The sequence below is a fragment of the Granulicatella sp. HMSC31F03 genome (genome assembly GCF_001807725.1).
Taxonomy (GTDB): Bacteria; Bacillota; Bacilli; order Lactobacillales; family Aerococcaceae; genus Granulicatella; species Granulicatella adiacens.
In genome coordinates, this window is sequence record NZ_KV790837.1 from 23,792 (window position 1) to 76,442 (window position 52,651).

The 52,651-nt window shown below is 39.6% G+C and carries 54 protein-coding genes and 1 riboswitch; of the genes, 8 read left to right on the forward strand and 46 right to left on the reverse strand.

What is annotated here, in order from left to right:
* Positions 1-126: 126 nt before the first annotated feature.
* A complete protein-coding gene (guaB, locus tag HMPREF3106_RS00130; protein WP_070443563.1) occupies positions 127-1,605 on the reverse strand; it encodes an IMP dehydrogenase in 1,479 nt (492 codons plus the stop codon).
* A 198-nt stretch (positions 1,606-1,803) separates the two neighbouring features.
* Between guaB and HMPREF3106_RS00135 the strand changes: the two genes are divergently transcribed.
* A complete protein-coding gene (locus HMPREF3106_RS00135; RefSeq protein ID WP_070438461.1) occupies positions 1,804-2,583 on the forward strand; it encodes a M15 family metallopeptidase in 780 nt (259 codons plus the stop codon).
* A 341-nt stretch (positions 2,584-2,924) separates the two neighbouring features.
* On the opposite strand, the gene HMPREF3106_RS00140 is transcribed toward HMPREF3106_RS00135, so the two are convergent.
* The 15 genes from HMPREF3106_RS00140 to HMPREF3106_RS00210 all read right to left on the reverse strand — a co-directional run bounded on the left by HMPREF3106_RS00140 (position 2,925) and on the right by HMPREF3106_RS00210 (position 17,317).
* Positions 2,925-4,979, reverse strand: coding sequence for a heavy metal translocating P-type ATPase (locus HMPREF3106_RS00140; protein WP_070438464.1), 2,055 nt, complete (start codon positions 4,977-4,979; stop codon positions 2,925-2,927).
* Positions 4,979-5,257 carry a DUF6110 family protein gene (locus HMPREF3106_RS00145; RefSeq protein WP_039848982.1) on the reverse strand — a complete coding sequence of 93 codons (279 nt, stop codon included), beginning with the start codon at positions 5,255-5,257 and terminating at the stop codon, positions 4,979-4,981. Before HMPREF3106_RS00145 ends, HMPREF3106_RS00140 begins: the two co-directional genes overlap by 1 nt.
* A gap of 152 nt (positions 5,258-5,409) precedes the next feature.
* Positions 5,410-6,159, reverse strand: a complete 750-nt coding sequence (locus HMPREF3106_RS00150) for a DUF4336 domain-containing protein (RefSeq protein WP_070443598.1) — start codon at positions 6,157-6,159, stop codon at positions 5,410-5,412.
* A gap of 20 nt (positions 6,160-6,179) precedes the next feature.
* Positions 6,180-6,890 carry a hypothetical protein gene (locus HMPREF3106_RS00155; RefSeq protein ID WP_005606355.1) on the reverse strand — a complete coding sequence of 237 codons (711 nt, stop codon included), beginning with the start codon at positions 6,888-6,890 and terminating at the stop codon, positions 6,180-6,182.
* Between the two features lie 255 nt (positions 6,891-7,145).
* Entirely contained in the window at positions 7,146-8,399 is a 1,254-nt protein-coding gene (locus HMPREF3106_RS00160; protein WP_070443601.1) for a BaiN/RdsA family NAD(P)/FAD-dependent oxidoreductase, read from the reverse strand.
* Between the two features lie 84 nt (positions 8,400-8,483).
* A complete protein-coding gene (locus HMPREF3106_RS00165) occupies positions 8,484-8,918 on the reverse strand; it encodes a hypothetical protein (protein WP_005606359.1) in 435 nt (144 codons plus the stop codon).
* Between the two features lie 32 nt (positions 8,919-8,950).
* On the reverse strand, positions 8,951-9,337 hold the full coding sequence (locus HMPREF3106_RS00170; protein WP_070443605.1) for a RidA family protein: 387 nt from the start codon (positions 9,335-9,337) through the stop codon (positions 8,951-8,953).
* 10 nt (positions 9,338-9,347) lie between these two features.
* Positions 9,348-10,577 carry a MalY/PatB family protein gene (locus tag HMPREF3106_RS00175; protein ID WP_070438481.1) on the reverse strand — a complete coding sequence of 410 codons (1,230 nt, stop codon included), beginning with the start codon at positions 10,575-10,577 and terminating at the stop codon, positions 9,348-9,350.
* A gap of 333 nt (positions 10,578-10,910) precedes the next feature.
* The gene (locus HMPREF3106_RS00180; RefSeq protein WP_070443608.1) at positions 10,911-11,552 is read right to left on the reverse strand and encodes a CBS and ACT domain-containing protein; all 642 of its coding nucleotides are present in this window, start codon (positions 11,550-11,552) and stop codon (positions 10,911-10,913) included.
* A 2-nt stretch (positions 11,553-11,554) separates the two neighbouring features.
* Positions 11,555-12,259 (reverse strand): ABC transporter ATP-binding protein, encoded by a 705-nt coding sequence (locus HMPREF3106_RS00185; RefSeq protein ID WP_005606368.1) that lies wholly within the window; start codon positions 12,257-12,259, stop codon positions 11,555-11,557.
* Positions 12,260-13,030 (reverse strand): ABC transporter ATP-binding protein, encoded by a 771-nt coding sequence (locus HMPREF3106_RS00190; protein ID WP_005606370.1) that lies wholly within the window; start codon positions 13,028-13,030, stop codon positions 12,260-12,262.
* Positions 13,030-13,992 (reverse strand): branched-chain amino acid ABC transporter permease, encoded by a 963-nt coding sequence (locus HMPREF3106_RS00195; protein WP_039848984.1) that lies wholly within the window; start codon positions 13,990-13,992, stop codon positions 13,030-13,032. Before HMPREF3106_RS00195 ends, HMPREF3106_RS00190 begins: the two co-directional genes overlap by 1 nt.
* Positions 13,993-14,001: 9 nt before the next feature.
* Complete coding sequence (locus tag HMPREF3106_RS00200; protein ID WP_070443611.1) at positions 14,002-14,883, reverse strand: branched-chain amino acid ABC transporter permease; 882 nt, start codon at positions 14,881-14,883, stop codon at positions 14,002-14,004.
* A 94-nt stretch (positions 14,884-14,977) separates the two neighbouring features.
* Positions 14,978-16,135: an ABC transporter substrate-binding protein gene (locus tag HMPREF3106_RS00205; RefSeq protein ID WP_070443614.1), complete on the reverse strand. Its 1,158-nt coding sequence runs from the start codon at positions 16,133-16,135 to the stop codon at positions 14,978-14,980.
* Positions 16,136-16,309: 174 nt separating this feature from the next.
* On the reverse strand, positions 16,310-17,317 hold the full coding sequence (locus HMPREF3106_RS00210; protein ID WP_005606374.1) for a hypothetical protein: 1,008 nt from the start codon (positions 17,315-17,317) through the stop codon (positions 16,310-16,312).
* Positions 17,318-17,469: 152 nt separating this feature from the next.
* On the opposite strand from HMPREF3106_RS00210, the gene HMPREF3106_RS00215 reads away from it, so the two are divergent.
* Complete coding sequence (locus tag HMPREF3106_RS00215; RefSeq protein WP_070443617.1) at positions 17,470-19,260, forward strand: glycerophosphoryl diester phosphodiesterase membrane domain-containing protein; 1,791 nt, start codon at positions 17,470-17,472, stop codon at positions 19,258-19,260.
* A gap of 65 nt (positions 19,261-19,325) precedes the next feature.
* Here HMPREF3106_RS00215 and serS read toward each other — a convergent pair whose 3' ends face one another.
* The 5 genes from serS to HMPREF3106_RS00240 form a co-directional block, all read right to left on the reverse strand.
* On the reverse strand, positions 19,326-20,603 hold the full coding sequence (gene serS / locus HMPREF3106_RS00220; RefSeq protein WP_070443620.1) for a serine--tRNA ligase: 1,278 nt from the start codon (positions 20,601-20,603) through the stop codon (positions 19,326-19,328).
* Between the two features lie 322 nt (positions 20,604-20,925).
* On the reverse strand, positions 20,926-22,323 hold the full coding sequence (locus HMPREF3106_RS00225; protein ID WP_070443623.1) for a serine hydrolase: 1,398 nt from the start codon (positions 22,321-22,323) through the stop codon (positions 20,926-20,928).
* Between the two features lie 238 nt (positions 22,324-22,561).
* Positions 22,562-23,098: a DUF924 family protein gene (locus tag HMPREF3106_RS00230; protein WP_049555653.1), complete on the reverse strand. Its 537-nt coding sequence runs from the start codon at positions 23,096-23,098 to the stop codon at positions 22,562-22,564.
* Complete coding sequence (larE, locus tag HMPREF3106_RS00235; protein ID WP_049555654.1) at positions 23,098-23,922, reverse strand: ATP-dependent sacrificial sulfur transferase LarE; 825 nt, start codon at positions 23,920-23,922, stop codon at positions 23,098-23,100. The genes HMPREF3106_RS00230 and larE overlap by 1 nt, the downstream gene beginning before the upstream one ends.
* Before the next feature lie 21 nt (positions 23,923-23,943).
* Entirely contained in the window at positions 23,944-24,657 is a 714-nt protein-coding gene (locus HMPREF3106_RS00240) for a Crp/Fnr family transcriptional regulator (protein WP_005606380.1), read from the reverse strand.
* Between the two features lie 107 nt (positions 24,658-24,764).
* On the opposite strand from HMPREF3106_RS00240, the gene larA reads away from it, so the two are divergent.
* Genes larA through larD form a run of 4 tightly spaced genes read left to right on the forward strand, consistent with a single transcriptional unit; the run spans position 24,765 to position 28,929 of the window.
* Complete coding sequence (gene larA, locus HMPREF3106_RS00245) at positions 24,765-26,045, forward strand: nickel-dependent lactate racemase (RefSeq protein ID WP_070443626.1); 1,281 nt, start codon at positions 24,765-24,767, stop codon at positions 26,043-26,045.
* A gap of 1 nt (position 26,046) precedes the next feature.
* Positions 26,047-26,790, forward strand: a complete 744-nt coding sequence (larB, locus tag HMPREF3106_RS00250) for a nickel pincer cofactor biosynthesis protein LarB (RefSeq protein ID WP_049555656.1) — start codon at positions 26,047-26,049, stop codon at positions 26,788-26,790.
* Positions 26,787-28,187, forward strand: coding sequence for a nickel pincer cofactor biosynthesis protein LarC (gene larC / locus HMPREF3106_RS00255; protein ID WP_049555657.1), 1,401 nt, complete (start codon positions 26,787-26,789; stop codon positions 28,185-28,187). The genes larB and larC overlap by 4 nt, the downstream gene beginning before the upstream one ends.
* Before the next feature lie 13 nt (positions 28,188-28,200).
* Positions 28,201-28,929 (forward strand): D/L-lactic acid transporter LarD, encoded by a 729-nt coding sequence (larD, locus tag HMPREF3106_RS00260; RefSeq protein ID WP_244266392.1) that lies wholly within the window; start codon positions 28,201-28,203, stop codon positions 28,927-28,929.
* 75 nt (positions 28,930-29,004) lie between these two features.
* Here larD and HMPREF3106_RS00265 read toward each other — a convergent pair whose 3' ends face one another.
* The 21 genes from HMPREF3106_RS00265 to HMPREF3106_RS00355 all read right to left on the reverse strand — a co-directional run bounded on the left by HMPREF3106_RS00265 (position 29,005) and on the right by HMPREF3106_RS00355 (position 45,097).
* Entirely contained in the window at positions 29,005-29,529 is a 525-nt protein-coding gene (locus HMPREF3106_RS00265; RefSeq protein WP_049555658.1) for a hypothetical protein, read from the reverse strand.
* A 119-nt stretch (positions 29,530-29,648) separates the two neighbouring features.
* The gene (gene yidD / locus HMPREF3106_RS09205; protein WP_005606386.1) at positions 29,649-29,933 is read right to left on the reverse strand and encodes a membrane protein insertion efficiency factor YidD; all 285 of its coding nucleotides are present in this window, start codon (positions 29,931-29,933) and stop codon (positions 29,649-29,651) included.
* A gap of 15 nt (positions 29,934-29,948) precedes the next feature.
* Complete coding sequence (locus HMPREF3106_RS00270) at positions 29,949-30,557, reverse strand: TVP38/TMEM64 family protein (RefSeq protein ID WP_082160295.1); 609 nt, start codon at positions 30,555-30,557, stop codon at positions 29,949-29,951.
* Between the two features lie 79 nt (positions 30,558-30,636).
* A complete protein-coding gene (locus HMPREF3106_RS00275; RefSeq protein WP_049555660.1) occupies positions 30,637-31,170 on the reverse strand; it encodes an acyl-CoA thioesterase in 534 nt (177 codons plus the stop codon).
* A gap of 307 nt (positions 31,171-31,477) precedes the next feature.
* Positions 31,478-31,588 (reverse strand): putative metal homeostasis protein, encoded by a 111-nt coding sequence (locus HMPREF3106_RS09500; RefSeq protein WP_168160678.1) that lies wholly within the window; start codon positions 31,586-31,588, stop codon positions 31,478-31,480.
* Between the two features lie 31 nt (positions 31,589-31,619).
* Entirely contained in the window at positions 31,620-31,889 is a 270-nt protein-coding gene (gene rpsN, locus HMPREF3106_RS00280; RefSeq protein WP_070443628.1) for a 30S ribosomal protein S14, read from the reverse strand.
* Positions 31,890-32,025: 136 nt separating this feature from the next.
* Entirely contained in the window at positions 32,026-33,378 is a 1,353-nt protein-coding gene (gene glmM, locus HMPREF3106_RS00285; protein ID WP_005606390.1) for a phosphoglucosamine mutase, read from the reverse strand.
* Between the two features lie 17 nt (positions 33,379-33,395).
* A complete protein-coding gene (locus tag HMPREF3106_RS00290; RefSeq protein WP_070443631.1) occupies positions 33,396-34,427 on the reverse strand; it encodes a CdaR family protein in 1,032 nt (343 codons plus the stop codon).
* A complete protein-coding gene (cdaA, locus tag HMPREF3106_RS00295) occupies positions 34,420-35,265 on the reverse strand; it encodes a diadenylate cyclase CdaA (protein WP_070443634.1) in 846 nt (281 codons plus the stop codon). The genes HMPREF3106_RS00290 and cdaA overlap by 8 nt, the downstream gene beginning before the upstream one ends.
* Before the next feature lie 172 nt (positions 35,266-35,437).
* Positions 35,438-36,097, reverse strand: coding sequence for an SdpI family protein (locus tag HMPREF3106_RS00300; protein WP_070443637.1), 660 nt, complete (start codon positions 36,095-36,097; stop codon positions 35,438-35,440).
* 1 nt (position 36,098) lies between these two features.
* Positions 36,099-36,365, reverse strand: coding sequence for a metalloregulator ArsR/SmtB family transcription factor (locus HMPREF3106_RS00305; protein ID WP_005606402.1), 267 nt, complete (start codon positions 36,363-36,365; stop codon positions 36,099-36,101).
* A gap of 227 nt (positions 36,366-36,592) precedes the next feature.
* Positions 36,593-37,462, reverse strand: a complete 870-nt coding sequence (gene rsmA / locus HMPREF3106_RS00310; protein ID WP_005606404.1) for a 16S rRNA (adenine(1518)-N(6)/adenine(1519)-N(6))-dimethyltransferase RsmA — start codon at positions 37,460-37,462, stop codon at positions 36,593-36,595.
* Complete coding sequence (gene rnmV, locus HMPREF3106_RS00315; RefSeq protein ID WP_070443640.1) at positions 37,455-38,021, reverse strand: ribonuclease M5; 567 nt, start codon at positions 38,019-38,021, stop codon at positions 37,455-37,457. Before rnmV ends, rsmA begins: the two co-directional genes overlap by 8 nt.
* Positions 38,018-38,806 carry a TatD family hydrolase gene (locus HMPREF3106_RS00320; protein ID WP_070443643.1) on the reverse strand — a complete coding sequence of 263 codons (789 nt, stop codon included), beginning with the start codon at positions 38,804-38,806 and terminating at the stop codon, positions 38,018-38,020. Before HMPREF3106_RS00320 ends, rnmV begins: the two co-directional genes overlap by 4 nt.
* Before the next feature lie 70 nt (positions 38,807-38,876).
* Positions 38,877-39,935, reverse strand: a complete 1,059-nt coding sequence (locus HMPREF3106_RS00325; protein WP_070443646.1) for a hypothetical protein — start codon at positions 39,933-39,935, stop codon at positions 38,877-38,879.
* Between the two features lie 19 nt (positions 39,936-39,954).
* Positions 39,955-41,400 (reverse strand): DUF5677 domain-containing protein, encoded by a 1,446-nt coding sequence (locus tag HMPREF3106_RS00330; RefSeq protein ID WP_070443648.1) that lies wholly within the window; start codon positions 41,398-41,400, stop codon positions 39,955-39,957.
* A gap of 99 nt (positions 41,401-41,499) precedes the next feature.
* Positions 41,500-42,138, reverse strand: a complete 639-nt coding sequence (locus HMPREF3106_RS00335; protein WP_049555668.1) for an MBL fold metallo-hydrolase — start codon at positions 42,136-42,138, stop codon at positions 41,500-41,502.
* 96 nt (positions 42,139-42,234) lie between these two features.
* Entirely contained in the window at positions 42,235-42,744 is a 510-nt protein-coding gene (locus HMPREF3106_RS00340; protein WP_005606410.1) for a QueT transporter family protein, read from the reverse strand.
* 5 nt (positions 42,745-42,749) lie between these two features.
* Positions 42,750-42,794: riboswitch (PreQ1 riboswitch) on the reverse strand.
* A gap of 63 nt (positions 42,795-42,857) precedes the next feature.
* The gene (locus HMPREF3106_RS00345) at positions 42,858-43,418 is read right to left on the reverse strand and encodes a sigma-70 family RNA polymerase sigma factor (protein ID WP_070438558.1); all 561 of its coding nucleotides are present in this window, start codon (positions 43,416-43,418) and stop codon (positions 42,858-42,860) included.
* Between the two features lie 163 nt (positions 43,419-43,581).
* A complete protein-coding gene (locus HMPREF3106_RS00350) occupies positions 43,582-44,577 on the reverse strand; it encodes an aromatic acid exporter family protein (RefSeq protein WP_070443650.1) in 996 nt (331 codons plus the stop codon).
* Positions 44,567-45,097, reverse strand: a complete 531-nt coding sequence (locus HMPREF3106_RS00355; RefSeq protein WP_070443653.1) for a methylated-DNA--[protein]-cysteine S-methyltransferase — start codon at positions 45,095-45,097, stop codon at positions 44,567-44,569. The genes HMPREF3106_RS00350 and HMPREF3106_RS00355 overlap by 11 nt, the downstream gene beginning before the upstream one ends.
* Before the next feature lie 86 nt (positions 45,098-45,183).
* On the opposite strand from HMPREF3106_RS00355, the gene HMPREF3106_RS00360 reads away from it, so the two are divergent.
* Positions 45,184-46,185, forward strand: coding sequence for a nucleoid-associated protein (locus tag HMPREF3106_RS00360; RefSeq protein WP_005606419.1), 1,002 nt, complete (start codon positions 45,184-45,186; stop codon positions 46,183-46,185).
* A gap of 58 nt (positions 46,186-46,243) precedes the next feature.
* On the opposite strand, the gene rsmG is transcribed toward HMPREF3106_RS00360, so the two are convergent.
* The 4 genes from rsmG to mnmE form a co-directional block, all read right to left on the reverse strand.
* On the reverse strand, positions 46,244-46,957 hold the full coding sequence (gene rsmG / locus HMPREF3106_RS00365; protein WP_070443656.1) for a 16S rRNA (guanine(527)-N(7))-methyltransferase RsmG: 714 nt from the start codon (positions 46,955-46,957) through the stop codon (positions 46,244-46,246).
* Between the two features lie 10 nt (positions 46,958-46,967).
* Complete coding sequence (gene mnmG, locus HMPREF3106_RS00370) at positions 46,968-48,866, reverse strand: tRNA uridine-5-carboxymethylaminomethyl(34) synthesis enzyme MnmG (protein WP_070443659.1); 1,899 nt, start codon at positions 48,864-48,866, stop codon at positions 46,968-46,970.
* A gap of 10 nt (positions 48,867-48,876) precedes the next feature.
* The gene (locus HMPREF3106_RS00375) at positions 48,877-49,353 is read right to left on the reverse strand and encodes an NUDIX hydrolase (protein ID WP_070438573.1); all 477 of its coding nucleotides are present in this window, start codon (positions 49,351-49,353) and stop codon (positions 48,877-48,879) included.
* A gap of 337 nt (positions 49,354-49,690) precedes the next feature.
* Complete coding sequence (mnmE, locus tag HMPREF3106_RS00380; protein ID WP_070443662.1) at positions 49,691-51,079, reverse strand: tRNA uridine-5-carboxymethylaminomethyl(34) synthesis GTPase MnmE; 1,389 nt, start codon at positions 51,077-51,079, stop codon at positions 49,691-49,693.
* Between the two features lie 258 nt (positions 51,080-51,337).
* On the opposite strand from mnmE, the gene HMPREF3106_RS00385 reads away from it, so the two are divergent.
* Positions 51,338-52,504, forward strand: coding sequence for an aminotransferase class I/II-fold pyridoxal phosphate-dependent enzyme (locus tag HMPREF3106_RS00385; protein WP_070443665.1), 1,167 nt, complete (start codon positions 51,338-51,340; stop codon positions 52,502-52,504).
* Positions 52,505-52,651 lie beyond the last annotated feature (147 nt).

Genomic DNA, 52,651 nt, shown 5'->3' on the forward strand with positions numbered 1-52,651 from the left:
GGAATTCATTCCTTACTCCGTCTTTGAGGCTTTAGAGGTGAGAGACCATAGGCTCGAACCGGTGCCTTGTTATTGTTTTTATGAAGTAAATCCGTAAGGATTTTCAAAAATCGCGTTTAATTTATTTTATGAAATTGAATAGTTTGGTGCTTCTTTAGTGATCTGAACATCATGCGGATGGCTTTCTCTTAGCCCCGCACCACTCATACGCACAAACTGCGTATTCTCGCGAAGCTCTTCTAAATTACGCGCCCCCACATACCCCATACCAGAGCGAAGTCCGCCGACCATTTGGAAGATAATATCCGCCGCAGACCCTTTGTAAGCAACACGTCCTTCGATTCCTTCTGGCACGCGTTTGTTGGCTTCATTTTTCGCTTGGAAGTAACGGTCCCCTGAACCATTTTCCATCGCTGCTAGACTTCCCATTCCGCGGTATGTCTTGAAGCGACGGCCTTGGAAGATTTCAAATTCCCCTGGAGATTCATCGGTTCCGGCAAGCATACTTCCTAACATTACCGCATGTCCACCCGCTGCGATGGCTTTTGCGATATCCCCTGAATACTTGATTCCACCGTCTGCAATAATCGCTTTGCCAAATTCTTTAGCCACTGTTGCGGCATCATAAATCGCTGTGATTTGCGGAACCCCTACACCGGCAACGACACGGGTTGTACAGATGGAACCTGGTCCGATTCCGACTTTAACCACGTCGACACCTGTTTCAAATAAGGCGCGAGTTCCTTCGGCAGTCGCCACATTTCCAGCAATTAATGTTGCTTCTGGGAAAGTATCACGGATTTCTTTGATTTTACGAATCACTCCGGCACTGTGCCCGTGAGCTGTATCAATGACGATGGCATCTGCACCCGCATCTAGTAGCTCTGTTGCACGTTCAAATGTATCCGAAGTAATACCCACTGCAGCCGCTACTAATAGACGCCCATGTTCATCTTTAGCAGAGTTCGGGAATTCGATGACTTTTTCGATGTCTTTGATGGTGATTAACCCCGCTAAGCATCCTTTGTCATCTACTAAAGGTAATTTTTCGATTTTATGTTTTTGAAGAATGGCTTCTGCATCTTTGAGGGATGTTCCAACTGGAGCCGTTACGAGGTGCTCTTTTGTCATTACTTCGTCAATTAAAATGGAATAATCTGAAATGAATCGTAAGTCACGGTTTGTCAAAATCCCAACGAGGTGACGTGTTTCTAAGTCATCAACGATTGGAACACCGCTAATACGGTATTTTGCCATGAGGTCTTCAGCGTCTTGTACTTTATGGGATGGAGTTAAGAAAAATGGATTAATGATAACGCCACTCTCTGATCGTTTTACTTTGTGCACTTCTTCCGCCTGCTCGGCAATCGACATGTTTTTATGGATGACCCCAAGACCTCCTTGGCGCGCAATCGCAATCGCCATCGTCGCATCTGTGACCGTATCCATGCTGGCACTGATTAAAGGGATATTTAAACGAATATTTTTCGCTAATTGCACACGCAAATCAACATCATTCGGCAATACATGACTCTCTGCTGGAATTAATAAAACATCGTCAAATGTGTACCCTTCTTTTTGAAATTTTGTTTCCCATTTTGACATCGCACAAACCTCCAGTGATTAAATTTATTAACGAATAATATACCATTTTTTTGGCAAAATGCAAGCTTTTTCACGATTTTTATTGTCATTCACAAAAGTTTTACATTTCATTGTTCGCATTTTTAGAAACATTAATTTTTTAAAAATTTCCCTCTCACCCTCCACAGATTGTGCTACACTATAAGTAACAAGGAAAGGATGATTCGCGTGAAAAAACAACTGTTATCGGCGGTTGTACTGAGCCTAGTTCTTCTTGGTTGCTCAAATAAAAACAATCCAAGTGAAACTACGACCTCTCCATCAACCTCTACGCAAACAACAAAAACCACAACTACTGACACAACGACAACGGCAAAAACAACTTCTGCTAGCACAGAGGCTTCCTCTGAAGAATCCTCTACTAAGGACATAGCGACAGAAAAACAACAATCCTCTCAAGGAAGTGGTATGGCGGATGTCTCTTTAGGCTATCAAATGGTTGTCAATAAGAAACACGCTCTTCCTTCGACTTATGCTCCGGGAGAAGATCCTACCGCTGGGGCACAAGTGAAGAAACTCATTCAAAAAATGCAAGAACTGGAATATCCGATTAGTGATGTTTACAGCGGATATCGCTCTTATGAATATCAAGAACAACTCTATAACAATTATGTCGCTCGTGAAGGTAAAGAGGCTGCGGATACCTATTCCGCAAGACCTGGCTACAGCGAACATCAAACAGGACTAGCCTTTGATCTCTTAGATACAACAGGGAATTTATTAGACGGTGAAGAAAATAAGGACGCCATCGCCTGGCTCCACACCCACGCCCATGAGTATGGATTTATTATCCGATTCCAAGCTGGGAAAGAAGCCATTACCGGATACCAAGCCGAAGCCTGGCATTTACGCTATGTAGGCGACAAAGCAACAGACATCTATAACTCCGGCCTTTCTCTTGAAGAGTACTACGGAGTAGAAGGTGGAGGATATGAATAGCAGGATATGAGTCTTCGCGGTTAGAAATCGACCACTGGACCAAACCAACGCAAGCATCGTAAAAAACGATGTGCGTATGGGTTGGGAAGTGGACGCGATTTCTGCGATGACGAGTTCAACTACACAGGATACGAGGGTGAGTGGTCAGCTTTCGACCCTTTACCGAAATTAACGCAAGCGTCCGATAAGGACGTGCGGATAATTATCGGAAAGGAACGCGAAAGCTACGAGCCCGAGTTCAACTCCAGGATACGAGGCAGAAAGACAGAAGTAAAAATAATCATTTATAAACACTATTTATCAACATAAAAAAGCAAGGTGAATTCACCTTGCTTTTATTTTTAAATATATGTCAAACTCTTTCCAATAATAAAAGTGGTTGTCACATTATGCAATAATGCCAAAACACTTGGAGATAACACATCGATTAGCCCTAACCCCATCAAGAAAGAATTAATTCCTACTGTATTTTTTAAATTCAAATCCAATTGATGATTTAATTGATCCGTAATCGTATCTAACACATGTAGTCCTGTCAATTGTTCATTTAAGAATAAAATATCGCTGGCTTGACGAGCAATATCTGAAGCACCCGCCATCACAACCCCTACATTTGCAAGGGACAGTGCAGCAGAATCATTAATTCCATCTCCAATCATTAACACATGATGCCCTTGATCTTTCAATTGCTGAATAACTTGATGCTTTTGTTCAGGTTTTACTTGAGTGTAGACCTTATCAAAAGAAATGAGAGAACAAATCGTTTCCGTACGTTTTTGTGTATCTCCGGTAAGAAGAACTATTTGCTTACCTCTTTCCTTTAATTCATGCAATAATTCAATAGCCTCTGGTCGTAGCGGTGTATCAATAAGAAAAATAGCAATTAATTTTCCATCGTAACTTAGATAGAGCAAATTAAACATTTGACTATATTCTTCTATGACTTTCTTCTGTTGTTCCGAAATAAAAGTTTGTTCTTCTTCTAGTAATTCTAGACTTCCGATGAGAACTCTTTTTCCGTCAATGGAAGATACAATTCCTTTTGAAGCTACGTGAGTTAATTTCCCATGCATTTCTTCATGTTCAATTCCCTCATCTTCTGCTTTCTTAACAACAGCCGTCGCAATTGGATGATAAATATGTTCTTCCAAACAAGCTGCAATTCGTAAAACTTCCGCATCATCATAACCCTCATAGGAAATAATTCTTTGAATTTTTGGAATTCCAGTTGTCAATGTTCCTGTCTTATCAAAAACAAAAGTATCGACTTGCGCATATTCATCTAAAGAATTAGATCCTTTAATCACAATTCCCTGATTAGAAGCCGCTTTAATGGCTGTTAAATAAGTAGCTGGTGAAGATAATTTTAACGCACATGAATAATCCACTAATAGGAAAGTGAGTGCTTTAGAGACTGAGCGAGTGAATAGATACGTCAACGCCATCCCGATGAAATTATATTTCACTAATCCATCTGCTTTTTCCATTAATTGCTTTTGTTGTTTTGATTGATGGAATTCACTTGATTTAATTAGCTGAACGATTTGCTGCAAGCGTAAGTTTTGTTGCTTATTCGTCACTTCTACTAGTAGTTCGCCATGCTCTACAACTGTATTAGCGTAGACCATATCCCCTTGTTTTTTGGCGACTGGGAATGACTCGCCTGTTAATGAGCTTTCATTTAAGTATCCTCTTCCATTGACAACTCTTCCGTCAAAGTATATTTCTTGACCTTCTGTTGCAACGAAGATATCTCCTACTTCAACATGATTACTCATTTTCTTGAAGCGCTCGCCCTCTTTTTCAATCCATATCTCGTAAATATTATTCGTTAAATTCTTTTCAAGTTCTTCAATAGATTTCTTTTGGGACCAGTCATCTAAATCGTCTCCTAAATTCAATAAGAACATAATCATATCAGCAGTTTTATAGTCTCCCATCGCTGCAGAAGTCGCTATAGCCACAAAATCGAGTAAACTCATAGAAAGTTTTTTCTCACAAATTGATTGGAAAGCAGCCTTTCCAAACTTCACCATTTTCAGAAGTATCCATCCCACACGAAGAGGTGTTGGAAGAAGGACTTTTGAAAGCATTCTTCTATAGAGATGCGTTGAAATAATATCATATGGCGAAGAAGGGACTAGCCACTCGACTTCGTTTTGTTTTTCAATTACTTTCTCCATTTGAATCAAAGATAAAAAATTTTGAACCTGTTGATCTTTCCCTTGAGAAAAATACACTCCTACATGCTTTAAATCTTTATAAAAGTGCAACTTTTCAATACCAGGAACTGTGCAAGCTAATTCCTCTAAATACATTTGTACCGGATGCGGACATGTAAAAGGGAGCTCTAGTCGCACTCTAGAGTTCGATTGATGCTTAATAATAAACTTCATTATTTTTCACTAGTTTCTACTACTAATTGTGCATTTTTTTCTTCAGCATATAAGTCTTTTGCTTCTTCTAAGACATCATCTGCATGTTGTTTTACAGTAGAAACGGTTGCATCAATACCATCTTTTAATTTATAAGAAGTAGCGACTGCTTTAGCATATACATGTTTTGCTTCTTTGCTCGCTAATAGTTTTAATCCTAACGATCCAAATAAAACTCCTCCCGCAAATACACCTGATTTTTTAGCAAATTTTCCTAAACTTACAAGTTCTTTAATCATTATGATTACCTCCATTTTTTCTAATTAGAATTATTCAATTCTAACTATAGTATACGGATTTAATCCCCTTCTTTCAATAATTAAAAGTTTAAGATTCTATTAGTCTCTTTGACTTTCTAAATAAAAGCTACCTTGTAGAAAAACAAGGTAGCTTATTCTAACCAAAAGAATGCTTGAGGTAACTTTTCCTCTGCATTTCCTATAAAGCACTTCCCATGCGCAAAAAGAACATTCAATGGCTTCCAACCTTGGATTCTTTGATAACACTTTCTAGCTATTTCTTTGTGAAACAAAAAGGTCATTCTTAAATCTCTTGGTGTATGGCCATTGGGGTAAGTATTATCTCCTATTTTGAATAATAAACGGTGCCAACAAGAGCACTCTTTTGAAAGTTCAATATTCTCAATCAAATCGGTTAAAATTAATGTACGACTCTTTTGGTGGAAGAATACAGACTCCTCAATGAGTGTACTTCCTTCAAACGGGAGATAATCTATTTCTGATTGCCAACTAATAGCATGGGTTTTATCTAGTACGGTGTAGGTCTGGATACCCTTTGATTCTTCAAAAATTTTCTCCAACCCTTTTGTTGCCCACACTTTTGCAGTCGGATAAGCTTGGCTCCACTCTTCCATATAGACATAATGCAATTTATTGGGAGCTACTATGTGTGCCACATTCCCCAGAGCTTCGATTTCACTTTTTAACTCTTGTGTTAAATGAATCGGAGAATGAATCCACAAGTCGCGATTGTTTAATCGTACCACTGTCATCCGCGTGCTAAAGGGAACTTGAGTCAGATTGAAGTTCATTTCAACAACGTCTCCATCGACAATCCAAATATCTTCACCAATTGCTTTTAATGTATATAGTGGTTCATATACTTTCACAGAACATGTCATATCGGATTCTCCTCTGGTGATTAGTAGACCTCATAATGAATAATCAGCGGGGAATTTTTCTTCAAGAGTTTTTGAAGGCGTTTATGGTATTGGGCCGGGAAGACCATATTTTTAGCACGCAATGTTTTTTCATGCAGCACTTTTGCGGTGTGGTCGGCAAAACTCAAACAATTTCTAGTCCAGCCATTATAAGTCATGAATTTAGAACGATTGAATTTATAAAACACGGTATCCATCTGTTGTGCCATGAAGTACACATACATTTCTTCAAAACGATCGAAAGTTGGATTATAGTAAATGGCTTCACTCGTCGGCTCCCATGTCTTTGTCGGCGCTAATATTTTTTCTAAGTATGCATGAATGGCATCCATTTGCTCAGAAGTGACCGCAATTGAATAAATATGTAATGCTTTTTGATAATGGTTCTTACAAAATAGCATATACTCTTCACGCGGTGCTTTGATGAGCACTCCTTCTGCTATCCAGCCGCCTAATTTCAAATCTCTCTCATCATAGTTCCCGTACGAATAGACATAGCCATCAATACATAAATCGACATGTCCAAGAGGTCCATTTCCGCGCTCTGCCACATGCACAAAAATTTCAAAGCGACTCTTGGCTAGCGGTGGGTATGGAATTGGATAGGGAACGTATTCCATCGGCATATTTACTTTTGGAAATGTCCGCACCACTTGATGCAACACTTTCTCCATTAATTTCTTTTCAGCCATTACAAACTCCTCAAAAATTCAGATAGGTTCATTTTAGCATAAAAGCCTCTTCTAAACAGTCTTTTTTTAGAAAATCTAATACTTTCTCTAACTTATTTCTTCATTTTTTTCATAAAAAAACCTCTCACCATAGATGAGAGGAAAAAAGGATAGAGTTTTATTTACTATTAGTAAATAATTCTTATTTGGGAATAGAAAAACTATAACCAAACTTTATGAATAATTTATGACGATTTTGGCTAAAAACAGAGAAATTTAATCCCCAAAAGCGGCGTGCATTCCCGCCACATAGCCGGTTACAAAAGCAGCGGTGATATTATACCCACCTGTATAACCGTGAATATCTAACAGTTCCCCGCAGAAATACAAACCTTGTGTTAATTTCGATTGCAAAGTTTTCGGATTCACTTCCTTCAAATGAACTCCTCCGCCGGTTACAAAGCCTTTTTCAATCGGGAGAGACCCATTCACAGTAAAACGGAAATTCGTAAGGGCTTCTTTAATTTGTGCCCAGTTGGCCTCCGTCAAGCGACTCACCGCCGTTTGGTCATCAATCCCCACTTTTGCTAGTAAAAATTCTATATATCGTTCGGGAAGCAATGTTTTCAAATGATTTTTAATTGATTTTAGAGGAGCTTCCTCCACAAAACCTTTCAACTTTGCATCTAGTTCTGAAGCGTTAAGGTCTGGTAATGCATTTAAACTCATTACGACTTCTTTCTTCTTTTCCTTTTCTTGTACTTGATGCACAAAGCTTGAACAACGTAACACTGCTGGTCCGCTGACACCAAAGTGAGTGAAAATCATATCCATCTGATGCGTAACAATCGCTTTTCCTTTCCCACTAAGAACACTGAGCGCCACATTTCGTAAGGATAGCGCTCGAAGCTCTCCTTTTTGAATAAACTCTTCGCTACTTGTCAACGGAACTTCCGTCGCAAACAGAGGTGTAATCGTATGACCTGCAACACGGGCAATCCCGTACCCATCTCCCGTCGAACCTGTCTTAGGATACGATTTCCCACCGGTCGCTAAAATCACCGCATCGGCCTGTAGTTGTTCCCCATTATCGAGTTCTACCACTCGTACGGCTCCCTCGTTTACACGAATCGTCTTCACTTTCACATTCGTACGCACTTGCACGCCTAGCTTCTTGATTTCCTGAATAAAGGTCTCCAAAATCGTCTTGGCAGAATCTGTCACAGGAAACATACGCCCATGATCTTCTTCTTTCAAACGAACTCCACGCGATTCGAAAAATTGGATAATATCTTGATTGTCAAATTGAGAAAAGGCACTATATAAAAACCGTCCATTCCCCGGAATATGTTTCACGATTTCCTCAGGAGAACGTCGATTGGTAACATTACAACGTGTGCCTCCTGTGTGCAATAATTTTTTTCCTAAAGTTGGATTTTTCTCCAATAAGACCACTTCTGCACCATGCATCGCTGCACTGACTGAAGCCATTAATCCACTCGTTCCACCACCGATTACAATAACTTTCATACTTGCCTCCAATTCTCGTTGTCCCAATTATTATAAAGCATGCAAAATAAAAAAGCCTAGAGAAACTCTCTAGACCTTTTCCACTTACTCTTTCCATTCTTTCAGTGAAGCTAAATAGAACGCCCCACAGACGATTAATAGACTTCCTCCTGCAAAATACGGAAGAATCTCTAAAGTTCCGAAACTCATCCAGTAAAGAATTGTAAGGATGATTTGGAAAACGGGAATGGCTGGTAAAATTCGTTGCAGCGTCGGCATAAAAATCAGAATACCTGCGACTAAATAGAAAATCCGCACTCCGTTTTTGATTCTCGAATCTCCTTTAAAGGTTTGAAACCCTTTGATTCCAAAATAAATAACGATTAAATTCAGCATCAACAAAATCCAAAAGAACTGTGAGGAAACATCTACTGTGTTCACAAAAGATAGTTTTAATGCGACAATGGGCGCTAACCAGAATAATACCCCAGAACCAACCCCAACAATCCCACAAAAACGAGCTAAATTTTTACGATCCATACAATTCCTCCTTCTTATCTATCAAACATCGCTTATGCTTTTACAGCCGTCACTTGGATTTCTACTAGGGCATTCTTTGGTAAAGCCGCTGCTTGAAATGCCATCCGTGCTGGATAAGGAGAAGAAAAATACTCTCCATACACTTCATTCATTTGTGCAAAGTCGTTGATGTCGGCTAGTAGTACGGTTGTAGAGACTACCGCGTCCATTCCTACCCCTGCTTCTTTTAAGATCGCACGGATATTTTTCAATGATTGATGCGTTTGGCTCACAATATCACTTCCTGAAAACTCCCCTGTTTCAGGAACGATTGGCAACTGTCCAGAGACTACAATCGTTTCTCCTTTATAGGCTACTCCTTGTGAGTAAGGCCCGATTGCTTTTGGAGCCTGTTCTGTTTGAATCAATTTCTTTGTCATAGGGTTCCTCCTAGTCTAATGGTGGCACAGTGTCCACGAATACATATGTTTTCATACGGTCAAATGCTTCTACAAGACGCGCATACGGTAACGCGAGGTTAATACGGATACAGCCTTCGCCGAAGAACATCTTGCCGTCTTGCCAAGCCACGCCGACATCCCAGCCACGTTTTTCGAGTTGCTCTAGCGTTAAGTTATGTTTTTTCAAGAACGGTGAACAGTCGATAAAGAGCATATACGTGCCTTCAGGTTTTGTGACTTCTACGCCGTCCAATTCACAGTGAATAAAGTCGCACGCATAGTCCGCGTTCTTCTCGATTACTTCACGCAACTCTTCCAGCCACTCGTAACCTTCTTCTTGATACGCCCCAATTAAAGCATGCATCGACATCACATTCATCGCGTTATAATGAGGTTTCATCCCTTTTGACTCGACGCGGTCTCTTAAGGCATCATTGTAAATCACATGATAACTTCCCACGAGCCCTGCCAAGTTAAACGTCTTACTTGGCGCATACATCGCCACGGTGCGATTCTTCGCATCTTCTGAAATCGATTGTGTCGGAATATGCTTATGGCCTTTAAAAATAATATCCGACCAAATTTCATCCGACACGACAATCACATCATACTTGCGGTAAATCTCCATTGCGCGTTCAATTTCTTCTTTCTCCCATACACGACCACTTGGGTTATGCGGAGAACAGAAAATCGCCACATGAATCTTATGTGCTTTGATTTTTTGTTCCATATCCTCAAAGTCCATACGGTAAACGCCCTTTTCGTCTTTCACAAGCGGGCTATGCACAGCCTTCAAGCCATTATCATTTAACGACTGCGTAAAGCCGACATAGGTTGGACTATGCACTAACACAGCATCCCCAGGCGCAGCGTACGATGTTAAAGTCGATACGACTCCTCCAAGCACGCCATTTTCATGACCAATATGTTTACGCGTTAATCCTGTCACTTGATGGTGGCGCGCATGCCACTGAATAATGCTTTCGTAGTACACTTTAGAAGGCATAAAGTACCCGAAAACCGGATGTTCCAATCGTTTTTGCATCGCCGAAATCACCGTTGGCACGGTTGGGAAACTCATGTCCGCAATCCACATCGGAATCACATCGAAACCTTTCTTCGGTCTATCTGGCGACTTTCCTGGAATCAACCCTAGCCCATCCACCGCCAGAGCGTCCATTCCATGTCGATCAAATTCTGTCGTAAAATCATATTTCATCCGCATAACCTCCTAGAATCTCACTTTCATTATACACCGTCCCCCGCATCCACTCAACGCCCGCCGAAGACTCAGTCCGGTGCAAGTTTTTTCATAAAAAGCGTAATTCTTGGTGAAGAAAAACATCCTAGGTTAACGTTGCAAAAAAATCCTTGGACTCTATAGTCATAGAAATAACGGTCGCATGCGAAAAGAATTAGAGCTCCATAGCGAGAATCTCTTTGGAGCTCTTTGACTTTCGCAAGGCCTGAGACCAAGGCTCAGTCCGGTGCAGTTGTTTCTATAACTATGAAGATGTCCAAGGATTTTAAAGCAACGCTTTAACCCTTTAACCTATTTCTTTATCGCTGAAATCACGCGATAGCCTTTTTGCGCGATAAAGTCCGCCACTTCATCCGGATTCGTTGAATCCACATGAAGCACCACTTGCACTTTCCCATCACGGTGATATACCGAAATCGTCGAAACGTTCACGTTGTTTTCACGCAACACATCCGAAATTTCTTCCAGAGGACCTGGTTTATCTTCATTGATTTCAATGAATAAACGAGAACCCGGTGTGTTGTATCCAGAAATTTCGATAAACGCATCAAAAATATCTTTATCAGTAATAATTCCTTCCACGTGGCCACGTGCATCTACTACTGGCAGTACGCCGACCTTTTGTTGACGCATAAGGGACGCAGCTTCTTCTAATAATGTATGAGCCTTCACGGTTAAGACTTGCTTTTGCATAATTTCGCTTGCTGTAGTCTTATTCAATAAATAGTTCAGCTCATGCATCGATAGGCTTGTTGCCATTGAAGGTGAATGCCCCGCAACAAGTTCTTCTGTGAGTAAGCCAACTAACTTGCCATCTTCTACAACTGGCAAGCGGTGAATGTCGTGTTCCTTCATTAAGTCTAGAGCTTTCATAACCGTCGTTTCAGGCGTTACTGTAATGACGTTGGTTGACATATAATCTTTAACTTCCATGATTACCCTCCTAGATATGCTTTCTGAATTTCATCACTTTCTAACAACTCTTGTCCTGTACCGCTTAATACCACTGATCCAGTTTCGAGTACATACGCACGATTTGAAATCGATAAGGCCATTTTCGCATTTTGCTCGATGAGTAAAACCGTTGTCCCTGTCTTTTGGATTTCTTGAATGATTTTGAAAATCTCACGGATAAAAATCGGTGCTAACCCCATTGACGGTTCATCCAACAATAATAGTTTTGGACGACTCATTAACGCACGCCCCATTGCTAACATTTGTTGCTCCCCACCAGAGAGTGTTTGCGCATCTTGGTCTTTACGTTCTTTCAAGATTGGGAAACGCTCGAAGACGTCTTCCATATCTTTTTGAATCGCTTCTTTATCCTTGCGTAGAAATGCCCCTAGTTCAAGGTTTTCTTTTACCGTTAATCCTGGGAATACGTGACGTCCTTCTGGCACTTGCACGAGTCCTTTCTCAACGATTTTCTTCGCAGATGTTGAAGCGATGTTCTCACCTAAGTATACGATTTCGCCTTCTGAAGGATGAATGAGTCCCGATAAAGTCTTCAAGATAGTTGATTTTCCAGCACCGTTTGCCCCGATTAGAGACACGATTTCGCCTTCATTCACCTTAAAATCAACATTACGTACGGCTTGAATCATTCCGTAATGAACTGATAAATTTTTAACTTCTAACATCTACTCACCTCCTAAGTACGCTTTAATAACTGCAGGATTTTGTTTAATTTCTTCTGGAGTTCCTTCTGCAAGAAGTCTTCCATATTCCAACACGTAAATGCGTTGGCAAATTTTCATCACAAGTGACATATCGTGTTCGATTAACACCACTGTCAAATCAAATTCTTTTTGAATTTTCGCAATTAGTTCTGTTAATTGAGCCGTCTCTTGAGGGTTCATCCCCGCTGCTGGCTCATCCAAGAATAAGATTTTTGGTTTTGTCGCTAACGCACGAACGATCTCAAGCTCACGTTGTTGTCCGTAAGCTAAGTTTTTCGCCTTTTCCTCTTTAAGTGTATCCAACTCAAAAATCTTTAGCAACTCAATCGCTTCTTCGCGCATTTTTGCTTCTGTATCATAGTATTTTTTCGTACGGAATAAGGTTGAGAATAATGAGTCACTTGAGTGCGAGTGCATCGCAATCATTACATTCTCTAGTACCGTTATATCTTTAAAGAGACGAATATTTTGGAAAGTACGTGCCATTCCAAGAGTGGTGCGTTTATATGGAGGAAGCCCGTTTAAGTTTTTCAACTGTCCGTCTACTTCTAAACTCACTGTTCCTTCTGTTGGCTCATACACCCCTGTTAACAAGTTGAAGAAAGTCGTTTTCCCAGCACCGTTTGGCCCGATGAGTCCGATAAGTTCTCCCTTGTTTACTTTCATAGAAACATTAGATACCGCGGAAAGTCCACCAAAGTTTTTAGTTAGTCCATTTACTTCTAATAACATTACTTCCCACTCTCCTTTGCCTCTTTTTTCTTAGAAAACTTCAAGTTCCCTAGTTTAAATTCCCATGTTCCAAGTAATCCACCCGGACGGAAGATCATAATTAAAATTAACGCTACTGCATAGATGATCATCCGTAATTGTCCAAATGGTTGTAGGACAAGGTTGATAATGCCAAGCAATACTGCTGCTACAAATGAACCAGTGAAACTTCCAATTCCTCCGAATACGACAATAATTAATACATCAATCGATTTCATAAACGTGAAGTCACCAGGTGTCACCGCTCCTAGCGTTGTCGCAGAAAGAGTTCCACCGATACTTGCAGTGGCTGCTCCTAATACGAAGGCCAAGATTTTGTACTTCGTCACTTGAACCCCCATCGATTCCGCTGCGATTTCATCTTGTAACACCCCATAAGTTGCACGACCAGCACTACTGAAAGTGTAGTTCAAGATTAAAATGGTTGTCACCACTAGGAAAATATAAGTAATCGTCCATGTGTTCGTTAAAGGAATCCCACTAATTCCGGCAGCGCCGTTTGTAATTTTCATATTGGTCACAGCTACACGAATGATTTCAGCAACCCCTAGAGTCGCAATCGCAAGGTAGTCTCCTTTTAAACGAAGCGTTGGTAATCCAACAAGAAATGCCACGATAACCGAAATGACAACCCCTACTGCCATTCCAGCAAATAGTCCTGGAAGACCGTTTATCATTTTTCCAAGAATCGCACCGCTATAAGAACCAATGGCGATAAATCCAGCATGTCCAAGTGAGAACTGTCCGGCAACCCCCAAAATCAAGTTTAACCCAACCGCATAGATGATATTAATCATGATGTTAATGAAGGTACTTTCGTAGTAGAAGTTGATTACTCCTGTTTGTACAAGCACGAAAAGAAGAGCGTACATTCCCAACGCGAACAATGTCCAACGAATATTCTTTTTATGAAATCTTTGCATCTTCTTCACCTACACTTTCTCTCTGACATTTTTACCAAACAGTCCAGCTGGTAATACGATTAAAATAATAAATAATAGGAAGTAAACCACTCCATCACGGTACGGTGAGTACCCGAAGAAGCTTACCATTGTTTCTAATAGACCGATGAGATAACCACCGACCATCGCTCCAGGAATACTTCCGATACCCCCAAGTACAGCTGCAACGAAGGCTTTTAGTCCGACTGTAATCCCCATTGTTGTAGATATTGTATTATAGTAAACGCCAACAAGGACACCTGCAATCCCAGCAAGTGCTGACCCAAGGGCAAAAGTAAATGAAATCACTCCATCTACGTCAATCCCCATGAGTTGAGCTGCTTGTTCATCAACAGCAACGGCACGCATCGCTTTCCCCATTTTTGTATAACGAACGATAAATTGTAATAAAGCCATTAATAAAACTGTAATCCCGAAAATCAGGATTTGCTTTCCATTCACTGAAACGTCTCCGAATAAAGTGAATGTCTCTGTTCCAAAATCTGAAGGAAACGGACGAGACTCCGCTCCAAAGAAATAACTCATTGCATTTTCTAATAAGTATGAAACCCCAATGGCTGTAATTAATGCAGCCACACGAGTCGATTTACGAAGCGGCTTATACGCCACACGCTCAATCACCACTCCTAAAATGGCGCACGCCACCATGGCTAATAGTAAGGCTAGGAATACATTCAATTTCAAAACCATTACCGCAAAATAGCCAATGAATGCCCCCATCATATACACATCACCGTGTGCGAAGTTAATCAGTTTAATCGTCCCATAAACCATGGTATATCCAAGCGCTATTAAAGCATAAATACTTCCGACTGCGAGCCCGTTTACCAATTGTTGAATTAACAACTCCATATATTTTCTCCTTTCATTTCTATCCTTTATCTAGTGGAAAAGAGAGGCGGAAGAAACTCTCCGTGCCTCTCTTCAAAATATGCTTATCCTAAAATTACTCAGCAGAGTACTCTTGAGCACTTACTTCTTGTCCGTTTTGGAACTCGATTACAACCGCTGATTTCACTGGTGTGTGGTCAGCACCCATTGAGAATGTTCCTGTAACACCGTCAAAGTCTGTTGTTTCTGCTAAAGCTTTTGTGATTGCTTGAGGATCTGTTGACCCTGCTTTTTCGATAGCTTTCATTAACAATTGAGTTGCATCATAACTTAAAGCTGCGAAAGTATCTGGATTTGTACCAAATTTTTCTTTATACGCTTTAACAAACTCTTGAACATCGCTATCTTTACTCAATGTTGAGAAGTGAGATGTGTAGTAAACGTTTGAAAGGTTTGAGCTGTTTCCAGCTAATGCTGCTAACTTATCACTTGAAAGACCGTCTCCACCAACGATTGGTTGAGTGATTCCCATTTCACGAGCTTGTTTGATGATTAAACCAACTTCTTCATAGTAACCAGGTACGTATAATACATCGAAGTCTTTAGATTTCAATGTTGTTAATACCGCTTGGAAATCTGTATCTTTCGTTTGATAGTATTCGCGAGCTACAACTGAACCACCGATTTTGCTATCAGTGTAAGTTTTTTCAAAAGCGTCTGCTAATCCTTTAGAGTAATCATTTCCTGTATCTTGTAAGATCGCTACTTTTGCTTTTCCGAATTTCTTGTTAACAAAGTTTGCTCCTACAACTCCTTGGTAGCTGTCAGAGAAACATACACGGTAGATGTATTCATATACTGAAGATGCATCTCCTGCATTTTTCAATGTTACACCGTCTCCTGTTGTTGCTGGGAATACTGTTGGGATTTTAGCTTGTTCGTTTACAGGGATTGATACTGCTGCATCCCCTGTAGTTGCTGGTCCAACTACACCGACTACTTTCTCAGAAGCTAATTTTTTCGCAACAGAAGCAACTTCTGTCTTATCTGATTTGTTGTCATATGAAACGTATTTTAATTCCTTATCAAGTAACTTCCCTTTTTGTTCAACCGCTAATTGTGCTGCATTGTTCATTGAAGTTCCGTAAGTTGCTACGTTCCCTGTTAATTCGAAGTTTCCTCCGATTTTGACTGTGTTGCTATCTGCTGCACTTCCGCAACCTGCTAAAATGGCTGCAACCACAGCTCCTAATGTGAATTGTTTTAATTTCATAAGATCCCTCTTTTCATACTTTAAATTTCTAAGATGAGAGTAGTATATAATATTCTGACAATTCTTGCAACTATTTTCTATTCATTTATAAAAAATTTTTCATAAAAATGAAAAAATGCTTTTGTTTACAAAAAAAGAGACCGCCCAACACGAGGCAATCTCTCCTAACATCTCTTATTTTACTTCTGTATATCCAATCGCTTCTAATTTTTGAGCAGCAGTTGCAAAGTCATCAAAATATTTATCCACTAACTGAGCATCTTTCAATTCAATATTTCCTTCTGCATTCGTTACTAAGTTTGAAAGACCAATTGCAAGCGTACGTTTGCCAGCATATTTATACTCTACTCGAACAAGCATCACAAGGTTTCCGTTTCCTTCGATTAAACCGTCGCCATATCCACTTTCACCTACACCGCTTGATAAACCACGATAATAAGTTTTATCAAAAGTAATGGTCGCATCTGTGTACTTTTTGTTGATTTCTTCTTTTAATTTTTTAACAACTTCATCTTTGTTTTTTGCATCCTCAAATTTGTCAGCAACTGTTTTTAAGCCTTTTACTGGAAGAGTGAAGCTTCCATCGCCTTCTAAAATATAGCCATTTGATTCTAAAACTTTATCGAAGTTTCCGTCAATTTTAATTTTAGCATCTTTTCCATTTTCTAATTGTCCATCATTTTCAACTACAAAACGAATGGAAGCTACACGAGGGTCATTTATGCGAACTTTCGCTTTTCCTTTTTTGTTGAAACCTGTTGCTTCTAATGACACTAATTTTGCTAATTCTTCAGAATTTAGTTTCTTAACAGCCGTTAATCCCGTTACTTTCACTTTTTTCTCTGAAGGAATTGTCACAAATTTTTCTAGATTCTTTGTATTTGCAAACGTTAAAGTAACTTCTTCGTCATTTGATAAATTTTCAGTCTTGCTTGGAGATATTTTAACTTCAGCAATAGCCGCTTTTAATTCTGATTCTGTTTTGGCGTCTGCTTTAGGATTTTCTACTAAGAAAGCGGTGATTAACTCCTCTGTATTGAATTGATACGTAATACGTCCTTTTGTATCAACGCCACTAAAAGACGTTTTAAGGTAGTTTCCGGCATCTACTTTTTTAAATCCACAGGCAGCTAATACAACCGTTGCCATTAAGCATAAAAATGTTAATAACTTCTTTTTCATTTTAGTCCTCCTAAAGTATAAAAAAATCTTAAATATGTTTTATTATATTAAATCGCCTTAATAAGTGTCAATCTTATTAAGATTCCGGATTTCAACTTGATAGAAGCTTTTGTTCATGCTATGTTGATAGAAAGAAATTTATTGGAGGCACCATGAAAACCAAGATTCCAGTCTGGAAAACGATTCGCTTTACCTTCAGCAATTTAACCAAGCATAGTTGGATGTATTTACGTAATTCCTTATTTTTACAGCTATTTATCTCCGTCTTTGGATTTGGATTATTATCGCTAATTTTTAAAGGAATGCTCTTTTTTGCAGGTCAAGCCAATTTAACCTTTTCAAATTTTAAACATGTTTTATTAAACCCTTGGATGATTCCTTTCATCCTTATGTACTTACTCGCGTTTGCTTTTATTTTGTTTTTAGAGTTTTCGATTCTAATTTTTATGATCTATGGAACGATTCGAAAAACACATTTTTCTTGGCGAACCAGTGTTAAAAATGCCTTTATTGAATTAAGGCAACTGCTAAACGGGAATTTTATTGCGTTTTTACTCTATTTTATAACGCTTCTTCCGATTATTAATTTAGGAGATTTAACCTTTATTTCCAAAAACATTTATATTCCTAGTTTCATAACGGGAGAAATCACCAAAACTGGGAGTGGCGTGATAATCTACACGATTTTAATTGTATTGCTCCTTTACTTTCACGCTAGAAGTTCCTTTGCAATTCCACTACAAATTCTGACAGATCAACCTTTTACTAAAAATATTCTACAAAGTTGGAAGATTACAAAAGGGAATACATGGAGACTCCTCTTTATCGTTGGTGTCGTTGAGGCTGTTTTATTCATCTTTGTTGTGGCTATTTCCTTTTTAAGTGTTGCTTTGGTATCTCTTATCAACACTGAAGGAGATAATGTTTTTCTACTCAGCAGTGTCCTCACGATTGCCAAACTTATTCAAGAGTTCATTATCATTTATACGAAAATGGCTACATTTATCGTCATGACAAAAGTGATTCACGAGCGAAAACTCGTTTCCCTTCATTTATACCAACATCTTCCTGAAGTGAAACATAAGAGAAAAATCGTCACTGCTGTTGCTCTCATTTTTGTGATTGGAAATGCGGCCTCCACAACGCTATCAACCTATGCCAAAGACGCCATGCCTGACCAAGCGATTATCGGTCATCGTGGATATACTTCAAAGGCGGTTGAAAATTCCCTTGAAGGAATTAAAGCTGCAAAAGAGGCTGGCGCTACCATGGTAGAAATGGATATCCTCCTTACCAAAGATCATCAATTCGTGGTGATGCATGATTACAATTTAAAACGACTCGCTCGTCTGAATAAACGGGTTCAAGATATGACCTTGGATGAAGTGAGGGGATTACCGATTTATCAATCGGGATTTGCTAGCCATATCCCGACCTTCGAGGAATTTTACCGAGAAGCTAAAGATTTGAAAATCCCTCTCATCATTGAATTAAAACCTCATGGGGGAGAACCTGAAAATTATGTAGACCTCTTTATCCAAAAATATAAAGAGTTAGGCATCGATTCTTCTAACAAAGTCATGTCCCTTGATTTGAAAGTGATGGAAGAACTGGAAGAAAAAGCTCCAGAAATAAATACGGGTTATGTCATTCCCTTCCAATTCGGAGGGTTTGGCAATCCAAAAGTGGATTTCTTCGTCATAGAAGACTTTTCTTATCAAGAATTGCTTGTTCTAAATGCGCAACAACAAGGACATGAAGTCTATGTTTGGACCATCAATAGTGAAGATGTCATTCAAAAATATTTGAACAGTCCTGTGAATGGGATTATTACTGATGAAGTCCAACTTGTGAAGGATTTCAAAGATGATTTTAAAAAGAATAATACGTTGATGGATCAGTTTTTACGAGCCCTCGGAATTACTTTAGTATTCAGTAAATAAATGACAAAAACAAGAGCCGCTGTGGAGTTTCCACAGCGGCTCTTCTCTATTTCAAAGCGGATGATTTATCCAATTTTTGTAACGCCGCCCATGTATGGTACAAGCGCTTCTGGAATCGTCACACTACCATCTTCATTTTGGTAATTTTCAAGAATAGCAGCAACTGTACGTCCAACTGCAAGTCCTGATCCATTTAATGTATGCACTAATTCAATCTTGCCACTATCTTCACGACGGAAACGAATTTTCGCACGACGCGCTTGGAAGTCCACGCAGTTTGAGCAAGAACTGATTTCACGGTACGTATCTTGCGCTGGAATCCACACTTCTACATCGTATGTTTTCGCTGCGGAGAATCCCATGTCTCCTGTACATAATACGATTGTACGGAATGGTAATCCTAATCCACGCAGTACATCTTCCGCGTTGTCTGTCATTTTTTCTAATTCATCGAATGAATCTTCTGGTTTCGCAAATTTCACCATTTCTACCTTATTAAATTGGTGAAGACGTATTAAACCACGAGTGTCACGACCCGCACTACCCGCTTCAGAACGGAATGATGGACTAAGCGCAGTGAAGTAAATCGGTAATTGCGCTTCGTCTAAGATTTCGTTTGCGTAGTAGTTTGTAAGTGGCACTTCTGCTGTTGGGATTAATGTTAAGTTGCGTTCGTCTGTTAATTGGAACACATCTTCTTTGAATTTAGGAAATTGACCTGTACCGTACATTGATTGTTCGTTTACCATGTATGGTGTAATCATTTCAGTATAGCCATGTTTTTCAACGTGTAAATCAAGCATGTAGTTGTAAATCGCACGTTCTAAGCGAGCTCCAAGGCCTTTGTAGTATAAGAAACGGCTTCCTGATACTTTAGCTCCGCGTTCGAAGTCTAAAATATCTAGCGCTTCTGCTACTTCCCAGTGAGGTTTTGGTTCGAAGTTGAATACGCGTGGAGTTCCTTCACGACGAACTTCTACGTTTTCTGTTTCATCTGCCCCTACTGGTACACCTTCTGCAGCTGTGTTTGGTAAGCGAGATGCGATGTATTCTACTTTTTCTTCCACTTCTGCTAACTCCGCATCTGTTGCTTTGATGTCTTCGCCGACTTGTTTCATTTCAGCAATTTTCTCTGTTACATCTTCTTTGTTGCGTTTTAGAAGAGAGATTTCTTCTGTTACCGTATTACGGTATTGTTTTAATTGTTCTGTTTTCGTGATGAGTGCGCGACGTTCTTCATCCAAGTTGCGTAACTCTTCTACTGTCGCACGGTCTACACCGCGGTTTTCTAGAGCTGTTGCCACTTCTTCAAAATTCTCACGAATGCGTTTCATATCTAACATATGTTTTCCCTCCATTTTCTGTATAAAAAAATACTCCGCCCCCGACTATTTCTAGTCTTAGGGACGAAGTAGAGTAATTGTCTTCGCGGTACCACCCGGTTTCAATGTTGCCATTGCGCTCATTTGTGAGATAACGGTTTTCTCCGGATAGCTTAATCAATGTTTTCGCTCTCGCACCGTATGTGGATTCGCTGGTCTCTCTTTGCTAGTTTTCACCAACCACTAGCTCTCTACTAAAGGATTGCAGGTACTATTCATACTGTATCATTTGTCTAAGATTGTACACGCACTAAGCAAAAAGTGCAAGCCTTTTACTGTATTTTTATTTAGAGGCTGTTGGCGTAAATACATTTTGAATTTCGCTCCATACATTTCCAAAGAAGTTTTGAACTTTTTGAACAACTTGTCCAACAAAACCTTTTGCTCCACGGACACTTTCTGTGACCACATTCGATTGCTCCACATCGTAAGCAGCTAATGCTTCTACTGTTCCGTGATCTTTACCATCCACATATCCTAGATTTTCACCTGGCATTTCAAAGGTCAATGTTCCGACCGTTTGTCCTGCTTGAACAGGCGCTTTTACTTTTCCATCTTCTGTTTTCAACTCATCTAACGGAATAAAGCCTATTTTAATTTGGCTAAGGGCTGTCCCTTTTGGAACGGCTGCAACAAAAGGTTTTCCATAGTCAACACTCAACGTTTCTTCCGTTCCACCTTCCAGAGGAATCGGCGCTAAATTTTGCACGGATTTCCCAGGAGAACCGACAATAAGTCCTTCGTACTTTTTGAACAGTTCATCTAAAAGATGTCTTGTGACTTTAAATCGGTTTAGTGGCTCTTTAGAACCCATACTCACCACAATCACAGAAAATCCATTTCTTGTTGCTGTTGTCGTAATTGAAGCTCCACCGGATTCACTCGTTCCAGTCTTCAATCCTGTTACGCCTTCATACTCAAACAAGAGCCCTGGAAGTAAGTAATTGAAGTTATCCATTTTAGTTGTTCCTGATCCATTAGGACGGAAAGTTTGAGTTGAAATCGATGAAATCTTCAAAATCTCAGGAAAATCATTCACTAAATTTTTAGCAATAATTGCAACAGAACGAGCAGACATACTATTTTCATCTTCGTCTCCAAAAGCTGGATTTTTTTCGCTGCCACCATATTTATTCGGTAATCCTGTTACATTAATAATTGTCGCGTCCTTAATGCCCCACTCGTTTAATTTTGCTTTCATTCGTTCAATCCAATTTGCCTCGGAACCACCAATATATTCGGCAATTGCAAGAGTGGCTGCATTGGCTGAATAAATCGAGATAGCATCAAAAAGTTCTTTGATTGTATATTTTTCATTTGGCCATAGTGGCACATTGGATAAATTATAATTGGCACTTAATTGATTTGCTCTGGCACTAATTGGGATTTTTGTTTCCCAAGTGATTTCTCCTTTTTTTATCGCTTCTAAAATTAAATATTGTGAAATCATTTTACTCATTGAAGCAATTCCACGAACTTCATCTTGATTTTTTTGCATCAAAATTTTTCCACTCGTTTGCTCGATTGCAATGTAGCTTTGTACATCTTGAATCGCAGCTGCTTCTTCTTTTTCTTTTGCGGCATCTTGCGCATAAATAACTGGCGTGAAACTCGCTGCACTCATAGCAAAAACGCTAAGGGCACACACGAATTTTTTCATCCATTTACGAGGACCTTTCATGTTTTTATATCTCCTAAATCTCTCAAATCTGCTTACTCATGTTACCGAAAAAATAAAGGAAAAACAATGGTAATCTGATTAATCTTTTATTACAAAATTGCGCTTATTTTTAATCTCATATTCGCTTTCTGTTCGAGGAAAAAATATTATTGTATCCACATCAACAATGGATGCCCTTCCATCTTTTAATAAGAAAAAAACACAAAAAGAAAAGTGTTTTTTTCTTGTTGTGTTTTCTTTAAAATCCTTTATGTTTTTCTAGAAATTGTTCTTCTTCTAATGTCGATTTTCTTCCTAAAATTTGATTTCGATGGGGATATCTACCAAATTGTTCAATAATCGCACGATGAGCCAATTCATATTTTTTTCGACGTTCTAATCCTGGTTCGTCAAACCATTTTGCTGCCCAATCATGAATCCACAAGGACTCCGAATGCATGAAAGGCATCACAAGAAATCCTTGCTCCTCTATTGTCAATTCCTTCCAATAAGGTAAAGTTTCCTGTGCAAGCACTAGTGCTAAAGAATCCGCAGCAAAAGCTTTTGCATTCTCACGAAACATATTTCTTGAGAATTGATCCAGAACAATTATTTCGGCTAGACGACCTCGCGGAGTCTTGCGCCAGTGAACCGTTTCGCCTGAAACGATAGCCTCATAAGCGGGAAGAAATCTCGTTCGAATTTCTTCATCAAACTCCTCCGATTTTTTAAACCAATCTGAAGGGGCACATTCTTTAAACCAGAACTCTAATACTTCTTGGGGCGAAACAATCATTATCCAATCGCTTCTTTCTTCGTTTTTTCATCTAGCTGATCGTTCATTCTTCCGTATTTATAGCCTTGCAAATCGACAGTTACAAATAAGAAGCCTAACTCTTGCATCATCTGATTAATCTCTTCGTGATTTTTAACTAATTTTTCAATTTGGTCTGCCCCTACTTCAATACGAGCCAAATCTTGATGCACGCGAACACGTACCGGTTCAAATCCACGTTTTGCAAAATATTCTTCCGCCTTAAACACCGCTTCAACTTTTTCAGGCGTAATACGAGTTCCGTAGGGGAAACGAGAAGCTAAACTGCAAGAAGGAGTCTTATTCCAGTTCGTCACTCCGGCACGTTTGGCTAATTCACGAATTTCTGATTTATATAATCCAGCTTCTTGCAAAAGACTACGCACGCCTTCTTCATTACGCGCCTTCACACCGGGACGATAATCGTTGATGTCGTCCATAATTAATCCATCTGAAAGAACTGTAAAACCTTCTCCTTCCACATTCTTTTTGATGGTTTGGTAGAGCATTTTCTTACTGTAATACCAACTATTCGGCGTGTTTGAAGCAATGTGCGAATCGGATAACTCTTCCATTTCAAGTCCTAATACACGAGCACCCATTTCTGTTCCTAAATCGATTGCTTCACTAAACTCTCGGTCAGAAAACAATTCCGAGTTCACGACTGCCGCAATCACATTGTCACGTCCTAGAGTATCCACTGCAATCTTCAATAAATAGCTACTATCGATTCCTCCAGAATAGGGAACTACAATTTTCCCCACTTCTTTTAACAATTCGCGTAATCGTGCTTCTTTTTCATCCATTTTTTGTTCCTTCTTTCTATCCTAAAAGCTTTCTCGACCTGTAAATTCTTCCAAGTATGCTTTATCTAAAATTAGTAATTTCTGGTTATGAATTTCAACGACGCCTTCTTCTTTTAAATCATGAATAATGCGGTTTACGCTATTACGAGTAGAGATTCCACAAAAGCCAGCAATATCTTCATTCGTAACATTAAAATCGATGAGGATTCCATCTTCTACTTCCACGCCAAATTGATTCATCAATTTATATAGGAAGGAACAGACCGCCCCTTTTTTCCCATTCATCGTCATATATTGCAATGATTCAATGGTTTCAGACAATTTATTCCGGTAATATTCCCGAATATAATCTTGTAAGTGTTTATCATCTCTTACGTATTCCCAAAACTTAATGCGAGGAATACGGTAGAAAGTTGCCTCGTCGCTCTCAATGCGTACGTTAAAAGGTGCTGATGTATAGTTAGAAACTTCGTCACGAACAAGTGAAACGATATCCACGGGCGTAACGTACTCTAAATTAAACTCCCGACCATCTTTCATAATGATACTAGTCTTCACTACCCCATCAATTAATACATAAGTATAGGCTTGTTCTAAACCACGGTATGCCAGGTACATGTGTTTTTTCTTCTTAATAATAGGGGTATTTTCTTTCTCTAAAAAATCGATTAAGTATTTTTCACTGTTCAAATTGAACACTCCTCTAAGACAATTTCCTATACACACTATTATCATCTTACCACGAAAATATACGTTAACAAATGTTACTAACCTTTGAGACTTCTGCTAAGAGTTATTTGAGTATACTTATAATCGTCAAACAAATTAAAGGAGATGTTATCATGGTTGAAATTAAACTACCTTACGACAAAAAGACAATTACTGCTGTAATTCCTGACAAAAACTTTGCTGGATTACTTGAATCAAAAGCGGAAAACTACCACAATCCACTTTCTGAACAAGAAACAGTGGAAAAATCAATAGATAACCCAATTGGTAGCAAAACTTTAGAAGAATTAGCAAAAGGTAAAAAAGATATCGTATTAATCAGTTCTGACCATACACGTCCAGTTCCTTCACATATCATTACACCAATCATTTTACGTCGTATCCGTAGTGTAAACCCAGACGCTCGTATCCGTATTTTAGTTGCGACTGGTTTCCACCGTCCTTCAACTCGTGAAGAGTTAATTAACAAATACGGTCAAGAAATCGTGGACAACGAAGAAATCGTAATGCACATTTCTACAAACGACGAAGACATGGTTAAAATCGGTCAATTACCTTCAGGTGGTGACTGCATCATCAACCGTATCGCTGCTGAAGCAGACTTATTAATCGCTGAAGGATTTATCGAAAGCCACTTCTTCGCTGGATTCTCTGGCGGACGTAAATCTGTTCTTCCTGGGGTTGCTTCCTATAAAACAATTATGGCAAACCACAGTGGTGATTTTATCGATTCAGAAAAATCACGTACTGGTAACTTAGACCACAACCCAATCCACGAAGATATGTTATACGCAGCACGTACTGCAAACTTAGCCTTCATCGTAAACGTTGTATTAGATGGTGAAAAACATATCATCGGTTCATTTGCCGGAGACATGGTTGAAGCCCACAAAGTAGGTTGCGAATTCGTTCGTGAATTAGCTCATGTAACTAAAATTCCTTGCGATATCGCCGTTTCAACAAATGGTGGTTTCCCATTAGACCAAAACATCTATCAAGCTGTTAAAGGAATGACTGCTGCTGAAGCAACAAACAAAGAAGGCGGCGTGATTATCATGGTTGCTGGATGTCAAGATGGTCACGGTGGTGAAGGTTTCTACCGTAACTTAGCAGACGTTAAAGATCCTAAAGACTTCTTAGAACAAGCCATTAACACTCCAAGACTTGAAACAGTTCCAGACCAATGGACTTCACAAATCTTAGCGCGTATTCTAGTGCATCACCATGTAATCTTTGTATCTGACTTAGTTGAACCAAGTCTTATCACAAACATGCATATGGAATTAGCGAAAACATTTGACGAAGCTCTTGCACGTGCCTTCGAACTTCAAGGAGCAGACGCAAAAGTAACAGTTATCCGCGATGGATTATCTGTCATCGTCGAAGATAAATAATATGAAGCAAGAAGAAATCCTACAACAAGTTAAAGATGGACGCCTCTCAGTCGAAGAAGCGTCCACCCTTCTAAAAGGGATTGAAGACATTGGGTACGCGGCCATTGATCTTTCTCGCCAAAAGCGCAATGGATTTCCAGAAATCATCTATGGTGAAGGAAAAAACATTGAGCAATTAATTGGCATCATCACGGCAATGAACGAGCATAAAACAGCCATTCTTGCGACACGAGTGAACGCTGAAAAAGGTGAAGCTCTGTCACAGGCTTTCCCTGAGGGTATCTATGAACCTCTCGGACGTACCTTTGTCCTTAACCCAATCGCACCCAAACATGAACACTACATCGCAGTTGTTACAGCTGGTACAAGCGACATTCCTGTTGCCGAAGAAGCGGCTGTCACTGCTGAGACATTCGGAAATCACGTCAAACGTATTTACGACGTCGGAGTTGCGGGGATTCACCGCCTCTTCAATCGTCTCGAAGACATCCAAGGCGCTAGCGTCGTAATTGTCATCGCCGGAATGGAAGGTGCTCTTGTCAGTGTTGTCGGTGGGTTAGTAGACGTTCCTGTAATTGCCGTTCCAACCAGCATCGGATACGGAACGAATCTTCAAGGCGTGACGACTTTACTCAGCATGCTGACTTCTTGTGCAAGCGGCGTTACTGTCGTAAACATCGACAACGGTTTTGGTGCAGCCTATTCAGCAAGCATGATTAACAACATTCGAGGAGGACTCGCATGAGCACATTATATTTAGAACCATTTTCTGGGCTGAGCGGTGATATGCTAAATGCTCTTCTACTCGATTTAGGAGCCGACCGCAAGCATCTAGAAGAAGCCCTTAAGACCCTTTCGCTCGACGGTTATCATCTTCATGTAGACCGCATCGCGAAAAGTAGTATTTGGGGAACAGACTTCGATGTGCATATGGAACATGGTGAAAAAGACCATGGCATCGCTGGTGACTTTGATCATCACCATCATGACCATCACCATGAGCACGAACATACACATGAACATGCTCATTCACATGCGCACGAAGAACACACACATGCACACACGCATGAACATTCACAGCCACACGATCATCATCATGACCACGAACATACTCACGACGGTCATTCTCATAAGCATACACATAGTCATCATCACCATCACGGAGAAGTTCGTGGGTTGAAAGAAATCGAAACGATTATTCTTTCAAGTGGTGTCAGTGACTTTGTAAAAGAAAAAAGTTTGGAAGTATTCCGTGACATCGCACAAGCGGAAGCGAACGTACACCAAATGCCTGTGGAGGAAATTCACTTTCATGAGGTTGGCGCAACAGACTCTATCATCGACATCATGAGCTTCTTCATTTTGTGGGAAACACTCGACATCGATACGGTTTACAGCACTGCTGTCACAGAAGGTAGCGGAACAATTACCGTTGCACACGGAGTCATGCCTGTACCAGTACCTGCTGTAATGCAATTAAGACTTGGAACTGCCATTCCATTCTCACAAGACTTTGACATTCATACAGAGCTTGTGACACCAACCGGCCTCGCTCTCTTTAAGGCCATCCGCCCAGTATTTGCACAACCTTCAAATCTAACTGCTACAAAAGTCGGTTATGGTTTTGGGAAACGTGACACGGGTAAATTCAATGCGTTACGCGGAACACTCTTAGAGAAAAGTACACTTTCTCATCGAGTCGTGACTTCCCATAACGATGAAATCATTCAAATCGATACAACCATCGATGACCAAAGCGGTGAAGAGCTTGGCTACATCATGAGCCTTTTATTAGAGGAAGGCGCGCTTGATGTGCATTACACTCCCGTTTACACAAAGAAAAACCGTCCGGCAACACATCTCACGCTTCTCATTCAAGAAGGAGACCTCGAACGGTTTACAGCCATTTTATTTAAGCAAACTTCAACCATTGGCTTTCGTTATCAAAACGTCCAACGTAAAGTCATGACTCGCACTTTCCAGACGCAACAAACGAGCCTCGGAGCGGTGAAGGTAAAGAAAAACCAATACGGTACTTTTACAAAATCAACCTTAGAATATGAAGACTGCGCCAGAATCGCCCACGAAACAGGATTATCGATTCAAGCCGTCTATCAACAATTAATAAAAGAATTACATTAAGGAGAATCAACCAATGGATCAAACATTTATGCATTTATTATTATCAGAATTTATGGGAACTGCCCTCATGATTATCTTCGGGGTCGGCGTACACTGTGATGACGTCTTGAAGAAAACAAAATACGCTGGATCAGGTCACTTATTCGCCATCACAACATGGGCATTCGGTATCACTGTTGCTTTATTTATCTTCGGTGGTGTAAGTATCAACCCTGCGATGGCGCTAGCTAAAGTTGTTTTAGGAGTACTTCCTGCAGAACAATTCATTCCAATCGCAATCGCTGAATTCTTAGGCGCATTTGTTGGTGCGGTAATCGTATGGTTCATGTACGCAGACCACTTCACAGCTTCTGAAGGACTTGTTGATGGCGTTGCAATCCGTAACATCTTCTCAACAAACCCTAACTGCCGTAACTTACCACGTAACTACTTCGTCGAAGCATTTGCAACTTTCATTTTCTTAACAGCAATCTTAGCAACTGAAAATGTAAACAAAGAATTATTACCAATCGTGGTTGGTTTAATCGTATGGGCTGTCGGTATGGGTCTTGGAGGTACAACTGGATTCGCGATGAACCAAGCTCGTGACTTAGGACCTCGTCTTGCTTACCAATTATTACCAATCAAAAACAAAGTCAATAACGACTGGCAATATGGATTATTAGTACCTGGTACTGCTCCATTCGTTGGTGCTGTATGTGCTGCATTCTTCGTTCGTTACTACTTAGGTTACTTTATGTAATATTTAAAATAGAACTATTAAACCCGTGTGGATGTCTTCTACTTCATCCACACGGGTTTTTGATTGTCATCAATACTATTCTGTTTTTTTCTTCTCATCGGCTTTTTGCAACGTCGGTTCTATTTTAAATTCTGAGAAAACAAATGTATTAGTTTCCACTTTACCAGTGTAATAGCCCTCCGAGTCAATCTTATCAATTGTAATCTTAATATGAAGACCTTTCTTTCCAGTATCATACGCTAATGTTGGTGCTAAAAATACTCTTTTCCCATCTTTTTTCATCTGAATATAGAAATTCCCAATCTTATCTGTATCCTTAGAAATCGCAACAGCCCCCTTCGTACGTGACTGCCCTCCGATTAATGTGATAGAAACACGATCCGTTGCACCAGTACTATCAGAATCTCGAAATTCACCAATAATAATTTCCTCAATTTCCTTATCCGTATTATTAATAATCTCATAGCTAAATTCCGCATTGGCATTCTCATTCGTGAAAAAGACACGAATGGCTAGCCATGAACAGACTGCCATTAGCAGAATGATTGCTGCGCTTGCGACCCATTTCCCCACAGACCATTGTTTTAGATTGTATGTCATTTCTTATCCCTCCTTCTAAATCAGGTGCTTTTCAATTCGAATTATACCTCTACTTTTTTAAAACACAATACCCTTTAATTATTTTTACAAATACAAAAACAAAAAACAGCCGACTATTTCTAGTCAGCTGTGTTGTGTTTACTTGCATCGATAATTTTCTTACGGTAATCCTTGTTCCGTCTTAGCGTGAAATAGTCTGGAACGGGATCTTGGCCACCTCTTATAAATGGATGGCATCTGCAAATGCGTCCACAACCCATCAATACGCCTTTTAGCGCGCCATGCTTTTCAACCGCCTGAATCGTATAGCTCGAGCAGGTTGGTCTGTAGATACATGAAGGCGGGAATAATGGAGAAATCCACTTTTGATATCCTCGCACGAGTGCAATCATGATTTTTTTCATCTCTATACTGCTTTCTTAATTAATGAATCTGAAGAAAGCTTCTACTCCTTCTGCTGCAATTACTGTATAAACGTATAATGTGACTGGTTTTGCGATTAAACAAATGGCCACGAATTTCTTAAAGGTCATATGACTAAGTCCTGCCACCATACATAGGAAATCGTCTGGGAATCCAGGAAGGACCATTGCGCCAAAGAAGAAGCGCTCGAAATGCTTTCCTTTGTCTAAATAACCGATGTATTTATTGTACGTATCATCATCCACGAACGCCTTCGCCAATGTCTCCCCATAGCGACGAGCCAACCAGAAGTTGATACAAGAACCAATCATGATCCCCACAAAGTTATATACCCACCCGTAGAACGGCCCAAATACAATATGTCCGATGACACAGGTTAGGCCTCCAGGAATAATCGGATATACCACTTGAGTAATTTGAATAATAATAAAAATAAGAATGCCGACCCAACCCGAATTCGCCACACTTTGTTGGAAAGGCCCATCAAGTGCAAAATAATCATTTTTTGCGACTAGCCATCCTAAAATAATGGTTAAAATAATCCCGATAACGGTCACGATTCGTATAATTTTACGATTTAATTCGATTGCTTTTGATGTATCCACAATGAACTCCTTAAACTATTGATAGTTGCATTATAACAGACAAACTTAAAAAATCCTTCGAAAGTTTCTTACGTTTTGCTTAAGATTCGTGATTTTCTAGGTTCCACGGTTTTACAACGGTAATATGATCCATTAATGCTTCTTGGCGTCCTAGTTGCTCTAGACGTGCCTTACGACGTTCTTCGTAGCCACTGCAGATGAACTTCTCTTCATCTGTTTCTGGAATGATGGCATCTACCGTAAAATCTGTTTCTCCTTCACGAGGAAGTGCCACAAATGTCCAAAAGCTTGTCGCCGCTAAATAGCGTTCGCCGTTTAACACATCTTCTCCGACCACTTTACAGAAGACTTCCACACTCTTCTTCCCTGTTCCTGAGATATACGTTTCTACGCAGACAGAATGTCCTAATGGAAGTGGTTTTAAATAGTTCATCGCGTCCACCGATGCCGTTACTGCAAGACGACGGCAATGACGGGAGACCGTAATCGATGCACAGTCATCAATAATTCGCGTTAAATTTCCTCCGAATAGTGTGTTATGCATATTCACATCGAATGGGAAAATTCTACGCGCTTGAATCGCACGAGTTTGGCTACATGTTTTAGATTGCATTTTCTTAGCTCCTTGGTTGTTTTACTGTTCTATTCTAACATGAAACCAAAATGCGTTCAAAGACACTCAAATTATGGCTTCTATGAATCCTCTGGATTTTTGATAATAGCTGTAACGTTGCACCGGTGAGAGCCTTAAGTCTCTCACCTTCAAAGCCTCAAAGAGGGCGTATGGAATAAATTCCAACGCCCTCTTATTCGTTTTGATGCATATTCACGTTACTGCTATTATAAAATCCGAGGATTCTCCGAAACCATATTATAAGTGTTCTTCTCTCTTCCCCGAATAAAAGCAATATCCACATACGTTATTTTTTCTTTGCGCGTTTGGCTTCGTGAATCAGTTTCAATGCTCTCTTTCTTGTTTTGATATTTGGGCTCTTCATTTGACGATATGCTGTTGCTAAATCTTGTTTCATAACATACACCTCCTATTATTTCTCTCGTAGTTTACCAACTTGCTTTTTTAATACCAGGAATTAATCCTATATGCGCTAATTCTCTGAATTTAATACGTGACAAGCCAAATTTACGCATATATCCTCTTGGTCGGCCATCTGTTTGATCACGAAACTTCAATCGGTTCGGATTTGAATTTTTAGGCAGTTTTCTTAGTCCGTCAATGTCTCCAGCTTGCTTCAAGGCATAACGTTCTTCGGCGTAACGTTCGATGAGCGCTTTTTGTTTTTCATACTTTGCAATTTTAGATTTCTTTGCCATTTTCTTCTCTTCTTTCTAAATCGTAATTGTTACGTTTTAAATTGTATCAATTGTTTCCTTTAAAATCAAGTGGTTTATACCAATAAAAAAAGAGAGCCTTTTTCAAAGCTCTCCTTCAAATCGTATTTATTTAAAATTAGTCAATCCCAACTTCTTTACGAACAACGTCAGCAATACGTGTTACGTAGTCGTGAACGAGTTCATCCGTTGGTGCTTCAACCATAACACGAACAAGTGGCTCAGTACCACTTGGACGAACAAGCACACGTCCGTTTCCATCCATCTCAGCCTCTACAGCATCGATGACTTCTTTAATCGCTGGAACTTCCATCACACCATTTTTATCGCTCACACGAATGTTTACTAATTCTTGTGGGTATGTTGGTACTTCACTGGCTAATTCGCTTAATGATTTGCCAGTTTGTTTCATAACATTCATTAATTGAATTCCTGAAAGTAATCCGTCGCCTGTAGTGTTTAAATCAAGGATAATAATATGTCCTGATTGTTCCCCACCGAAGTTGTAGTTGTTTTTGCGCATTTCTTCAACCACGTAACGGTCACCAACTGCTGTTTGAAGAGCAACCATTCCTTCAGCTTCTACCGCTTTATGGAATCCTAGATTACTCATAACGGTTGATACGATTGTATCTTTACTTAAAGTCCCTTGGTTCTTGAAGTGTTTACCAAGGATGAACATGATTTTATCGCCATCAACGATTGTTCCATTTTCATCCACTGCGATACAGCGGTCGCCATCCCCATCAAAACTCAAACCGATATCTGCTCCCGTTTCTTTTACGAACTCCACTAAGGCTTCTGGATGTGTTGACCCAACGCCATCGTTAATGTTCACGCCGTTCGGTTTATCACCCATTGTGTGGAAGTCTGTGTCTAAGTCAGCGAATAAACGCGTTAACATGGAAGCTGTTGCTCCATTTGCGCCGTCTAAAGCAACTTTCATCCCTGATAGAGAATCAACCGTATTTTGTAGGAATTGGCTGTATTTCAATGTTCCTTCTAAGTATTCATCTACTGTTCCTAATGCGTCTGTAGAAGGACGTGGTAATGTGTCTTCTTCGGCATCTAATAATGCTTCGATTTGCGCTTCTGTTTCATCTGTTAGTTTAAATCCATCTCCCCCGAAGAATTTAATTCCGTTATCTTGAGCAGGATTGTGGGATGCTGAAATCATAACCCCAGCTACAGCGCCTTGTACTCGTGTTAAATAAGCTACCCCTGGAGTAGGAATCACACCAAGTTGCATGACTTCAATCCCAACAGAGAGTAATCCAGCGATTAAAGCATGCTCTAATAATTGACCAGAAATACGAGTGTCACGCCCCACTAATACGCGTGGATGTGCATTTCCTTCTGCTTGTTGTAATAATACATAACCACCATAACGGCCTAGTTTAAATGCTAATTCTGGTGTTAATTCTGCGTTAGCTACGCCACGAACACCATCTGTTCCAAAATATTTGCCCATAAATTTCTCCTTTAGCCTTATCTGGCTTGTGTTGTCTGTTCTTGTGTCGTTGTTTGCTCTTGTGTTGTTTCGGACTCTTTAGTTGTTTCTCGTGAATCCAAAATACCATGATCTACCACCGTAATAGTGACCTCAACTGCTTCTGGGGTAATACTATTGACACCAGATGGTAGTGTTAATGTTACTGTTTTTTTCGTGGTTTGAGTCACGTTGCTCACATCTACCACTACTGGAATAGCTGTAATTTGATTTAAAATCGATTGAGCTCCTAAGATTGTAACTTGCTTAGTAGTAGAATTCAATGAATATGAATAACGTGAAGTACCACCAGTTGTCGTAAAGACAAGAGGGACTGTTTTGGAGCTAGAAGAAATTGGCACTCGAACTTGTACACGTTCTGGCTCAATTTTCACTGCAACAGGTTTTCCTGTGGCATCCAAAGCTTGTAGTTGTGCTGTAGTCGTATAGTCTGATTTTGTCCCTTCAGGAATCGTAACTTTTGCGACTACTTTTTCCACTTGATTTAAAATCGAATCCGCAGCTTTGACTGTAACTGTTCCCGGAGAGGTCAAGCCATCTCCAACTTGATAGCCATTGCCAATACTTGAAGAATCAACCGTTACATTAACAGGGAACTCTTTAGTATTCTTCTTCTCGATGGTAATTTCAACACTTTCTGGTGAAACAATACCAGTCACTCCAGTTGGAAGTCCTGATACTGAAAGAGAAATCGTATGCTTTCCTTCCCCTAACTCTGTTAAATTTGGCGTAGTCACTTTGTACGAACCATTGCTAGATGTGCTTAAAATCAAACTGCTTGGTCCTTCAAGACGTAAAGCAACAGAATCTGGCAAGCCTGTTACCGAATATTCTTCACTGTTGATATCCACATAAATTGGCACATTTGTAATCGTGTTTGAACTTGATTGTGGATTTAATGTGCTGGAACGCAATCCGGAATTAGAGTCTTTAGCTAAAATAAATAGAAAGATACTTAGAATTAAAGACATCAACATGAGAAATGATTTTTTATTCATCCAATTAGCCATTCGAACGACCCCCTTTAAAGAGTGCACGTATCCAACGAACGACTGCTGGATCCATCTCATCGTCTCCTTCTACCACTAAATGTTGCGACAAGACGTGAATTAATTCTTCAGAAGAAAGCTCTCGGTGTAATTTTTCGCGAATCGCTACACTCACTTTCCCCGTTTCTTCAGAGATGATAATCGTAATCGCATCACTCACTTCACTTAAACCAATCGCAGCACGGTGACGTGTTCCTAACTCTTTTGGAATCATCATGTTCTCAGACAGCGGTAAATAGCAGGCCGCTGCAGCAATATGATAATCACGAATAATCATTGCCCCATCATGTAATGGTGTATTTGGAATAAAAATATTCGTAATCAATTGATTAGAAATCTCAGAGTGAATCGGAATCCCAGTATTAATAAATTCTTCTAGAGAATTCCCTTGTTCAATCGAAATTAGAGCTCCAATTCTTCGTTTTGCCATATATTGAATGGCTGTATTCAACTCATTAATCATAATTTCTGCTTCATTGGCACTTTCTGATTTGCGTGAGAAGAAATTCGAACGTCCGATATGTTCCAATCCACGACGAATCTCTGGTTGGAACACAATCAAGGCAGCCACAACCCCCCACTGAATCACGAAGTTCATAATCCAGTCTAAAGTAGTTAGCCCAAGGAAAAAACTAATAAATTTCATTGCGGCAATTGCCGCAATTCCTTTCATTAAATGAATCGCCCTTGTTCCTTTAATAATCACTAAAATATTATAGAGAATGTACCAAACAATCAAAATATCAATCAGATTGCGAAAACTCCCCCATGAAAATAAACTATTCCAATTTATTTGCATAAAGTTAACCTCTCTTCCACCAATATGTACCTTTCTATTATAGCACAGATAAGAGCTAAACGAAAAAAAGCGCGGATTTTAATGAAGACATTCGTTAACTTCTTCTGTTTTTCCTTAGGGGGAAAAATAAAAAACGTTCTACCAAGTTCGATGATAGAACGTTTTATGATTTTTATTCCCCTTCTGTCTCTGTATTCGCAATGTAGTAAGAATACCCACCAGTCACTGCTACCACCACTACTAGAATCATCGTAGCTACCAAAATTGCAATATTATTTACCATAAAGATTGCTGTTAAAATCATTAATATTCCAGCAATAATAGAAGCAAAACCAAAGAATCGTTGTGTTTTTCGGAAAGCTACATCATTATTTTTTAGCCATGACGCACGGAATCCAAAGTATTTTGTATTGTCTTTAATCTTAGGAAAGAGATTTCCAATCAGGATAAAGAAAATCCCAAGGATGAATGTCAAAAAACGTCCTATTTGTGTCCCAATCGTCACTCCATTTAAAAACAACCAAAATTGAAAATAAGCAACAACATTCAGCAATAGCAGAACTAACCAACTAATAGAACGAGCGGTTTTCACATTCCCCCCTGTTAATTTAGGAGAAGTGCTAGCAATACGAATGATAAATCCAACAATGGCCACAATCACCGGATATATTAAAATCGTAAACCGATTGGCGGTGCCGGTAACATTTCCAGAAAAGTCGAAATTAGATACAATGGTCTCCGGTAAGAACCACACCACCACTAGAGCCACAACGAGTGGTGCGAACATCAATGCAATATAAGTATATTTTTTTATTTGTTTTACTTGTTCCATGTTATTTTCCCCCAATAATTTGATTGATCCATACAATCGCTTCATCCAGTACGGTCAAATTCAATTCATAATAAATAAAGTTTTTATAACGTGTTTCGTAGATTAAATCTGCTTGTTTTAATTTTCTAAGATGATAAGACAAAGCTTGCGGCGTCATCCCAATTAACTCCGCTAAATCACCTGTATTGGTCTTCCCTTTACGCAGAATTTCTAAAATTTGACGGCGCGTTTCGTCCGAAAGAGCAGACATTACTTCATTAACAGCCATCTCCTCAACTTCTTTCTATTTAAATTTATCTTTAAGTAGATTATACTCCTGAGGGATGTAAAATGCAACACCTATTTAAAATATTTTTTAATAGATTTTCGTGTAAAAGAAAGATGATACCTATGATTTCTTATGGATTGGTTTATCATCGCGGTAATAAACCAATCCGTAAGTTCCTTCGGTATCATCTTTTTAAACTTGTTCTTCTCCTGAGAGTGTATCTGCCACTAAAGTGCGTCACTTAAGCGTGCGAACTCTTCAATTGTCAGTGTTTCTGCACGTCTAGTTGGGTCGATACCTGCTACTTCTAATGCAGCAGCTAAGCTTTCTTTTGTATGGCTATTTCCAACGTAGGCTTTAGCTAAATTATTCCATAGCGTTTTACGACGTTGCACGAAACTGTTTTTCACGAGTGCGAAAAATTTCGCTTCGTCTTTCACTTCCACAAGTGGTTTTTCGCGACGTTTTAACACCAGAATCGCAGAATCCACATTTGGAGCTGGATTGAAGACCGTCTTCGGCACGATAAATCCAATGCTTGCCTCGCAGAAATATTGAATCGCAATCGTCAAGGATCCATACGCCTTCGAATTTGGCTCAGCCGTCATTCGTTGCGCCACTTCTTTTTGCATCATCATCGCAAAACCATCGATTGGTAATTTTGATTCCAATAAATTCATAATGATTGGCGTTGTAATATAGTACGGCAAGTTGGCCACGACTAATAACGGCTCATTAATGTCGAAATGCTCTCCGATGACTTGCTCCAAGTCGACGTCCAAGATGTCGCTATGAACCACCGTTACGTTATCGTATGGAGCCAATGTTTCATCGAGCACTGGCAACAAACGGCCATCGATTTCAAACGCCAGCACTTGTTTGGCTTCTCTTGCTAGACGTTCGGTCAACGCACCAATCCCTGGTCCGATTTCAATGACGTTTGTCGTTTTGTCGACTCCCGCCACTTCTAGCATACGCGTTAAAATATTCGGTTCAATTAGGAAATTTTGCCCTAGACTCTTCTTCACTGTTAGCCCATGACGTTCCATAATCTCGCGCGTTCTTTTCGGCGTCGCGATATCCTTTATTTCATTCATGTTTGTCCTCATTTTCTAAGACAGCCTCAAGTGCCGTCCTTAATTGTTCTTCTGTAATACCAAATAATTGTAATCTTTTCGCGAACTGTTTTCCATTCGTATGGCCAATTTTTAGAAAATCCGCCACCGCTTGACGTCTTGTTGCTGAATCTGGTCGTCCGACAAACCCAAGCGCCATCAGGGTTGCCTGCGAAATCACTGGTTCTCCCGTTACTGTTGAAATCTCATGCACCGATTCGAGTGCTCGCTGAATCGCTTCGGTACTCGCGTGTTCCACCCCTAGACTCTTATGATTGTCTTTTCTGACGGCTTCTTCGCGTTCGATAAAGGCATGTTTCACTCCAGGTACGTGCTCTTGAATGATGTTACGAATACGAGTCCCCGGATAATCAGGGTCCGTAAAGACAATCACTTCACGCGTTTGCAGCGCCTTTTGTATGAGCGCAATGGTTTCTTCGTCAATTGCCGAACCGTTTGTTTCAATCGTTTCGATATCCGGATAGATTTCTCTCAAGCGTCTTGTATCGTCTCGCCCTTCTACGACAATGACTGGATTCATAACAAGCCTCTTTCTTCCATGCGGAATAGCTTGATAGCATTTTGTGTCGTTTGATGGGCCACTTCTTCCCAAGCAAGGCCGCGTTCTTTGGCAATCGTTTCAACGACATAGCGCGTATATCCAGGTTCGTTTCTCTTTCCACGGTAAGGAACGGGTGCTAAATACGGCGCATCAGTTTCCACTAACATACGGTCGAATGGAACTAATTTTGCACATTCACTAACTTGTGGCGCATTTTTAAAGGTCGTCACACCGCTAAAGGAAATATGCATGCCTAAATCTAAGAAACGCTTCATAAATTCCATGTCCCCATTATAACTATGCATAATGCCTCCGATGTCTTGAATACCTTCTTCTTTTAGAATCTTGTAGCAATCTTCTGTCGCATCGCGGTTATGAATCACAATCGGTAATTTCATTTCTTTGGCAATCGCGATTTGGCGTCGGAACACCTTGTCTTGTTCCTCAGGCGTTGAATCTTTCCAATAGTAATCGAGTCCCATTTCCCCCATCGCTACCACTTGTGGATGCGTCAAACGTTCCTGTAGCCAATTTTCTATTTCTTTATTGTATTGATAGGCTTCAGTTGGATGCCATCCGATAATCGAAACCACTTCTTTGAACTCTTCACTGAGCTCTAGACTTCGCGTAATTGTATCCGTATCGAAACCCACCACCGCAAAGCGCGTCACTGCCAGTTCCTTTGCACGCGCGATAACCTCTTTTTCTTCTCCTTTAAACGCAGATACATTTAAATGCGTATGCGTATCAAAAATATTAAACATTATTCCACGCCCTTCGTTACTATCATAATTATATTAGTCATTAAATTTCACCATGAATAATTAAGGAAAATTAATCTAAGCACTGATGTACTATTCGTGTTACATCTTCAATTAAAATACTATCCGTCAAATCCGCTGTACTCATAGTTTTCAAAATTCTCTTTATTTTTGTATAGTATTCTTTTTCTACCACTGTTTCCCTCAGATTATTTATATTATATTTCTTACCAATTTTATTAAACTCACACCACACTATTAAAGCAACCCTTGAATAAATTTGAAGCTTCTTAATTTTTTCATCGGAGGTTGTATGAAATAAATTACTTAACAAAAATATATAATTCAAATAAATATAAGTGCACGGAAACATTGGATAGATTTCAAAAATTAAAGAGGTATAAAATATATGGATTGCTTGACTAAAAATTCCATATAAAATAAATTTTACCAATTCAGCATCCGTTAACTCTTCAGGGAAATTGCCAGAATAATTTTCCCGATAATAATCTAACCTATCTTTTAACATTCTATCAGGTCTATCCTCTTCACAAAAGAATACCTGTGATATTAACTCACTCTGAATAATCAAATCAGCATCTTCATAAGAATGAAGCTCATTTAAGTCTATACCTTTCTGAAAAAAGCTCATCACTATATTATCTACATTAGATCCTAGAATGTTCTTATTAAAATGAAAAAAACGTAAAGGTATAATATAAAAATTACTAATCTGCATTTCTAACAACGTAATTTCATTATCTACGGATTTTAAAATAGCACTTTTCATCTTTTTTCTAAACTTTGAATTAACCTTTGAATTTTTAGAAGTTTTATCTATAAATGATAAATAAGACACTAGTGGATCATCATATATTTGATATTTCCCCATTGAAAATAAAGATAAATTTCTTTTGTCTTCCAAATTTAGAAAAGATGTTGCTGAAAAAAAATAAGTATCAGATTTACCAAAAATATATTCCATACAAAAATCTATAATCTTTGAATTCTTATACCAAAATATTTTTAATCTATCTAAATAATAGCTGATTTCATCCGTTTCTAATTCTGATTTTATTTTTTTCAATAATTCTAAATATTCATTTTGAATACAATCAAACTCTCTCAGCATATTTTCATCCCTTTCTTAATTACTCACTAACTATAGGGAACTCTTTCTTTATTACTGACAAATGTTTTTCTAAAATCATTCCGACATCAAAGCTTACATCCTGTAAGGATTGAATGTTATCTATATCTGGAACGCCGTGATACTGATGCCCTGGAGAGATACATTTTAGAACAGAACTTTCTCTGATAGCCCCCCAAAGACCATGTTCAAATTGTGAATCATAATCATATTGATATTTGTATAAATCGTCTTCTCCAACTTGCTGAAATTTTTTTCTTATATTCTCATTTCCAAAATATCTAGTATCCATATCAGTAAACTCTTTATTTTGGAATTCTGACACTAGTAAATTTAAATAATGAAAATTAATATGAGCATTAGCGAGATCTGGTTGGGATTCAAGATACCTCTCTGAAATGAGTTTATAATTTCCTAGCCCATAGTATTGAAATTCTCTCCAAATATTCTCTTTTACTTGCTCATTTTCTATTAAATATTTGCTCATAACATAATTTTCAATACAAGACCTTACGATTGAACGCCCTGAAATCGTAGTTCCAAGATTATGATCAATAAGTTCGATTAATCTTTTATACGAATAAGTTAGTATACTCGTCAAAACAAATAATTTTTCATTAAACGGCTCTACATTTTGTAATAATGCTGTATAATATTTTAGGACTTTGTAAACCTCTTGCCTTATCTCATTTAAATCATAAGAGGTATTTTGGCTAATCTCCATATAGTAAACCTCGCAATCCGTTAATCTACCTATACTATCCCAAAATAACCGACTATACGGAAAATCAATTTCTTCAAAGGCAGTAGACAGTGTCATTTCTAAAGCACTTATTTGTGAACGTATCATCGATATTTCTACAGAATTTTCATCTAGATATGGATATTCTTTTAACCCTTCTATTAAGGCTTTTTGATGTGACAAAAAACGTAAATTCCCCTTCAACATTGAATAGTAAGTTATCAAATATCGAATATCTGCAGAAAGACTGCTGTGTTGATCGCTAACCTCTTTTAATACACTTTTTAGAGAATCGCTCCGCTCTTCAAATTCTCGATTACATGAATAAATTTTTTTAAGAATCGATTCTTCATTATCAGGTAGCACTAAAGCAAGGGGTGAAAAAATAGATAAATCAAAGTATTTTTCTAAAATTTCAAAAAATAATTTTTTCTCTGATTTTTTCAAATCTAACAAATGACTTATTGTTGGCAACGGAAGTCTCTCTTTTAAATCTATATTTTTAGATAATTCATTAAAAAAAGCCATTAGTTTTTCTAATTTTTCTGTTCGACAACCACCTTTCAAAACTAACCCTATCCAAATATACTCTGGTCCTCTTGCATGTTGCCAATCTAGATTTTTAGGAAGGGGTGAAACTATTTGGCTGAATTTAGATTTAAATATTCCCTTTTGAAAATCATGATCACTTAATTTACTGTACATCATTCACCTCGTACTATAGCTCTATGTTCTATACAATGTTAATTTTCTTAAGAAACTATTATTAATACCCTTTAATTACATTCACTTGTGCAGTTAATCTTATCTTGTTGCCCCATTTAAAAATGGGTTTGTCGCAATTTCATCTTTTAGCGTTGTTGGCTCCCCGTGTCCTGGGAAAATCACCGTTTCAGCAGGTAATGGCAATAAGTATTTGTGGATACCTTCCATTAACTCTTTGTGGCTTCCGTATGGGAAATCACTACGTCCAACGCTTCCTTTAAACATCACGTCCCCACCGATAACAAATCCATTTTCTCTGAAAATAAAGATGGTTCCACCAGGTGAATGCCCTGGAATATGCGCTAATTCCGGTTCAAAACTTCCAACTTTCCATTTGCCCATTTCTTTAGGGAAATAACCGTCCGCTGGCTTAGTGGTAATATTTTCTCCAGAGTAATATGAACGGTTCAATTCAGGATCGTGTAAAAATACTTTTTCCAACTCATTCATATACATTGGAATATTGTATTCCTCACGAAGCGCATCTACTGCTCCGATATGGTCTCCGTGTGCATGTGTTAATACAATCGCTACTGGCTTCAACCCTTCTTCTTTAATTAATTGTTTAATATCTTCGGCTTGTGCGCCTGGGTCAAAAATCACGGTTTCTTTATTTTCATCAATTAAAAAGTAGACATTTTCTTCTAAACGTCCTACTGGAATGCTTAATAACTCCATCTGTATTCCTCCTTTAGGTCTCCTCTTAACTCTACATAAAATAGTGAGTTCTTGCAATCAAAAAACGCCCAAGCATAGAGCCCAGACGTCTGTTGATTAATCATTGATTAATTTTTTCAAATCGATGGCTTTGTTTAATGCCGTCATCAACGGAATACCCGCTAATAATACGACGATTTCACCAAAGAATGTTTGCGCGTAGCTTAACCAGAATGGTAAACCTAATGCTAAGTTCAATTCAATCGCTACTAAGAAAATCATCACACTGAAGACACCTGCTAAAACAAACATACGTGTTTTAACGTCTTTCACTGATTTGAAGAAAAGTGCGCTGATAGCGAATGAAGCAATTGTATGTCCTAATCCGAATACTAAGTCATACAAACCTAGACCAGACGCTGACATAAAGACTGAGTTGACAAGTAATACACCGGCAACCACACCGATTCCGTATTTTTTGTCAAAAGCGAATAAGTGGTTCAACATTTCCGCAATACGAAATTGAACATCTCCGAATGCCATAAATGCTGTTAATGATGTAACGACCACATAAAGCGCTGCGATGATTGCGTTAATCACAATCAATTTTGATTTTTTATTTTGCATGTTACTGCCTCCTAGTTTTTTATTGAGGGATGGTTTCGAACCTCATCGGCAAAAACGCCATGTGCTATTGTACTATAAACAGCGTAAGATTGGTAGTCTTAAGTTGAATTTCTTTATCCTCTACAAATTTGTTCTTTGAATTTCTTCTTACACCGTTTGTGAGCCCCTTTGACAGAGGTAACCGACTTATCGAAGTGATCCGCCATCTCTTCAAAAGTCTGTCCGTCTAATACCCCTAGAAACACTTCTCTTTCAAAGCGAGATAAGTGATGGAAGTATTCTTCCGCATCCTCATGTAAAAATACTTGTTTCTCGCAAGATTCTACGGAAGCTGACATCAATGCTAGCTCCCCTTTATCCCCGTGGATTAGAAGATTATGAGGAACTACTCTTTGTCGATGCTCCCTTCTCAAACACTCCACTGCTAAGTTTTTTAGGCAGCGTTGATAATAACCCGCAAATGAAACAGCATGGTCTTCATTATATTTATCTAATGCTCGTAACATCATGACTCTAGCTTCTTGAGCAAAATCTTCTTGATCCATCTCATGAAAGAAATAATGATGATTCATACTGGCAATTAAAGGCTCAAATCTCTTTAATAACTCGGTGATAGCCTCCTCATTATTTGCTTTAGCTAGATGAACTACTTCCGACAACTCTTTCTTTTCCATAAAATAACCTCCCTATAAATTCCTCCCTCATTCCTTCTCCACTTCAGTATATTGATTAACAAACATAAAAAGCCCTAGTTTTATCGGATAAAACCAAGACTTCTTAAGAATTAAATTCATTTGTCTTATTGAAAATAAAAGATAGGATTATTTCCTAACCTTCTTAATTGCTTTTAGAAGAATTTCTACTCTTCTCTTTTCTCTTGAAATAATGCACACCATAAGTTTGATAGAAATCGACTTTCAGCTGTACGAATCGTTTCAAGTCTCTTAATAATTGATATAATTGCGCTCTTTTCTCAAATTCGCGTCTTGTTTGCGGCAAAGGTCTTTCTCGAAAATGTTCTAACATGGCTTCAATCTCATCAATGAGTTGACTCGCTGTATTCTGCTCTGCTAATTGCTCTGCCGTCTGTTTAAACATTTCAGACAAGATGGCCATTTCTTCCCCATCCCAGCGAAATTCATTTAAATTGACCGCCATAATTTCTAATAACTTTGTTTGATCACGTCGCATTTCAAAATACTGTTCATCGTAGGTGATTTCACTTGTTAGATGGTTCTCTGATTCTAAGCGAACATATTCTCTAGCCGCTTTCAATTTTTCTTTCACAATTTGAAGAACTTCGCCATCATTTTTTCCATTTCCAACGGATAAAAATCCAGACATTTTCAATAGAACTTCTCTCATTTTTGATTCAATTTCTTCACGAATGTCAATAATATGTTCGCGGTACGATGGCATATACCAGTTGAATAAAATGGCAACACCCGCTCCAATCGTCACAAGAAGCATTTCATTCACAAACAGGGAGAACGTTAATTGTTGCTGCGTCCAAAGATGAATGACTAACACCGTACTTGGTGCGACTCCAATTTCTACTTTTAATATATAAGCCATCGGAATATAACATAATAAGTAAATTCCAAAACTCATTGCATCGAAACCAAAAATCCAAAAGACAATTCCACCGACAAAAAGTGCCAATAGGGCTGCAGCTAATCGTTGACTCGTGGCCGCTAAAGAGATTTTCTTTGTATCCATTACACTTAAAATCGCAATAATGGCAGCTGCAGAGGGGGTCGATAAATTGAATGCTTGTGCAATCATTAAGGCAGAAAATGCCGAAACAATCACCTTCATTATTTTAAGCTTCATTATGGATCACTGTATCTCCTTGTATTTGATGCCCTTCCAACTGTAGAAGGGTAGTTTTTCTATTCAATCCTCCCGCAAATCCTGTTAATTTTCCTGTTGTCGCAACGACTCTATGACATGGGACGAGAAGCGTAATTGGATTTTTCCCAATAGCGTTTGCGACAGCACGAGGAGAGGTTTTTCTACCTATCTTCTCGCTGACACGGTGAGTAACTTCATTATAAGTCCATACTTCTCCAAACGGAATTTCTAGCAATGTATTCCAAACACTTTGTTGAAAAGGAGTTCCTCCTTCATAAGCAATCGAAAACAAAGGAGTTCCTGGAGTTTTCTCATGATAATACTGATTAATCCATGTTTTTACAGAATCCCACAGCGCTAAAGAATCATCCCATTCTGGATTTTTCACAAAGGCACACTCATATTTTTGCCCTTCAAACCACAAACCGGTTAATGCCACCTTATCACTTGCAGCAATCATCACCCCTAGTGGTGTATCTATCTTCGTCAAAACCGTCATGGCAAATTCTCCTCATTTCTCATTACAAATCTATTTTTCTATTATATAATATTTTCTATCGAATGAAATAGGAAAGGAGCACTTTCATGCTCATTAACGAAGCCGTTTTACATATTTTAGATAAAAATTCAGGAAACTTACTCTTATCACAGGCCCCGCTGCAACTGGGCGATCCATTTCTCATTGAATACATTACAAAACTCGTGGATAAAATCAAAAAAGTCGACCCGCATATTGGTCAATTAGCTTCTAGCGAACCACTTCTTGGATATCTGGTAGACGAAGGCATCTCTTTCTTAGAAAAGACGCAACAGTTAGCCGATAAGCTCTTTGCGCTTATTGCTCCAGCAGAAGAAATCGGACCAGCGGACTACTTATTCTTTACAGGAACAAGCGATACAGGCGGCACACTCTTTGGAATGATTCGCCTCGATTACAGTTCAAAAGTCACTCACTTTGTCGATTATGAAGGTGAAGCTGTTAGCAATACGATTTTACAAAATCACGCTATTTTGCCAAACGCGACGCAAAAACCTTCGGAAGCTTTCATCGTAGATTTATCAAACGGAAACTACCACTTAATCGAGAAAAAAGTAGTGATGGAAGGCCAAAAAACTGCCTATTTCTCTGAAAAATTCTTAGAAATTACGGTCCCTGTCACAACGAAAGAACAAATCAAGGAAATCAAAAAAACGGTCACTCATATCGCGAAAAAACACGACGAGGAACCGTACAAAGCACTGGCAACAACGCAACAAGCCATCTTCCACCAGCTTGAAGAACAGGACGAAATCGATGCCGCAGCCATCTTCGACAAGGTATTCGAGGAAAAACCGCTCGCACGTGAAGCTGCACAGTTGGCCATCACCGAAGAACGCGTTCCAGAAAAAATCGCCGTAACGAACGTGCCAAAATACGAACGCAAATATAGCAAGCAAAAATTCAAACTCGACAACGGCATCGAAATTACCATTCCAAGTGAAATCTACGAAAACAAGGAAATGGTCGAATTCATTAACAATCCAGACGGATCTGTTTCAGTACTGATTAAAAACATCGAAAGTATCTTAAATAAATTTAATGCGTAACACCATCTATCTAATGTAAAACAAGAAACCTCCTAGAAAAATTCTAGGAGGTTTTCGTTTATAACGGCTTCTTCAATGGAAGACCCGGTTTTCTAGGATATTTATTCGGAGTTTCCTTCGTCTTTAAAATCGTGACAACATGACGGTTTCCGCCTTCATATGGCAAGTCGAAAGAGACGTCCCCTTCTACTTTTCCGCCAAGAATCGCGATTGCTTTTTTCGCTTCTTCCAACTCAACTTCTGTATGCGCCGCTTTTAACGCGAGGAAATACCCATGCTTTTTCACGAGTGGCATGCAAAATTCGCTCAGTACACTGAGTTTGGCAACGGCACGAGCAGTCACCACATCAAACGATGCACGGAACTCCTTGTTTTGCCCAAAGGTTTCAGCGCGGTCATGGAAACATTGCACGTCTTTTAGCCCAAGCGTCTCCACTAATGTATTCAAGAATGTAATGCGTTTATTCAATGAATCCACAATCGTCACTTTCAAGTCTGGGAAGACGATTTTCAGCGGAATACTTGGAAATCCTGCACCCGCCCCAACGTCGCAAAGCGTTTGGTCGGTCAATTCATGATGAAATCCAAGCGCCAATGAATCGTAGAAATGCTTCAAGTACACGCCCTCTTCATCCGTAATCGCGGTCAAGTTCATCTTCTCATTCCATTCCACTAATAGATGGAAATATTGGTCGAACTGCCTCTTTTGAACATCAGATAATGGAATCCCATGTACTTCTTGGAGTCTCTGATAAAATTCTTCTGGTTTCATACGCGCCTCCTTATTCTTGCACTTTAGCAATCTTGCCTTGTTCGATATAGACCATCAAGATCGATACGTCGGCTGGGTTCACCCCACTAATACGGCTCGCTTGCGCAATCGTTTCTGGTTGAATTAATTTCAACCGTTGACGCGCTTCTGTCGCAAGACCATTAATCGCATCATAGTCGATATTGGCAGGAATACGTTTAGCTTCCATGCGTTTTAATTTTTCAACTTTTTCAATCGCTTTTGCAATATAACCTTCGTATTTAATCGAGATTTCTACTTGTTCTTTCACTTCACGAGAGACTTCCACCGTTTCGCCGGCAAAGCCTACTAATTCGTCATAGCTTAATTCTGGACGCTTCAACAAGTCGCTGAGAAGGATGCCGTCTTTCAATTCCGCAGATCCTTTTTCCGCCAAGAACGCTTGTAATTCAGCAGTTGGTTTCAAACGAATCGATTGCATCCGTTTGATTTCGGCTTCAATCGCTTCTTGTTTTGCTTGGAACTCGGCATAACGTTCGTCATCAATCAATCCAAGCTCGCGTCCTTTTTCTGTCAAACGTAAATCGGCATTGTCATGACGAAGTAAGAGACGATATTCCGCACGAGAAGTCAATAGACGGTATGGTTCAGTCGTTCCTTTTGTGACCAAGTCGTCCACCAATACGCCGATATACGCATCGCTTCGGCCAAGAATAAATGGCTCTTCACCGCGAATCTTACGCACGGCATTAATCCCAGCGTAGAGCCCTTGCCCCGCTGCTTCTTCATATCCACTCGTACCGTTCATTTGTCCAGCAGTGAATAAGTTTTGAACAAGTTTTGTTTCAAAGGTATTTTTCAATTGGTGCGGCACGACCACATCGTACTCGATGGCGTAACCCGTACGCATCATCTCCGCATTTTCCAACCCTTCCACGCTACGAATCATCTTGATTTGCACATCTTCTGGAAGAGAAGTCGATAACCCTTGAATGTACACTTCTTCCGTATTTTCCCCTTCTGGCTCTAGGAAAATTTGGTGACGAGGCTTGTCGCTGAAACGAACGATTTTATCTTCAATCGATGGACAGTAACGCGCGCCGACCCCTTCGACGATCCCTGTAAACATAGGTGCACGGTGTAAGTTTTCACGAATCGTTTCATGCGTGCCTTCATTCGTATACGTTAACCAGCAAGGAATCTGGTCGTAGCGGTAGTCTTCGTCTTTGGATGTAAAACTAAATAAGTTTGGAGTGTCATCCCCTGGTTGGATTTCTGTTTTACTATAATCAATCGATGAGCCTTTGATACGTGGCGGAGTTCCTGTTTTGAAACGCGCCAATTCAAAGCCTAATTCGAGTAAGTTCTCTGATAATTTAATCGATGGTTGAGAGTTATTCGCACCTGATGAATATTTCAATTCACCGATAATAATTTGACCACGAGAAGAAGTTCCGGCCGTTAAGACCACCGCTTTTGAACGGTAGATGGCACCTGTATTTGTAATAACCCCTTTACATACGCCATCTTCAACAATCAATTCTTCCGCAATTCCTTGGCGTAAATCCAAGTTCTCTTGCTTCTCGATTATCTTCTTCATTTCTTGCGCGTATAAATGCTTATCCGCTTGCGCACGTAAGGCACGTACGGCAGGTCCTTTCCCAGTGTTCAGCATACGCATTTGAATATACGTCTTATCGATGTTGCGACCCATTTCGCCCCCAAGAGCGTCGATTTCACGCACAACAACCCCTTTTGCAGGTCCCCCTACAGATGGGTTACATGGCATAAAGGCCACCATTTCTAAATTCATTGTGAGTAATAATGTTTTTGCGTCCATACGTGCACTTGCTAGCGCCGCTTCACTGCCGGCATGTCCAGCACCGACGACCACTACATCATAATTTCCAGCTTCGTAAGTTGTTACCATAGTCTCTCCTTTACTTTCTTTCTCCATAAAATTCTACATTGTGACTAACATATTCGCCTGCTTCATAATTAAACTTCGCAGAAAAGAACGGCTCCTGTCCTAAAATCCACTCTAGAAAAATGCGGTCTCCTTCCCAAGATGGCTTCTGGAGGATTTCATCGTAAGGCACCCATTCTAGCGTCCCTTCTGGCGAATCAATCAGCTCTCCTGAAAACTCCGTTACCCGAAAGACATACGTATACCAGTCGTGTCCTGGGGTGAATTCTGGAAAGGTGATGATTCCTTTCATCTCCATCTTTGTCGCCGTCAGTCCTGTTTCTTCAAAAATTTCACGAACGGCACATTCTTCCGGAGTCTCTGCTGCTTCGAGTTTGCCACCAACGCCAATGTATTTGCCCTCATGGACATCGTTTGGCTTTTTGTTGCGTAATAACAGTAAGAACTCTTTCCCATTATCGATATAACATATTGTCGCTAGCTTCGTCATCAGCTTTCCTCCTTGTGCCTTTCGTTGAAAGAGTTATAACTTCAATTCTTTACGGATATCTTCATAGTAGCGGTAATGGGGCACCGGATTGAGCCTTACGTCTCAACTCCTATCAAGCTTCAAACTGACTCTACGGGTTACAACCCTAGAGTCAGTAATTCACATTGGTTGCTATTCCCCATTACTGCTACTATAGAATCCGTAAGAATTTCCGTTATTACTCTTTCACGAGAGCCTACAATTAAAAATCTGCATGCTCTCATCTCTTAGTATTCGTATTCTGTCTCAGTTTCTTGCAGCAAACTGCCAACTCTCTACCTCTTTTGAGCACACTTGTTTATTTACCCAAGCAGAACTGACTGAACAATTGTGTTAACAGCTCGTCTTGAACCGTATCACCTGTGATTTCGCCCAAGAGATCCCAAGCGCGGGTAAAATCGATCTGGATTAAATCAACAGGCATGCCCATGTCGACCCCGTTCGCCACTTCTTGCAGCGCTTGTTCTGCCTTTTCAAGAAGCGCAATATGACGCGTGTTCGATAAGTACGTAGCGTCGCGCTCATTCATTTGCCCTTGGAAGAAGTAATCGGCAATCTTTTCTTCCAATTGGTCGATGCCTTCTTTCTTCAGCATTGACGTTGTGACAATTTCGCTGTCTGTTGCAAATTTTTTGACCTTATCCATATCAATTTTGGTTGGTAAGTCTGTTTTGTTTAATAAAATAATACGTTTGAAATCTTTTGTTTGTTCTAATAAGCGGAGGTCTTCGTCCATCAACTCTTCGCTTTGGTTTAAAATTAAGAGCACGAAATCCGCTTCGTTTAATGCTTTACGGCTTCGTTCTACCCCGATACGTTCAACAACGTCATCCGTTTCACGAATTCCCGCCGTATCAATCAGTTGGAGTGGCACTCCTCGAACATTCACATACTCTTCAATCGTGTCACGAGTCGTTCCGGCGATATCCGTTACGATGGCTTTTTCCTCGCGTAATAACACGTTCAATAGACTCGATTTTCCTACATTTGGACGTCCAACAATCGCTGTCTTCAAGCCGTCACGCAAAATTTTTCCTTGGCTTGCCGTGTTTAGCAATGCGCGAATGCCTTGTGAGACTTGCTGCGTCTTCTCGCGCAACAATTGCAAGGTCATCTCTTCCACATCATCATACTCTGGATAATCGATATTTACTTCGACTTGCGCTAATGTGTTTAAGATTTCTTGTCGTAAATTCTGAATTAACTTTGAGAGTTCTCCGTCAAGTTGGCGCATTGCCATTTGCATCGACTTATCTGTTTTGGCACGAATCAAATCCATCACGGCTTCTGCTTGTGAGAGGTCAATTCGCCCATTCAAGAAGGCGCGTTTTGTAAACTCACCAGGCTCTGCTAAGCGTGCTCCCATGCGAAGAACGAGTTGCAAGATGCGGTTAATCGCCACAATCCCACCGTGACAGTTGATTTCCACAACATCTTCCCGCGTAAAAGTCTTTGGCGCGCGAAGCACCGTCACCATCACTTCATCAATGACTTCATCGTTCTTTGGATCCACGATATGCCCATAGTGAATCGTATGACTGGGTTGTTCTTTTAATCGTTTATCTTTCAATCGATACACTTCGTCTGCAATGCGAATTGCATCCTCTCCACTGATACGGACAATCCCGATTGCTCCTTCGCCAGGCGCCGTTGAAATCGCCGCAATCGTATCAAATTCTGTCTGCATACTGTCCCTCACTTTCGTTTTATTGCACAAAAAAAGTGCACACTCCACCCCTTCGTTTCTAGGGTGGCTCGCACTTTGACTGCTAACCGATATTCTCAAAGAGATTATACACTATTTTATGTAGAATTCATAGACAGAAAGCCAATATTAGATTTTTTTCTGAGCGACTTGTATTTTTATTTCTAAATTTTATACTTGTCATTGCACTCCTTTACAAAACAAGCTACAATCAAACTATGAATTTAAAGGAGGATTCCTATGACCGTAGAACATCCATTTAACAAAATCGTAGAAGGCATTGCAGTTTCTGATATTCGTCAATTTGACGCAGAAGTTTCTACAATTCCTGGCATTATCAAATTAACTCTTGGAGAGCCAAACTTTGACACACCTGAGCATATTAAAGAAGCGGCTATCCAAGCGATTAAAGACAATCATTCACACTACACACCAAACTCAGGGATTCCTGAATTACGACAAGCTGCGGCAGAATATTACAACAAGAAATTTAATTTTAATTACACAGCAGACCAAGTGATCACAACAATCGGGGCAACGGAAGGGATTAACGCTAGCTTACAAGCCATCTTAAACCCTGGCGACACTGTTATCGCGCCAACTCCAGTCTTCCCGTTATACTTGCCAATCACATTGGTGAACCAAGGGAACTTCATTACAGTAGATACAAGTGAAGACGGCTTCGTTTTAACAGCGGACAAATTACGCGAAACCATCGAAGCAAACCCAGATAAAAACTTTAAAGCAGTTGTTCTTGTATACCCAAGTAATCCAACAGGCGTAACATATTCTAAAGAACAATTAGAAGATTTAGCTGAAGTGATTAAAGAGCACCAACTATGGGCGTTGTGCGATGAAGTATATGCGGAATTAACATACGACAAGACTCACTACTCTCTTGCAAACATCTTACCGGAACAAACCATTGTCATCACTGGTTTATCAAAATCACACGCAATGACAGGATGGCGTATCGGATTTATCTTAGGACCAACACACTTCATGAACGAAGTCGTAAAAACACACCAATACATGGTGACAGCTCCAACAAGCTTTGCGCAATACGGAGCGCTTGCGGCAATGTTACACGGCCAAGATGACTGCGCGAAAATGATGGTTGAATATAGCGAGCGTCGTGACTACCTGGCTGCGGAATTGAAGAAACTTGGCTTCGAAGTGGCAAGTCCTGACGGAGCGTTCTACTTATTCGCGAAAATTCCTGCTAAATGCGGTACAGACTCATGGGCATTTGTGCGTGACCTTGCTCCAAAAGCAAAAGTAGCGCTCATTCCAGGGATATCTTTCGGACCTGGTGGCGAAAGCTATGTTCGTTTCAGTTACGCTGCTTCAATGGAAAACTTAAAAGAAGTTGTTGCTCGTTTAACAACTTACTTAGCAAACATCTAACATTTGGAAGGCGAAAAAGACCATATATGGTTTTTTTCGCCTTCCAGCTTTAAACGATATAGCTTATAAACTATATCGTTTTTATTTTTTATCTCAGAGGTAGAATAAACAATAAAAGAACTAAAATTATCATATATGATAATTTTA

What these genes read in the sequence shown, in the direction of transcription:
- HMPREF3106_RS00160 (WP_070443601.1), bottom strand. Translation starts at nt 8,399, where the DNA reads ATGAAAGTTATTGTAATCGGTGGTGGAACGAGTGGATTAATGGCTTCA.
- HMPREF3106_RS00155 (WP_005606355.1), bottom strand. Translation starts at nt 6,890, where the DNA reads ATGGCTGAAAAGAAATTAATGGAGAAAGTGTTGCATCAAGTGGTGCGG.
- larB (WP_049555656.1), top strand. Translation starts at nt 26,047, where the DNA reads ATGAAGCAAGAAGAAATCCTACAACAAGTTAAAGATGGACGCCTCTCA.
- yidD (WP_005606386.1), bottom strand. Translation starts at nt 29,933, where the DNA reads ATGAAAAAAATCATGATTGCACTCGTGCGAGGATATCAAAAGTGGATT.
- HMPREF3106_RS00180 (WP_070443608.1), bottom strand. Translation starts at nt 11,552, where the DNA reads ATGGAAGTTAAAGATTATATGTCAACCAACGTCATTACAGTAACGCCT.
- HMPREF3106_RS00340 (WP_005606410.1), bottom strand. Translation starts at nt 42,744, where the DNA reads ATGCAAAATAAAAAATCAAAATTGATTGTGATTAACGCAATCATCGCA.
- HMPREF3106_RS00385 (WP_070443665.1), top strand. Translation starts at nt 51,338, where the DNA reads ATGACCGTAGAACATCCATTTAACAAAATCGTAGAAGGCATTGCAGTT.
- HMPREF3106_RS00320 (WP_070443643.1), bottom strand. Translation starts at nt 38,806, where the DNA reads ATGTTTAATATTTTTGATACGCATACGCATTTAAATGTATCTGCGTTT.
- rsmA (WP_005606404.1), bottom strand. Translation starts at nt 37,462, where the DNA reads ATGAATGAAATAAAGGATATCGCGACGCCGAAAAGAACGCGCGAGATT.
- rsmG (WP_070443656.1), bottom strand. Translation starts at nt 46,957, where the DNA reads ATGAAACCAGAAGAATTTTATCAGAGACTCCAAGAAGTACATGGGATT.
- larC (WP_049555657.1), top strand. Translation starts at nt 26,787, where the DNA reads ATGAGCACATTATATTTAGAACCATTTTCTGGGCTGAGCGGTGATATG.
- HMPREF3106_RS00215 (WP_070443617.1), top strand. Translation starts at nt 17,470, where the DNA reads ATGAAAACCAAGATTCCAGTCTGGAAAACGATTCGCTTTACCTTCAGC.
- larA (WP_070443626.1), top strand. Translation starts at nt 24,765, where the DNA reads ATGGTTGAAATTAAACTACCTTACGACAAAAAGACAATTACTGCTGTA.
- HMPREF3106_RS00140 (WP_070438464.1), bottom strand. Translation starts at nt 4,979, where the DNA reads ATGAAGTTTATTATTAAGCATCAATCGAACTCTAGAGTGCGACTAGAG.
- HMPREF3106_RS00210 (WP_005606374.1), bottom strand. Translation starts at nt 17,317, where the DNA reads ATGAAAAAGAAGTTATTAACATTTTTATGCTTAATGGCAACGGTTGTA.
- HMPREF3106_RS00355 (WP_070443653.1), bottom strand. Translation starts at nt 45,097, where the DNA reads ATGACGGTTTTGACGAAGATAGATACACCACTAGGGGTGATGATTGCT.
- HMPREF3106_RS00360 (WP_005606419.1), top strand. Translation starts at nt 45,184, where the DNA reads ATGCTCATTAACGAAGCCGTTTTACATATTTTAGATAAAAATTCAGGA.
- larD (WP_244266392.1), top strand. Translation starts at nt 28,201, where the DNA reads ATGGATCAAACATTTATGCATTTATTATTATCAGAATTTATGGGAACT.
- HMPREF3106_RS00290 (WP_070443631.1), bottom strand. Translation starts at nt 34,427, where the DNA reads ATGGCTAATTGGATGAATAAAAAATCATTTCTCATGTTGATGTCTTTA.
- HMPREF3106_RS00225 (WP_070443623.1), bottom strand. Translation starts at nt 22,323, where the DNA reads ATGAAAGGTCCTCGTAAATGGATGAAAAAATTCGTGTGTGCCCTTAGC.
- HMPREF3106_RS00165 (WP_005606359.1), bottom strand. Translation starts at nt 8,918, where the DNA reads ATGGATCGTAAAAATTTAGCTCGTTTTTGTGGGATTGTTGGGGTTGGT.
- rpsN (WP_070443628.1), bottom strand. Translation starts at nt 31,889, where the DNA reads ATGGCAAAGAAATCTAAAATTGCAAAGTATGAAAAACAAAAAGCGCTC.
- HMPREF3106_RS00205 (WP_070443614.1), bottom strand. Translation starts at nt 16,135, where the DNA reads ATGAAATTAAAACAATTCACATTAGGAGCTGTGGTTGCAGCCATTTTA.
- HMPREF3106_RS00350 (WP_070443650.1), bottom strand. Translation starts at nt 44,577, where the DNA reads ATGAAGCTTAAAATAATGAAGGTGATTGTTTCGGCATTTTCTGCCTTA.
- HMPREF3106_RS00150 (WP_070443598.1), bottom strand. Translation starts at nt 6,159, where the DNA reads ATGACATGTTCTGTGAAAGTATATGAACCACTATATACATTAAAAGCA.
- larE (WP_049555654.1), bottom strand. Translation starts at nt 23,922, where the DNA reads ATGGATGAAAAAGAAGCACGATTACGCGAATTGTTAAAAGAAGTGGGG.
- glmM (WP_005606390.1), bottom strand. Translation starts at nt 33,378, where the DNA reads ATGGGCAAATATTTTGGAACAGATGGTGTTCGTGGCGTAGCTAACGCA.
- HMPREF3106_RS00305 (WP_005606402.1), bottom strand. Translation starts at nt 36,365, where the DNA reads ATGGCTGTTAATGAAGTAATGTCTGCTCTTTCGGACGAAACGCGCCGT.
- HMPREF3106_RS00230 (WP_049555653.1), bottom strand. Translation starts at nt 23,098, where the DNA reads ATGATTGTTTCGCCCCAAGAAGTATTAGAGTTCTGGTTTAAAGAATGT.
- HMPREF3106_RS00240 (WP_005606380.1), bottom strand. Translation starts at nt 24,657, where the DNA reads ATGATAATAGTGTGTATAGGAAATTGTCTTAGAGGAGTGTTCAATTTG.
- HMPREF3106_RS00300 (WP_070443637.1), bottom strand. Translation starts at nt 36,097, where the DNA reads ATGGAACAAGTAAAACAAATAAAAAAATATACTTATATTGCATTGATG.
- HMPREF3106_RS00275 (WP_049555660.1), bottom strand. Translation starts at nt 31,170, where the DNA reads ATGCAATCTAAAACATGTAGCCAAACTCGTGCGATTCAAGCGCGTAGA.
- HMPREF3106_RS00265 (WP_049555658.1), bottom strand. Translation starts at nt 29,529, where the DNA reads ATGACATACAATCTAAAACAATGGTCTGTGGGGAAATGGGTCGCAAGC.
- guaB (WP_070443563.1), bottom strand. Translation starts at nt 1,605, where the DNA reads ATGTCAAAATGGGAAACAAAATTTCAAAAAGAAGGGTACACATTTGAC.
- HMPREF3106_RS09500 (WP_168160678.1), bottom strand. Translation starts at nt 31,588, where the DNA reads ATGAAACAAGATTTAGCAACAGCATATCGTCAAATGAAGAGCCCAAAT.
- HMPREF3106_RS00145 (WP_039848982.1), bottom strand. Translation starts at nt 5,257, where the DNA reads ATGATTAAAGAACTTGTAAGTTTAGGAAAATTTGCTAAAAAATCAGGT.
- HMPREF3106_RS00185 (WP_005606368.1), bottom strand. Translation starts at nt 12,259, where the DNA reads ATGTTAGAAGTTAAAAATTTATCAGTTCATTACGGAATGATTCAAGCC.
- HMPREF3106_RS00175 (WP_070438481.1), bottom strand. Translation starts at nt 10,577, where the DNA reads ATGAAATATGATTTTACGACAGAATTTGATCGACATGGAATGGACGCT.
- HMPREF3106_RS00330 (WP_070443648.1), bottom strand. Translation starts at nt 41,400, where the DNA reads ATGTACAGTAAATTAAGTGATCATGATTTTCAAAAGGGAATATTTAAA.
- mnmG (WP_070443659.1), bottom strand. Translation starts at nt 48,866, where the DNA reads ATGGTAACAACTTACGAAGCTGGAAATTATGATGTAGTGGTCGTCGGT.
- HMPREF3106_RS00190 (WP_005606370.1), bottom strand. Translation starts at nt 13,030, where the DNA reads ATGTTATTAGAAGTAAATGGACTAACTAAAAACTTTGGTGGACTTTCC.
- mnmE (WP_070443662.1), bottom strand. Translation starts at nt 51,079, where the DNA reads ATGCAGACAGAATTTGATACGATTGCGGCGATTTCAACGGCGCCTGGC.
- HMPREF3106_RS00325 (WP_070443646.1), bottom strand. Translation starts at nt 39,935, where the DNA reads ATGCTGAGAGAGTTTGATTGTATTCAAAATGAATATTTAGAATTATTG.
- HMPREF3106_RS00170 (WP_070443605.1), bottom strand. Translation starts at nt 9,337, where the DNA reads ATGACAAAGAAATTGATTCAAACAGAACAGGCTCCAAAAGCAATCGGG.
- HMPREF3106_RS00135 (WP_070438461.1), top strand. Translation starts at nt 1,804, where the DNA reads ATGATTCGCGTGAAAAAACAACTGTTATCGGCGGTTGTACTGAGCCTA.
- serS (WP_070443620.1), bottom strand. Translation starts at nt 20,603, where the DNA reads ATGTTAGATATGAAACGCATTCGTGAGAATTTTGAAGAAGTGGCAACA.
- cdaA (WP_070443634.1), bottom strand. Translation starts at nt 35,265, where the DNA reads ATGCAAATAAATTGGAATAGTTTATTTTCATGGGGGAGTTTTCGCAAT.
- HMPREF3106_RS00375 (WP_070438573.1), bottom strand. Translation starts at nt 49,353, where the DNA reads ATGACGAAGCTAGCGACAATATGTTATATCGATAATGGGAAAGAGTTC.
- HMPREF3106_RS00195 (WP_039848984.1), bottom strand. Translation starts at nt 13,992, where the DNA reads ATGCAAAGATTTCATAAAAAGAATATTCGTTGGACATTGTTCGCGTTG.
- HMPREF3106_RS00335 (WP_049555668.1), bottom strand. Translation starts at nt 42,138, where the DNA reads ATGGAGTTATTAAGCATTCCAGTAGGACGTTTAGAAGAAAATGTCTAC.
- HMPREF3106_RS00345 (WP_070438558.1), bottom strand. Translation starts at nt 43,418, where the DNA reads ATGGAAAAGAAAGAGTTGTCGGAAGTAGTTCATCTAGCTAAAGCAAAT.
- rnmV (WP_070443640.1), bottom strand. Translation starts at nt 38,021, where the DNA reads ATGAATCCAGTCATTGTCGTAGAAGGGCGAGACGATACAAGACGCTTG.
- HMPREF3106_RS00200 (WP_070443611.1), bottom strand. Translation starts at nt 14,883, where the DNA reads ATGGAGTTGTTAATTCAACAATTGGTAAACGGGCTCGCAGTCGGAAGT.